Annotated in this window: 54 protein-coding genes (2 of these 54 running past the window's edge); 20 read left to right on the top strand and 34 right to left on the bottom strand. The window is 37.9% G+C overall.

The genetic code is table 11. The features are described from left to right. The 5 genes in view from mshL to ACSLUO_RS00610 are tightly spaced (at most 12 nt apart) and all read right to left on the bottom strand, a layout consistent with a single transcriptional unit that may run on beyond the window. Nucleotides 1–1,411 carry the 5' portion of a pilus (MSHA type) biogenesis protein MshL gene (gene mshL, locus ACSLUO_RS00630; RefSeq protein ID WP_448245379.1) on the bottom strand. 251 nt of this gene lie to the left of the window's left edge, so the window shows 1,411 of its 1,662 coding nt (coding positions 1–1,411); it begins with the start codon at nucleotides 1,409–1,411; the stop codon falls past the left edge of the window. A 12-nt stretch (nucleotides 1,412–1,423) separates the two neighbouring features. Further along, on the bottom strand, nucleotides 1,424–1,732 hold the full coding sequence (locus ACSLUO_RS00625) for a hypothetical protein (protein WP_448245378.1): 309 nt from the start codon (nucleotides 1,730–1,732) through the stop codon (nucleotides 1,424–1,426). Continuing rightward, on the bottom strand, nucleotides 1,725–2,426 hold the full coding sequence (locus ACSLUO_RS00620; RefSeq protein ID WP_448245377.1) for a hypothetical protein: 702 nt from the start codon (nucleotides 2,424–2,426) through the stop codon (nucleotides 1,725–1,727). Before ACSLUO_RS00620 ends, ACSLUO_RS00625 begins: the two co-directional genes overlap by 8 nt. Beyond that, nucleotides 2,426–3,055, bottom strand: a complete 630-nt coding sequence (locus ACSLUO_RS00615) for a PilN domain-containing protein (protein WP_448245376.1) — start codon at nucleotides 3,053–3,055, stop codon at nucleotides 2,426–2,428. Before ACSLUO_RS00615 ends, ACSLUO_RS00620 begins: the two co-directional genes overlap by 1 nt. Further along, nucleotides 3,052–3,990: a hypothetical protein gene (locus ACSLUO_RS00610; RefSeq protein WP_448245375.1), complete on the bottom strand. Its 939-nt coding sequence runs from the start codon at nucleotides 3,988–3,990 to the stop codon at nucleotides 3,052–3,054. Before ACSLUO_RS00610 ends, ACSLUO_RS00615 begins: the two co-directional genes overlap by 4 nt. Nucleotides 3,991–4,109: 119 nt before the next feature. Here ACSLUO_RS00610 and ACSLUO_RS00605 point away from each other — a divergent pair, with 119 nt between their 5' ends. Next, nucleotides 4,110–5,030 (top strand): 1-aminocyclopropane-1-carboxylate deaminase/D-cysteine desulfhydrase, encoded by a 921-nt coding sequence (locus ACSLUO_RS00605; protein WP_448245374.1) that lies wholly within the window; start codon nucleotides 4,110–4,112, stop codon nucleotides 5,028–5,030. Here ACSLUO_RS00605 and ACSLUO_RS00600 read toward each other — a convergent pair. The 9 genes from ACSLUO_RS00600 to ACSLUO_RS00560 form a co-directional block, all read right to left on the bottom strand. Continuing rightward, nucleotides 5,014–6,846 carry an EAL domain-containing protein gene (locus tag ACSLUO_RS00600; protein ID WP_448245373.1) on the bottom strand — a complete coding sequence of 611 codons (1,833 nt, stop codon included), beginning with the start codon at nucleotides 6,844–6,846 and terminating at the stop codon, nucleotides 5,014–5,016. The two genes, ACSLUO_RS00605 and ACSLUO_RS00600, sit on opposite strands and share 17 nt — an antisense overlap. A 212-nt stretch (nucleotides 6,847–7,058) precedes the next feature. Next, nucleotides 7,059–7,511 (bottom strand): 50S ribosomal protein L9, encoded by a 453-nt coding sequence (gene rplI, locus ACSLUO_RS00595; RefSeq protein WP_448245372.1) that lies wholly within the window; start codon nucleotides 7,509–7,511, stop codon nucleotides 7,059–7,061. 17 nt (nucleotides 7,512–7,528) lie between these two features. After that, entirely contained in the window at nucleotides 7,529–7,756 is a 228-nt protein-coding gene (rpsR, locus tag ACSLUO_RS00590; protein ID WP_448245371.1) for a 30S ribosomal protein S18, read from the bottom strand. A 44-nt stretch (nucleotides 7,757–7,800) separates the two neighbouring features. Beyond that, the gene (gene priB / locus ACSLUO_RS00585) at nucleotides 7,801–8,106 is read right to left on the bottom strand and encodes a primosomal replication protein N (protein WP_448245370.1); all 306 of its coding nucleotides are present in this window, start codon (nucleotides 8,104–8,106) and stop codon (nucleotides 7,801–7,803) included. 22 nt (nucleotides 8,107–8,128) lie between these two features. Then, on the bottom strand, nucleotides 8,129–8,542 hold the full coding sequence (gene rpsF / locus ACSLUO_RS00580; RefSeq protein WP_448245369.1) for a 30S ribosomal protein S6: 414 nt from the start codon (nucleotides 8,540–8,542) through the stop codon (nucleotides 8,129–8,131). A 209-nt stretch (nucleotides 8,543–8,751) separates the two neighbouring features. After that, on the bottom strand, nucleotides 8,752–10,035 hold the full coding sequence (locus ACSLUO_RS00575; protein WP_448245368.1) for a YdgA family protein: 1,284 nt from the start codon (nucleotides 10,033–10,035) through the stop codon (nucleotides 8,752–8,754). Between the two features lie 89 nt (nucleotides 10,036–10,124). Further along, nucleotides 10,125–10,880, bottom strand: coding sequence for a 23S rRNA (guanosine(2251)-2'-O)-methyltransferase RlmB (gene rlmB / locus ACSLUO_RS00570; protein WP_448245367.1), 756 nt, complete (start codon nucleotides 10,878–10,880; stop codon nucleotides 10,125–10,127). A gap of 39 nt (nucleotides 10,881–10,919) precedes the next feature. Beyond that, nucleotides 10,920–13,352, bottom strand: a complete 2,433-nt coding sequence (gene rnr, locus ACSLUO_RS00565) for a ribonuclease R (RefSeq protein ID WP_448245366.1) — start codon at nucleotides 13,350–13,352, stop codon at nucleotides 10,920–10,922. A gap of 121 nt (nucleotides 13,353–13,473) precedes the next feature. Then, nucleotides 13,474–14,091 (bottom strand): tetratricopeptide repeat protein, encoded by a 618-nt coding sequence (locus tag ACSLUO_RS00560; protein ID WP_448245365.1) that lies wholly within the window; start codon nucleotides 14,089–14,091, stop codon nucleotides 13,474–13,476. Between the two features lie 255 nt (nucleotides 14,092–14,346). On the opposite strand from ACSLUO_RS00560, the gene ACSLUO_RS00555 reads away from it, so the two are divergent. Then, nucleotides 14,347–15,516, top strand: coding sequence for a cyclic di-GMP phosphodiesterase (locus ACSLUO_RS00555; RefSeq protein ID WP_448245364.1), 1,170 nt, complete (start codon nucleotides 14,347–14,349; stop codon nucleotides 15,514–15,516). Between the two features lie 69 nt (nucleotides 15,517–15,585). Here ACSLUO_RS00555 and erpA read toward each other — a convergent pair whose 3' ends face one another. Together erpA and ACSLUO_RS00545 are read right to left on the bottom strand one after the other, a co-directional pair. Then, nucleotides 15,586–15,927 carry an iron-sulfur cluster insertion protein ErpA gene (erpA, locus tag ACSLUO_RS00550; protein ID WP_448245363.1) on the bottom strand — a complete coding sequence of 114 codons (342 nt, stop codon included), beginning with the start codon at nucleotides 15,925–15,927 and terminating at the stop codon, nucleotides 15,586–15,588. Nucleotides 15,928–15,998: 71 nt separating this feature from the next. Next, complete coding sequence (locus ACSLUO_RS00545) at nucleotides 15,999–16,736, bottom strand: DUF6776 family protein (RefSeq protein WP_448245362.1); 738 nt, start codon at nucleotides 16,734–16,736, stop codon at nucleotides 15,999–16,001. 201 nt (nucleotides 16,737–16,937) lie between these two features. Between ACSLUO_RS00545 and ACSLUO_RS00540 the strand changes: the two genes are divergently transcribed. From ACSLUO_RS00540 to hemL, 4 genes are all read left to right on the top strand, one after another. Further along, on the top strand, nucleotides 16,938–18,617 hold the full coding sequence (locus ACSLUO_RS00540; RefSeq protein WP_448245361.1) for a chloride channel protein: 1,680 nt from the start codon (nucleotides 16,938–16,940) through the stop codon (nucleotides 18,615–18,617). Continuing rightward, nucleotides 18,617–19,051, top strand: coding sequence for a protoporphyrinogen oxidase HemJ (hemJ, locus tag ACSLUO_RS00535; protein ID WP_448245360.1), 435 nt, complete (start codon nucleotides 18,617–18,619; stop codon nucleotides 19,049–19,051). Before ACSLUO_RS00540 ends, hemJ begins: the two co-directional genes overlap by 1 nt. Before the next feature lie 566 nt (nucleotides 19,052–19,617). After that, nucleotides 19,618–20,625, top strand: a complete 1,008-nt coding sequence (locus tag ACSLUO_RS00530) for an aspartate carbamoyltransferase (protein ID WP_448245359.1) — start codon at nucleotides 19,618–19,620, stop codon at nucleotides 20,623–20,625. Nucleotides 20,626–20,656: 31 nt separating this feature from the next. Then, the gene (gene hemL, locus ACSLUO_RS00525; RefSeq protein WP_448245358.1) at nucleotides 20,657–21,943 is read left to right on the top strand and encodes a glutamate-1-semialdehyde 2,1-aminomutase; all 1,287 of its coding nucleotides are present in this window, start codon (nucleotides 20,657–20,659) and stop codon (nucleotides 21,941–21,943) included. 94 nt (nucleotides 21,944–22,037) lie between these two features. Here the strand turns inward: hemL and ACSLUO_RS00520 are convergent, their stop codons facing one another. From ACSLUO_RS00520 to ACSLUO_RS00505, 4 genes are all read right to left on the bottom strand, one after another. Next, nucleotides 22,038–22,433, bottom strand: a complete 396-nt coding sequence (locus ACSLUO_RS00520) for a hypothetical protein (protein WP_448245357.1) — start codon at nucleotides 22,431–22,433, stop codon at nucleotides 22,038–22,040. Between the two features lie 133 nt (nucleotides 22,434–22,566). Beyond that, nucleotides 22,567–24,900, bottom strand: a complete 2,334-nt coding sequence (gene mrcB / locus ACSLUO_RS00515) for a penicillin-binding protein 1B (RefSeq protein ID WP_448245356.1) — start codon at nucleotides 24,898–24,900, stop codon at nucleotides 22,567–22,569. A gap of 92 nt (nucleotides 24,901–24,992) precedes the next feature. Further along, the gene (gene hrpB / locus ACSLUO_RS00510) at nucleotides 24,993–27,518 is read right to left on the bottom strand and encodes an ATP-dependent helicase HrpB (protein ID WP_448245355.1); all 2,526 of its coding nucleotides are present in this window, start codon (nucleotides 27,516–27,518) and stop codon (nucleotides 24,993–24,995) included. A gap of 7 nt (nucleotides 27,519–27,525) precedes the next feature. After that, complete coding sequence (locus tag ACSLUO_RS00505) at nucleotides 27,526–28,311, bottom strand: tRNA-uridine aminocarboxypropyltransferase (protein ID WP_448245354.1); 786 nt, start codon at nucleotides 28,309–28,311, stop codon at nucleotides 27,526–27,528. A gap of 182 nt (nucleotides 28,312–28,493) precedes the next feature. On the opposite strand from ACSLUO_RS00505, the gene ACSLUO_RS00500 reads away from it, so the two are divergent. The 3 genes from ACSLUO_RS00500 to ACSLUO_RS00490 all read left to right on the top strand — a co-directional run bounded on the left by ACSLUO_RS00500 (nucleotide 28,494) and on the right by ACSLUO_RS00490 (nucleotide 31,216). Then, entirely contained in the window at nucleotides 28,494–30,311 is a 1,818-nt protein-coding gene (locus ACSLUO_RS00500; protein WP_448246149.1) for a choice-of-anchor I family protein, read from the top strand. 156 nt (nucleotides 30,312–30,467) lie between these two features. Next, nucleotides 30,468–30,593 (top strand): hypothetical protein, encoded by a 126-nt coding sequence (locus ACSLUO_RS00495; protein WP_448245353.1) that lies wholly within the window; start codon nucleotides 30,468–30,470, stop codon nucleotides 30,591–30,593. 209 nt (nucleotides 30,594–30,802) lie between these two features. Then, a complete protein-coding gene (locus ACSLUO_RS00490; protein ID WP_448245352.1) occupies nucleotides 30,803–31,216 on the top strand; it encodes a hypothetical protein in 414 nt (137 codons plus the stop codon). Between the two features lie 53 nt (nucleotides 31,217–31,269). On the opposite strand, the gene pepB is transcribed toward ACSLUO_RS00490, so the two are convergent. Next, on the bottom strand, nucleotides 31,270–32,559 hold the full coding sequence (gene pepB, locus ACSLUO_RS00485; protein ID WP_448245351.1) for an aminopeptidase PepB: 1,290 nt from the start codon (nucleotides 32,557–32,559) through the stop codon (nucleotides 31,270–31,272). A 130-nt stretch (nucleotides 32,560–32,689) separates the two neighbouring features. Between pepB and ACSLUO_RS00480 the strand changes: the two genes are divergently transcribed. Continuing rightward, nucleotides 32,690–33,037 carry a 4a-hydroxytetrahydrobiopterin dehydratase gene (locus ACSLUO_RS00480; RefSeq protein WP_448245350.1) on the top strand — a complete coding sequence of 116 codons (348 nt, stop codon included), beginning with the start codon at nucleotides 32,690–32,692 and terminating at the stop codon, nucleotides 33,035–33,037. 50 nt (nucleotides 33,038–33,087) lie between these two features. After that, nucleotides 33,088–34,248, top strand: coding sequence for a retropepsin-like aspartic protease family protein (locus tag ACSLUO_RS00475; protein WP_448245349.1), 1,161 nt, complete (start codon nucleotides 33,088–33,090; stop codon nucleotides 34,246–34,248). Between the two features lie 895 nt (nucleotides 34,249–35,143). Here ACSLUO_RS00475 and ACSLUO_RS00470 read toward each other — a convergent pair. Continuing rightward, nucleotides 35,144–35,512: a hypothetical protein gene (locus tag ACSLUO_RS00470; protein WP_448245348.1), complete on the bottom strand. Its 369-nt coding sequence runs from the start codon at nucleotides 35,510–35,512 to the stop codon at nucleotides 35,144–35,146. Nucleotides 35,513–35,594: 82 nt separating this feature from the next. Between ACSLUO_RS00470 and prsT the strand changes: the two genes are divergently transcribed. Then, complete coding sequence (gene prsT, locus ACSLUO_RS00465) at nucleotides 35,595–38,378, top strand: XrtA/PEP-CTERM system TPR-repeat protein PrsT (protein WP_448245347.1); 2,784 nt, start codon at nucleotides 35,595–35,597, stop codon at nucleotides 38,376–38,378. A 25-nt stretch (nucleotides 38,379–38,403) separates the two neighbouring features. Here the strand turns inward: prsT and ACSLUO_RS00460 are convergent, their stop codons facing one another. The 3 genes from ACSLUO_RS00460 to ACSLUO_RS00450 are packed head-to-tail and all read right to left on the bottom strand — an operon-like array spanning nucleotide 38,404 to nucleotide 41,901. Further along, the gene (locus tag ACSLUO_RS00460; RefSeq protein WP_448245346.1) at nucleotides 38,404–40,371 is read right to left on the bottom strand and encodes a tetratricopeptide repeat protein; all 1,968 of its coding nucleotides are present in this window, start codon (nucleotides 40,369–40,371) and stop codon (nucleotides 38,404–38,406) included. 5 nt (nucleotides 40,372–40,376) lie between these two features. Beyond that, complete coding sequence (locus ACSLUO_RS00455) at nucleotides 40,377–41,285, bottom strand: hypothetical protein (RefSeq protein ID WP_448245345.1); 909 nt, start codon at nucleotides 41,283–41,285, stop codon at nucleotides 40,377–40,379. Further along, entirely contained in the window at nucleotides 41,257–41,901 is a 645-nt protein-coding gene (locus ACSLUO_RS00450; protein WP_448245344.1) for a hypothetical protein, read from the bottom strand. Before ACSLUO_RS00450 ends, ACSLUO_RS00455 begins: the two co-directional genes overlap by 29 nt. Nucleotides 41,902–42,229: 328 nt before the next feature. On the opposite strand from ACSLUO_RS00450, the gene sfsA reads away from it, so the two are divergent. The 7 genes from sfsA (at nucleotide 42,230) to panC (ending at nucleotide 48,292) form a co-directional block, all read left to right on the top strand. Then, entirely contained in the window at nucleotides 42,230–42,940 is a 711-nt protein-coding gene (gene sfsA, locus ACSLUO_RS00445; RefSeq protein ID WP_448245343.1) for a DNA/RNA nuclease SfsA, read from the top strand. A 289-nt stretch (nucleotides 42,941–43,229) separates the two neighbouring features. Then, the gene (gene dksA / locus ACSLUO_RS00440) at nucleotides 43,230–43,670 is read left to right on the top strand and encodes an RNA polymerase-binding protein DksA (RefSeq protein WP_448245342.1); all 441 of its coding nucleotides are present in this window, start codon (nucleotides 43,230–43,232) and stop codon (nucleotides 43,668–43,670) included. 15 nt (nucleotides 43,671–43,685) lie between these two features. Further along, entirely contained in the window at nucleotides 43,686–44,597 is a 912-nt protein-coding gene (gluQRS, locus tag ACSLUO_RS00435; protein ID WP_448245341.1) for a tRNA glutamyl-Q(34) synthetase GluQRS, read from the top strand. A 74-nt stretch (nucleotides 44,598–44,671) separates the two neighbouring features. Beyond that, nucleotides 44,672–46,081, top strand: a complete 1,410-nt coding sequence (gene pcnB, locus ACSLUO_RS00430; protein ID WP_448245340.1) for a polynucleotide adenylyltransferase PcnB — start codon at nucleotides 44,672–44,674, stop codon at nucleotides 46,079–46,081. Beyond that, complete coding sequence (gene folK / locus ACSLUO_RS00425; RefSeq protein ID WP_448245339.1) at nucleotides 46,081–46,593, top strand: 2-amino-4-hydroxy-6-hydroxymethyldihydropteridine diphosphokinase; 513 nt, start codon at nucleotides 46,081–46,083, stop codon at nucleotides 46,591–46,593. The genes pcnB and folK overlap by 1 nt, the downstream gene beginning before the upstream one ends. A 41-nt stretch (nucleotides 46,594–46,634) precedes the next feature. After that, the gene (gene panB / locus ACSLUO_RS00420; RefSeq protein WP_448245338.1) at nucleotides 46,635–47,432 is read left to right on the top strand and encodes a 3-methyl-2-oxobutanoate hydroxymethyltransferase; all 798 of its coding nucleotides are present in this window, start codon (nucleotides 46,635–46,637) and stop codon (nucleotides 47,430–47,432) included. 11 nt (nucleotides 47,433–47,443) lie between these two features. Continuing rightward, nucleotides 47,444–48,292, top strand: a complete 849-nt coding sequence (gene panC / locus ACSLUO_RS00415) for a pantoate--beta-alanine ligase (RefSeq protein WP_448245337.1) — start codon at nucleotides 47,444–47,446, stop codon at nucleotides 48,290–48,292. Between the two features lie 161 nt (nucleotides 48,293–48,453). Here panC and panP read toward each other — a convergent pair whose 3' ends face one another. The 9 genes from panP to rplU all read right to left on the bottom strand — a co-directional run bounded on the left by panP (nucleotide 48,454) and on the right by rplU (nucleotide 56,534). Next, nucleotides 48,454–50,088, bottom strand: coding sequence for a pyridoxal-dependent aspartate 1-decarboxylase PanP (gene panP, locus ACSLUO_RS00410; protein ID WP_448245336.1), 1,635 nt, complete (start codon nucleotides 50,086–50,088; stop codon nucleotides 48,454–48,456). Between the two features lie 162 nt (nucleotides 50,089–50,250). Further along, nucleotides 50,251–50,922 carry a tRNA (guanine(46)-N(7))-methyltransferase TrmB gene (trmB, locus tag ACSLUO_RS00405; RefSeq protein WP_448246147.1) on the bottom strand — a complete coding sequence of 224 codons (672 nt, stop codon included), beginning with the start codon at nucleotides 50,920–50,922 and terminating at the stop codon, nucleotides 50,251–50,253. Between the two features lie 20 nt (nucleotides 50,923–50,942). Next, nucleotides 50,943–51,710 carry an ABC transporter permease gene (locus ACSLUO_RS00400; RefSeq protein WP_448246145.1) on the bottom strand — a complete coding sequence of 256 codons (768 nt, stop codon included), beginning with the start codon at nucleotides 51,708–51,710 and terminating at the stop codon, nucleotides 50,943–50,945. A 7-nt stretch (nucleotides 51,711–51,717) separates the two neighbouring features. Beyond that, nucleotides 51,718–52,641: an ABC transporter ATP-binding protein gene (locus ACSLUO_RS00395; protein WP_448245335.1), complete on the bottom strand. Its 924-nt coding sequence runs from the start codon at nucleotides 52,639–52,641 to the stop codon at nucleotides 51,718–51,720. An 89-nt stretch (nucleotides 52,642–52,730) separates the two neighbouring features. Next, nucleotides 52,731–53,222, bottom strand: coding sequence for a type 3 dihydrofolate reductase (gene folA, locus ACSLUO_RS00390; protein ID WP_448245334.1), 492 nt, complete (start codon nucleotides 53,220–53,222; stop codon nucleotides 52,731–52,733). Nucleotides 53,223–53,247: 25 nt separating this feature from the next. Next, nucleotides 53,248–54,462 carry a sugar efflux transporter gene (locus ACSLUO_RS00385; protein ID WP_448245333.1) on the bottom strand — a complete coding sequence of 405 codons (1,215 nt, stop codon included), beginning with the start codon at nucleotides 54,460–54,462 and terminating at the stop codon, nucleotides 53,248–53,250. Nucleotides 54,463–54,568: 106 nt separating this feature from the next. Further along, nucleotides 54,569–55,729, bottom strand: a complete 1,161-nt coding sequence (cgtA, locus tag ACSLUO_RS00380) for an Obg family GTPase CgtA (protein ID WP_448245332.1) — start codon at nucleotides 55,727–55,729, stop codon at nucleotides 54,569–54,571. Nucleotides 55,730–55,948: 219 nt separating this feature from the next. Continuing rightward, nucleotides 55,949–56,206 (bottom strand): 50S ribosomal protein L27, encoded by a 258-nt coding sequence (rpmA, locus tag ACSLUO_RS00375; RefSeq protein WP_448245331.1) that lies wholly within the window; start codon nucleotides 56,204–56,206, stop codon nucleotides 55,949–55,951. A 16-nt stretch (nucleotides 56,207–56,222) separates the two neighbouring features. Further along, a complete protein-coding gene (gene rplU / locus ACSLUO_RS00370; RefSeq protein WP_448245330.1) occupies nucleotides 56,223–56,534 on the bottom strand; it encodes a 50S ribosomal protein L21 in 312 nt (103 codons plus the stop codon). 233 nt (nucleotides 56,535–56,767) lie between these two features. On the opposite strand from rplU, the gene ispB reads away from it, so the two are divergent. Beyond that, a protein-coding gene (ispB, locus tag ACSLUO_RS00365) for an octaprenyl diphosphate synthase (protein WP_448245329.1) crosses the window boundary here: on the top strand, nucleotides 56,768–57,671 show its 5' portion. 68 nt of this gene lie beyond the right edge of the window; the window shows 904 of its 972 coding nt (coding positions 1–904); its start codon is at nucleotides 56,768–56,770; the stop codon falls past the right edge of the window.

Below are 57,671 nucleotides of genomic sequence, written 5' to 3'. Positions count from 1 at the left end.
GAATAATGGTGTCTGACTCACGCACACTTGATTGCGCAAGTGGTAAAATAATATCTTCATTATTTAAACGAATTTGTTTTACTTGTTCCGCTGTTACCGTGACTGACGGGTGAACATGTAAAATAACTTCACCATTGCCATTAATTTGAGGTGTTACATCTAAAGCAATACCAGAGAAAAACGGCGTTAACTGAATTTCAGGCGTTGTTGTTGTTGATGTTCCGGTTGTCGTTGTACTTGAAACTTCAGTAACAAAGTATTCATCTTGGCCTACTTTTATCACCGCTTTTTGATTATTTGTTGCAGTAATACGTGGGCTAGAAAGCACTTGCACATTACCTTGAGTTTGCAACAATGAAATAACGCTATTAAAGTCAGCATTGTTGATGGTTAATGTACTTTCACCACCAATTGCAGCAGAAATGGCATTCCCCGTAATACCTCCGCTTGTTTGAAAAAGTAAATTTGTGCTATCAATATTACTAATCACTTGGTCCCAACGGATCCCTTGCTGGTAATCATCGTTGAGCGTCACTTCAATAATTTTAGCTTCAATGATCACTTGGCGACGTAAATGTTCTTGAGAGTCATTCAGAAAGCTTTTAATTGCTTTGATTTCATGCGGCAATGCTTTTACGGTGACTAAACCTGCTTGCGGAGAAACAACCACAGCACGCCCTTCATCCGTACCAATTAAGGCTTCTAAAGTCTCTTTTAATTCGGTCCAAAAATCAGATTGATTCTCAGTATAAATATTAATACCACTATTACCTTGTTGGCTATCTTGGCCACTATTGCCTGAGTTGTTACGGCTTTGACTGTTATTATTGGAATTATTGCTATTGCCACCACTATTAGGATCATTTTCTGAGACACCACCTGAATTGATTGAGGTGCTAGATAAACCAAAGCGTTTAATAAACAAATAATTTAATGGAATAGTTTCGGTACGAATACCAGCAGGGTAAACTTGAATAACACGACCATTACGGCGAATATCATAACCATATAAGGCTTGAACGGCATCGAGGGTTTCTTCGACCGTAACTTCTTTTAAATTTAAAGTAATATCACCACTAACATCAGGATGAACTATAACGCTATAAGGTGAGTCTTCAACAATCGCGGCAAAAAAGTTTTTCGCGGCAATGTTACTAGCTGACACCTCTAAGCGTTTTTCAGATAACAAACCATGACGTGCTTGTTTTAAGCTATGCTGTACGAGATCTTGCTGCACCGCTGCTGGAATTTTTGCTAGTGGCGTTGGTTTTTTAGCTGCGTTTGATGCGATAGCATCATCCAAAACCTTGTTAATTTCAGTAGGTGCTTCCGGTGAAGTTTGGCAACCAACTAACATTAATGCTAGTGAACATAAATAAAGTTTGATCTGCTTATTATTAATAAAATTCATGTTTAATATCTTTTACTTAGCGGTTAATTCGGAAAATATATGTAATTTTTTTCGCTCATCTTCTGAACGTAAAACCACGCTTTTATCGTTAACAGCAACCAATTTAAAGTCACCTATGTAGTCGCCTACTTTTAATAATTTGCCATTGATAATAACAGTATGAACACCATTACCATGAATGATTGATTCCAATTTCATTTGATTAATTTTTTCAACCGGTGCCGAGCCCATTACTGCACGACCAAAAGGTTGAGTAGGATCTGTTGCGGCCATTGAAAACCCAGTTACTAACAGGGCTGTTAAGATGAAATATTTAAACACCAACAAACTCCTGATTTGTACTTAAGCTGTAAATTTCAATGTTAAGTTCACTTTTTGGGTATTCTATTAATTGATAATTAAAATCATGCCAAAAAAACTTCCAAGGTAAGTCTTCCAATTGCTGCAAGTAATCACGTAATTGAAAGTATTTGCCACTCAGCTTGATCTGAATACCATGGCGATATAAACCTGAGGCAAATTGTTCTGTTTCCGCAGTTGCCGAATTAACACCATTAATATCACTATTCGGCTCTTTTTGAGCGGTAAACAATAGAGGTTTAGCAGGTAGCACCTTAAACGATAATAACGAAACGCCTTGTTGTAATTTTAATAATTGTATTAACGCTTGGCGCATTTCTATTGGATTAATTAACTCTTCCGTCAAGGTTAATAATTGTTCATCAACTTTTGTTAAACGCTGCTCTAAATTAGCGATTTGCTCTTTAATTACCTGATTCGGGTCAAGCGTTAACGCTTTCGTTAATTCATTAATATTCTGAGTTAAGTCTTTGTTACTCTGTGTTAACTTTGCTATTTTCCGCGTATTTTCTTTAGTGTTAATTAAATTACCTTCAACCATTAACGTAAACGGCACCATAAAAAATAACACTAGCCCACTGATAAAAATCAGTAACATTTCACGCGATGACAGCTTTAAAAATTTATCACTCAGTTGTTGCCATTGTTGTTTCATTAGTTAGCGCTCTTTTTTAATTTACTTTCGAAAGTAGAGCCGATAGTAAAGGCGGTAATTTTATTTTCATTTTCAGTTAACTGAAAGTTTTTAAAGTGTTTACCCGATAACAATTCAGATTGCTCAAAACCTGACAACCACTGAGGTACCGCTTCAGGATTTTTTGCTAAACCGGAAAAAAGCATTTCATTTTGATCAATAACTACCTGCTGCAAACTAATATCTTTATGATGATATTTAGACAATTCCGTCATTGAATTAGCAAAACCGGCAACATAGGTTTGTTTAGGATCCGTCAATCTAGCATGTAATGCTTGTTTATTACGCATTACCAGTTTTAACGTTGCTAATTTAGCCTCTAAGGCGACATCTTTTTTACGATTTTGTATTTCCGTTTTTAAATCGGCCATTAGCGCTGTGTTATTTTTATGCTCTACATTTAATTTAGCTAAACGTTGTTCGCTGATCTTAAAGACATGCAAACTATATTGGCTCCATGCCAGCATAGCAATTAAGACCAAACCCCAAACTAAGACCATACGATTAAGGGTAACTTTTGGCTGTTCAGGTAATAATTCTGCTTGTAATAAATTAACACTGTACTTACCGGTTAATTGCTCGCCATTCATACTTGCGGCTCCATAATCGGTTCTTCAATGACATTAGCTACCGGTGTTTTATCCTTACTCATCATACTTCCAATCACAACAGCAAATGCTCTTTCATTATGATATTGCTCAGGTAAATTAATTAACTCAACCGGCACATTGGTATTTTCTGATAACTTTCTCGCGATAAAAGCTTCATGTTCAATCGGCAATAATACATTAATCGTTTTAACTGGCGGCTGCTTAAGCTGGCGCTCGAAAAAGTCGATAGATTTTTGAATTTCAATACTCAAGTTATCGATGAGCCCCATCGCAAGTTCATCAGGAGTTCGTTGGGCAATATTTGCCATACCGCGTAAACGACGATATGAAAACAAGCGGTTATCGCGAACAATTAAAATTAAAATTTCTTCATTGGGCTGCTGACAAACCAAAAGTTGGCCACCCTCTTTACCATTGACCAACTGAGCAAAGGCAAATTCTTCAGTCGTGATTTTATCTAAGGTTAAATCACTTTTATGAATGCAATTAACCATGTCTTTCAGCTTTGATTTTTGGCCACAAACAACATTAAGTTTTTCAGTATTTGCTAAGGTCGGGCCGTCAAAGTAATCAAGCACCATATCGTCTGCTGGAAAAGTCACTAGATCTTTTATTTGCCACTTCAATGCGGCGATTAATTCATTATCAGGAATATTAGGTTTATCAACTTGTACTATTTGATAATGTTTGGCTGATAACACCAACTCACAATTAGCAGAGAGATCGTCGATATTATGAAGATTAGATAATGCTGCGTTATGATTGTCATCTAAAACAGGAATAATATTAAGTTTTGGACTTTTTTTATTAGCAGAGAAACAGTACGAGACAGCATCTTGTCGTAATGCAATGCTTAGCAAGTTTTGCGTTTCCTTTTTAGTAAAAAGCATTTTTACTTTAGTTGTAAATGTCATTTATCGATACAATCATCTTAAAGTATTTTATCCTGTAGATTATTATGCGTTATTCCTTTGTTCACGCAAGCTTTTTCCCTGATTAATTAATAAATAAGCAATTAAAAACAAATAATTTTATGAAACCTATCTCGCCGGTACAGCAAATTAATCACCCTATTTTCACTAAACATGACTTAACAGTTTTTGTAAAACGTGACGATTTAATTCATCCGGTTATTTCAGGAAATAAATGGCGAAAATTAAAATACAATTTATTTCATGCCAAATCGCAAGGATATCAAGGAGTATTAAGTTTTGGTGGGGCCTACTCAAATCACTTGCATGCGTTAGCTTATGCCGGTTATCAACAAGGCTTAATGACTAAAGCCATTGTCCGAGGAGAGCCTCATTATTTGGCCAACAGCACTTTATCACAAGCAAGCAAATGGGGGATGCAGTGTCAATTTGTTGATCGAAAAAGCTATCGCCTTAGGGAAGATAAAGATTATTTATTCACCTTACAAAAAAATAATCCTGATTATTATATTGTCCCGGAAGGTGGTAGTAATCCTCATGCCTTAACTGGTGTTGGCGAATTAATTAACGAACTTGCTCAACAAGTTAGTTACGAGAGTTTATTAGTGCCTGTAGGAAGTGGTGGCACTATAGCGGGATTAATAGCTGCTGATAACAATCAACATCAGTTGCTCGGCATTGCGGTATTAAAACAAGCCGATTATTTAATTAATCATATTAAAAATTTATTACCCGCAGAGGCAAAAGCCTATAATAACTGGCAGTTATTAACTCAATTTCACCGCGGTGGCTATGCAAAATTTAGCCGCGAGGATGAACAAAATATTTATCAATTTAACCAAGCTACAGGCATCACCTTTGAACCTGTCTATTCAGGAAAAATGATCCTCGCGTTATTAGATTTAATTGCACAAGGCTACTTTAAAGCAGGAAGCCGTATCGTTTTAGTGCACACGGGCGGGCTTCAAGGGATCAAGGGATTACTTGAACAAAACCGACTAACCGCTAATCTATGGCGTTAGCAATTTGCGCTACTGGTTCATCAAAATAATGACCTTGGCCACCACAAACACCTAATTTAATTAACGTGCGCCATTCATCAACATTTTCTACCCCAACGGCAAACAAATTAATCCCCAGAGGCTCACATAACACCTTCATACTCTGCACGAAAATTTGATTTTCAGGCTTAGTATTAATATCTAAGACAATACTACGGTGCAGTTTAACGTAAGAAATTTGACACTGTTTTAAATACTGTGCATTAACAATATATTGCCCTACTTTATCCGCTAAAATACGAAAGCCGTGTTGGCGCAACTCTTTTATTACCGGCAAAAACTCATTAAATCGACTTTTTAAGTGGTATTCACTAATTTCGATAATCACTTTATCGTTTACGTCAGGATAGGTCTCTAATAGCTGATAAAGCTTAGCTCTAAAAACTTCAGACAATAAGGCTTCAATCGAAAAATTAACACTATAGGAATGTGATTGCGCTTCATAAGTGATCAACTGACAAACTTGTTCAAAAACCATTAGATCAAGTTGGCTCGACAGCCCACATTTTTCTGCCATGGGTAAAAATATTCGAGGGCTAATTAAGCCACCACGGTTATTTTTTATTTTACTGAGCACTTCATAATGCAAAATAGCGTGGTTTTTAGTGTCAATTACTGGCTGAGAGAAGATAATAAATAATTTTTTATCTATAACTTGATTTAAAAAAGTACGCCATTTTAAGGAACCAATTGCACTTTCTTTCGCTACTTCACCGGGATCATACATAAACCACTGTGATGGTCCTTGCAGCTGAGCTGACCGTAGAGCCATATCGGCTTCCGACATGATTTGATAAAGCTTGCGATCATTTTTAAAGTAACTGATGCCAAAATGACAAAACTCATCTTTATTAACCCCAATAGGTAACGGTAATGAGGTTAAGTTTTTTAACATGCGCTCTGCTAACTTTTCCGTTTCATTAACATATAATCCAGGCGTTAAAATTGCCAATTCATATTCATTACGGCGACTTAAAAAGCAATCAGGAATATGCCTAATTCGGCTTTTAATGCTTTCTATTACCGTTTCTAATAACGTGAATGCTTGGTTTTCACCATATAAATTATGTACCAGTTCGCAACCTTTTAACTGAATTAAAAAAACCGCACCTCGAGACTCTTCTTCTCGTAACATAGCTTCTAAATGACTGGTGAAAAAATCGCGATTGCCAATTCTTGTTTTAGGATCGAGCAAGGCATTTTCACGAATTTCTTGATCAAAACGACTTTGCCCTTTTTTTGCCTGGTCTAGCTCAAGTTGCATTGCCACTATATGATCCGCAATTTTATTATTAACAGATAATGATGGTGGCTTAGTATGGCTTTTTGCTAGATCCGCCCAGCTTTCAAGCGAATTAATATCCGCTAATTTCTTGCTAAGTTCATCTTGTAACCGAGCGCGTAAAAAGGCAAAACCTAACAGGTAAATAAAGCTAAAAACTAACACCGGTGTACTGACAATTGCATAAACAGGATGATAAAAAGCAAGGCCAAACTCTTGATTAGGTTTTAACTCTCGCTTTAATAACGGTTTATCTTTTACGGTAAGCGACTGTTGTTGATAACTTATTTGATAAACATCAACGGGTAATAACGGCGTGATTACATGGTTAATATCATGCTGCTGTGTTAGTTGTTTATTGAGTTGCTCGGCAAAAATTGACTGTTGATTAGCGGCATACGAAAATACCAATAAAATAGCGAACAAAAATGTACCAATGCCAGCTAGATCAAAGTATTTGAGATAGGTTTTGGTTGTTCCTTTAACCACATTCACTGCTTATCATCCTAATGTTGTTATCATTAGTTTATATATTAGACAATATAAACTGAACTGTCTTTTTTTATATTATAAGAAGATCATGCCATGATAGCTCTGCTTATACCAATTCCATTAAATTATGCCCACTTGTGCGGGTTAAATTACAGGCGAAAAAAAAGCACTGCCTTCTAAATAGAAAACAGCGCTTTATAGCGTAAAGTTAATAATTATGCTTCAGCAATAACAACTACTTTAATGCTAGTATCAACATCGTTATGTAAGTGAATTGCAATTTCAGATTCACCTGTTTCACGAATTGTACCTAAAGGCATACGAACTTCAGATTTAGCTACTTCAACACCTGCAGCAGTGATAGCATCAGCAATATCTTTAGTTCCGATAGAACCAAATAATTTACCTTCTTCACCAGCTGTAGAAGCGATAGTTACTTCACCAAGCTCAACAATTTTAGCAGCACGTGCTTGTGCAGCAGATAATGCAGCAGCTAATTCTTTTTCTAAATCGGCACGACGAGCTTCAAAGTGCTCAACGTTAGCTTTAGAAGCAAAAACAGCTTTGCCTTTTGGTAATAAATAGTTACGCGCGTAACCAGACTTAACAGTTACCTTGTCACCAAGGCCGCCTAATTTGGCGATTTTATCAAGAAGTACAACTTCCATTTTTAAATCCCCTTAGGTTACTTGTGTAAATCAGTATATGGTAAAATTGCTAAGTAACGAGCACGCTTGATCGCACGACCAAGTTGACGTTGATATTTAGCAGCTGTACCAGTAATACGGCTAGGAACAATTTTACCACTTTCAGTGATATAATTTTTTAAAGTTGCAACATCTTTATAATCGATAGATGTAGCGCCTTCCGCTGTGAAGCGGCAGAACTTACGACGTCTAAAAAAACGAGACATGGATTTCTCCTAATATGTAATTATTTAACATTTTAAACAATTACTTAATTAATCATTTCAATTTTCTGAGCATGCAATACTAGTAATGGCGTACCGTTTCTAGTTTCGTGACGATTAATAAATCCCGTCACTTTAATTGCAATACCTTCAGTTAATTCACGAGTTAAGTGCTGTGACCATTCGCCAGTTGCCACTACCTGCATTCTTACAAATGCTTGGCGATTCATCTCTGCTTCAACTTGCATTGAACGATGTTCAATTGAAAACTGACAGTGATGTATGCCTGCAGGGCTAGAAGATAATTTAGGTGCTTTAACCACATTACCCACTAAAACGAGTGTGTTCTCCATAAGAGAGCTTGTCACCGATTACTTATTCTTCGCTAGCTGCTTCTTCAGTTTTTGCTTCAGCAGTAGCTTCTTCAGTAACCTCTTTCTTCACTTCGCGACGCTCTTCACGACGGTCATCTTTAGCAACAGCCATAGGCGAAGCTTCAGTTACCGCGCCTTTAGTGCGCATGATCATGTTACGAATAACAACATCGTTATAACGGAAAGAAGTTTCCAATTCATCAATAGCAGACTGTGGCGCTTCAACGTTTAATAAAACGTAATGTGCTTTGTGTAATTTATTGATTGGGTATGCTAATTGACGGCGACCCCAGTCTTCAAGACGGTGGATTTTGCCTTCAGCAGCAGTGATCATGTCTGAATAACGCTGGATCATACCAGGTACTTGTTCACTCTGATCAGGGTGAACCATAAATACGATTTCGTAATGACGCATTACGAGCTCCTTACGGTTGTAGCCTCGTTCGCTGGCTCAGCCAACACCAGTATAGAGGCAAGGAACAAAAAGTTCGGCTGAATTAAGGTCGCGTATTGTAGGTAAAATAAACAGTAAAGACAAGCTTTACTTGTGATTGTGGCCGAGATAAAAAAATAGCGCCGATTAGGCGCTATTATCAGCATGAGTTAATCATTTTGATAGCGGGATTAAAGTGGTAAAACATTACCATTAACGGTTAATTTACCTTGTTCAAACTGTACGGTGAAACTTAAATCACTATTTTTCCGAACAATTAAGCCCTGATCAACATACATATCAAGCATTGGCTTCATGCCTAGCTTTTCAAAAAATGGCTCTGGTGCGTTACCTTTTGCGTTAGCTTTTAACGACGCTATTAACGACATAGGATTCGCTGGGTCATAAATTGTATTATCAATCGACATTAACATGTCTGATTTGATTAAGCCTTCTGGTGTTTCAACACTAAAGTCACTAATTTCAATTTCAGGGTTATGTGCTAAAAGTTTGCTAGCAACTGTAAGAATTTCTTGCATTTTCATCGCCGCTTCTTGCTCACTCGCGTTCGCTGAAATTTGTGCCAACATGGTATTTAACTCAGTTAAAACATCCGCATCCAAATTTTTAAAGATGATATTTAAATTAGCATTTTTAAAATTTTGACCTTGCGCATTAATATCTTTAACGTTGTAATTAATTGTCATTTCAATTAATTCATCAACCATCTCCGAGCGACCAGAAATAGCTAAGTCAGTTAACGAAAATAACTCTACTTTCGCAGGTGTTTTCACCATCACTTCAGGGATACTAAAAACACCGCCACCGGTCATTACAGCATTACCCGAATAGAAATCACCTGAAATTACTTCTTGATCAAGTTCAATTTTAGCACCAGAAATACTCACAACAGCTTGTGGACCATTAAAGTTTAAGCCGCTCCAATTAATTTCACCCGTCATGTATTTATCATCACTAAGTGTTAATTGGCCTTGCATTTCGCCTACTCTAAAAGAGTTACCATCTTGTTCTTTAAAAATTTCTTTTAAATGAATATCGGTGACATAATCCATGCCGTAAGTCACTTTACTGGTTAGCGACAACTTTTCATTTAACGCAGTCGCGAATTCTTCCGGTACCGTATTTTTATCAAACGAAAAGTGACTTGAAGACGTAGCTAAATTAAAGCTTAAACCGGAATCGTCAAAAATAAACGGACCAAAGTTAATATCTTCTTTAATGGTTAAAACAAAGTTTTCCAGCTCAGCTAAATCACCACTAGGGGTTATTTTGACAACAGATACGCCTGAAAACCAATCTCTAGAAAATTGACTTTCCGTAATGGTGATTGACGGATGAGATGCTAATTTAGCTAAAGTTTCTTGATATTTATTTTCTACCACATCACCGACAAATTTCGGTGCGATAAAACCAATACCAGCGACGACAGCAATTGCTATTCCTAATTTTTTCATTGACTTATGATCCTTATATCATGCCTTAATGAAGTCATTTTTTAAGGCATCCTTGTTGTTTTTATGTTTCAGAGTTTTATTCGCAACATTTATAACATTCGTTGACGAACAATTTCAAATAAACAAATACCGGTTGCAACAGAAACGTTCAAGCTAGACACTTCTCCCGCCATCGGTAATTTGACAATATCATCACAGTTTTCACGTGTTAAACGGCGCATTCCTTTACCTTCAGCTCCCATCACTAAAGCCATTGGCCCTTGTAATTTCACATCGTATAAACTGGTATCTGTTTCGCCAGCGGTGCCAACAATCCAAATGCCCATTTCTTGTAACTGTTTCATACAGCGAGATAAGTTAGTCACTTGCACTAGTGGAATGGTTTCCGCAGCACCCACCGCTACTTTGCGGACAGTTGAAGTTAAACGTGCAGCATTATCTTTTGGCACAATGACCGCTTGCACGCCAGCTGCATCGGCATTTCGTAAACAAGCGCCCAAATTATGAGGATCGGTAACACCATCAAGAATTAGAAAAAACGGCGTTTGACCTTTTTTTTCAGCAGTAGCAATGATGCTATCAAGATCGGCTTCGGTATAGATTTTACCTGGTTTTACTCGCGCTAAAACACCTTGGTGTTGCTCACCATCACTTTTATCATCAAGTACTTTACGGTTAACCAACTGAATAGGAATGCCGTATTTTCGGGCGAGGTTAATAATAGGCATCAAGCGTTCATCTTCACGTCCTTTTAATAACCAAAGTTCAATAAAAAGCTCGGGCGCTCTTTTTATCATTGAGTTAATAGCATGAATGCCAAATACAATTTCGTCTTGCTTAGCCATATTTTTTCTATCGTGTTTATTTGTTCAATATTAGAAGGTTTATTTTTTCGCTTTTAATCGAGCATTTTTACCGGGACGAGGTTTACGTGCACTACGTTTTTTCGCTTTCGACTTTATTGGCTTGTCTTTTTTCTTGGTTTTACTTTTAGCACTCCCTACTTTAGTAGCAGGTGCTTTTTTATCTTGACTACTTTTATTAAACGCGCCGTTGTTAGGTGCTCTTTTATCACCAGAATTTTTAGTTTGGCTACCTTTAGCAGCTAACTTGCCACCAGATAAAACTAAGTCTATTTTTTTCTCGTCTAAATTAACCGCGGCAACTTGCACTTCCAAAACATCACCAACACGGAATTTAGCACCGGTATTTTCTCCGGTTAGGCACATACGAACATCATCAAAGTGATAATAATCTCGACCAAGCGAAGTAATGTGTACTAACCCTTCAATATGCAAATCTTGTAAGCGAATAAACATGCCAAAATTAGTAACGGTACTGACAACGCCTGTAAAGGTGTCTCCGACATGATCTTGCATAAATTCACATTTAAGCCAATCGGCAACATCACGTGTGGCATCATCGGCACGGCGCTCTGTCATTGAACAGTGTTCACCTAATTCAATTATGGCTTCTTCAGGATAACTGTAACAGCCTTCATTAGCCGGATTATTTTCTTGCCCTTCGAGTATCGCTTTAATCACCCGATGAATAACCAGATCAGGATAACGACGGATCGGTGAAGTAAAATGACTATAAGCAGGTAACGCCAAACCAAAATGACCAATACATTCACTTTGATAAACCGCTTGGCGCATTGAACGTAACAACATGGTTTGAATTAATTCTTGATCTGGACGATCAGCAACCGCGAGTAATATTTGACTATAATCTTTTGGCTCTGGCTGCTCAGTAAAAGGTAATTTAAGACCTAACTCTGCTAAGTAAGTAACGAAGTTGCGGTATTTTTCTTCGCTCGGTTTGTCATGCGCACGATATAAACCGGGCATTTGATGCTTTAAAACAAATTTAGCGGTCGCCACATTGGCCAAAATCATACATTCTTCAATGATTTTATGAGCATCATTTCGCTTAAGCGGCACAATGGCTTCAATTTTTTTATTTTCATTAAACTGAAATTGAGACTCTTCCGTTTCAAAGGCGATAGCACCACGCTGATCTCTTGCCGTCGCTAAAGCTAAGTACATTTGATTTAGGTTTTCTAAATCAGGAACTAAGGCTTCATATTCGGTACGTAAAGCTTGATGTTGCTCTGCACTTGGGTCAAGTATCGCCGCGACTTTGGTATAGGTAAAACGCGCATGAGAATTCATTACCGCAGGGTAAAACTTGCTGCTCGATAACTTTCCTTTAGCACTCACCGTCATTTCACAAACCATACACAAACGATCAACATTTGGGTTTAATGAACATAAACCATTTGATAGTTTTTCTGGCAACATAGGAATAACTTGGCTTGGAAAATACACCGAATTACCACGTGCAATCGCTTCGTCATCTAATGCAGTTTCTGGGCGAACATAATAACTAACATCCGCAATAGCCACCCATAAACGCCAACCACCTGACTTTTTCGGCTGACAATAAACCGCATCATCAAAATCTCGAGCGTCTTCACCATCAATAGTTACTAAAGGAAGATCGCGTAAATCAACCCGTGGTTTTTTAGCCTCTTCTGGTACTTCTTCAGTTAATTTTGATACTTCAGCAAGTACTTCTGGTGGAAAAGTATGAGGTAAGTCATGTTCTCGTAGGGCAATCTCAATTTCCATACCCGGTGCCAAATGGTCACCTAATACTTCAATCACTTTGCCGACAGCACTACTGCGTTTACTTGGTCGTTGAATAATATCAACAACAACCATTTGCCCATGACGAGCACCTAAATTTTCTTTCGGGGCAATAATAATATCTTGTTGAATTTTGGCATCATCTGGCTTAATAAAAGCCACTTTGTTTTCAACGTAATAACGGCCAACAATACCGTTTTTACGCGGTTCAACCACATCAAGAATTTTAACTTCTTTACGGCCTTTACGATCGGTTCTATCCACTAAAATAGCTTCAACAATATCGCCATGAAAAACACGTTGCATTTCATAAGATGAAATGTATAAATCTTTTGGCTTTGGTTCACCTTTAGCAACATCGGGGGTAAAAAAACCAAAACCGTCGCGATGACCAATCACTTTACCGGTTAACACGCTATTTTTTGGCGTGAGTGCATACTGTTTAAATTTATTAAAAATAATTTGTCCGGCATTCTCCATCGCACGTAAACGACGTTTAATGCCAATAATTTGATTATCGTCTTGGTAATTAAGCGTTTTACATATCGCTTTAAATGTCGGCGGGATCGGAGATTTTTCGATAATTTCTAGCAGTAGTTCACGGCTAGCAACTGGTTTTTCATATTTGTCAGCTTCACGAGCTGCGTGCGGGTCTTTTATGGTCACAGAAAAAATTCAAAATGTTTTTTTAAAGTATATAGCAATATACCTTTTTTGGCTTGTGATTATACCCTTTCCATTAAATTTATTTCCAACTTAGAACAGTATAAACTTCATGGACAAGGTATTAATAGACCACTGTTTTAGCTTTTTCAACAACATGATCAGGCATTTTTTCTGCCAATTTAGTTAAACACAGTGCGATACGTTGATGTGTTTTTTTATCATCAGTTACCGCATGGTGTAATAAGCTATACAGTTCTGGAAAATCTAACGGGCTGCCATAACCTTGATTATATAAATCAGCTAACCTTAATTGCGCTTTTAAGTTTTTTAATACGGCGGCTTCCTTTAAAAACATGACCGCTTTATTAATATCAACCTGCATAAACTTGCCGACATGATAATAACGCCCCAGTTGTTCTAAGGCTTCCGGTAATCCCTGATCCGCGGCTAATTTCATATAATGCAACCCAAGCTCAATGTCTTTTTTAGTGCAAACACCATAAGCGAGCATGTCACCCCACAAAAATTGATACGATGGCATTTTTACCTTGATGGCGCGCGCTTCAATATCTTGTGTTAATTGGCAATCATCAATAACCACTTGGCTTAAATGTTTATTTTCTTTTATTAATTCAAGTAATTGATTGTCTGTGTATATTTGTACCGCTTGTAATATTTCGGCACGAAGTGGCAAAGCAAGCAATAAAAAGCTACAAACCACTGACATTAAAAAACGCATAATAAAATAACCTATGACATCAAAGAAAAATTAACCCGACACTTATCATATCGGTGCAGATCAAATATCCATTAATTTATATTAATCGATATTAAGATAATATTTACTAATTACTCATTAACGACCATAATTAAGCAATATAAATACCAAATAAATTAGTTATTTTTGACGTTTGCATAATAATCTAAAATACGGTTATATAGATTCGCTGTTTCCATATTCATCAACCGTGTTTATTAAATGTAGTATCCTTATATGATTTCTGAAAAAGCACTAAAGCATGTCGCTATCGGCGAATACATTGTTGATATTGTTAAGCAGCAAGGCTCTTATGTTTTAAGCTCGCCAGGTTACATCAAAAACGAAAAGGTGCTCACACATTTAAAATTAAAAGGCGTTGAAAGTGTTTTAATCGACACCAGCAAAAGCTTGGTAGTTCAAGATGAAATTGTCATCCCTCCAGCTAATTCGCAAGCACAACCGTTAATTTTAGAAATAAACAAAGCGAAAAAAATATTCAATGAGTCCAAAGCATTACAAAGAAAAATATTTGAAGATGCATTGAGTGGCCGTGATATTGATATTACTCCTGTTATTGAAATTACCGATCAAGCCATTGACACTATTTTCAAAAATCCTGACGCGCTAGCTTGTATTATTAATATTCGTCAAAAAGATGAATACTTATTAGAGCATTCAGTCTCAGTATCGATTTTAATGTCAATTTTTGCTCGCTACCTTAACATTGATAAACAAATTGTTAGGCAATTAGCTGTTGGTGCCTTTTTACATGATGTTGGCAAAATAATGATCCCAGATAGCGTACTGAATAAACCCGGTAAGTTAACGGATAAAGAATTTACCGTCATGAAAACCCATGTAAATCATTCCATTAAAATTATTGAACAAACCAAAGGCATTTCAGAAATCAGTTTAGAAGTTGCCGCTCTTCACCATGAAAAGTTAGACGGCACCGGCTATCCGTACCAAATTAGTGAAAACAAAATAACCCAATATGGTCGCATGGTTGCCATTTGCGATATTTTTGATGCCCTAACGGCTGATCGTGTTTATAAAGATGGTTATAGCCATATCAAGTCATTTAGTATTTTACGGAAATTGGCTGAACAACAACACTTAGATAAACGCCTTGTCGACACCTTTATAAAATGTCTCGGTGTTTATCCCGTCGGTTCATTAGTTGAATTAGGTTCTAAAAAATTAGCGATTGTTGAAGGGCGAAATCATGCAGATCCTATTCGTCCGAAAGTTCGCTCTTTTTATAGTGTTGATGATCATCGCTACGTTATGACACAAGATATCGATTTATCAAAAACAGAAGATTTTATTGTCAAAGGTGTTCGTGCCGATGAATTTGATTTAGATATGAATAAAATTGTTGAGTTTTTATTAATGCAAGGCTAAATAACGCGATTAAAAAAACAAAAAAGCTGACCTTGGTCAGCTTCTTAAAGTTTAAAACTCTTAAATGTCTTACATCGAAAATGATGAGCCACAGCCACACGTTGTTGTGGCATTAGGATTAGTAACCAAAAAGCGGCTACCTTCTAATCCTTCAGTATAATCAACTTCACCGCCAACCAAATACTGTAAACTCATAGGGTCAACAACTAAGGTAACCCCTTGTTTTTCAATGGTCATATCACCTTCATTGACTTTTTCATCAAAAGTAAAGCCATATTGGAAACCCGAACAACCACCACCGGTAACATAAACGCGTAGTTTAAGTTCTGGATTTTCTTCCTCGGTTACTAAGGTTAATACTTTTTTAGCCGCCGCATCGGTAAACTGAATTGGTAAATCTGGATTTGACATGAATATTTCTGCTACTTCTGTTAACTGGGGTGGATTATCTTAAACCTGAGTAAATTAGTCAAGTATTGTCATCACTCAACCACGTTATTTTCTAACACTAATGGCCACTTATAGGTTTCATTTAACTGGCTATATTTTTGCCATCGGCCTTTAGGCAAAGTAACCGACAACAAAACCTGCTCAGGTTTAAAATTGTCTGGCAAGCTAAACTCACCTTCAACAATTTGAAAGTATTGAAAATTAAATGATAAATCATCACTAGTTTGCTTAGATATTTGCGAAAGCTTGATAGTCGCCGGCTGATTATTTTGACTACCTTCAATAACAAAATCAACAACACCTTTAGCGTAGCGCTTTTGTTTTTGTTGCTGAACTAATACAACTTGAAATCGAAAGTGGCCAGCACTTTCTGTTGGCGAAATAATAAAATCATCCAGCACAACACCGTCTGCTTGTTTTTCAGGTGCCATCACTTTTTCGTAAAATGCGAGTTGTTTTTTTAACTCAAAATGTTTTTGTTCTATGTTTTTTAATGACTTGCGCGACTTGTCATTAGCTAAACGCTCAACAGCTAATTCCACCTCTAAGGTATTAATACGAGAAACATGCTCTGCTAACTGTTGGTAGAGGTCATTTAAGCGTAACTTTTGCTGCGTTATTGTTTGCGTTTGAAAGCTATGATAAAAATTACCTAAGCGATAACCACAAAAAATCGACGTAGTAATCACAAAAATCAACAACAAAGCTGACTTAAAAGGCCCTAATCGTTCAACAACAATGTTCAGATTTATTTTTGCTAACCAGTTCATTTTTAAAGTATTATGTATCCGTTACCAAGCAAAATAAGATTCCATAGTAGATGAGTAATTTAACACCAGACAACAGCAAAATAGTGATATTACTCAAACACTACTAAGCTTGGCTTAACCTCGATGAAATAATACTCTTTGCACAGTAAAAGGTATATATTCAACTAAACGGCTTGAATTCAACAAGACCTAAAAAACACTATGAGCGTTATTTCGAACTTTAGAAAACGATTAGCATTACCACAAACATCATGGCAGCTTTGTATCTTAGCGATTATTGGCGGCTCGGCTGCTGCATCAATGGTGATTTTATTTTCTCTCACTATCGACGCAATAAAAGCGTTTTACGCCATATTATTTGACAACTATAACAGTTTAAATTTATTAAGTCGTTTGCTATTACCGCTAAGTGGCATAATTATCATTATTTTGTTGTCTTGGTTAACCGGATACAAATATACCCGTGCCGGCATTCCTTTTGTATTACATCGACTAAAAGTCAGTTATGGCGTTATGCCGTTACGCAATACCATTAATCAATTTTTTGGTGGCGCTTTTGCCTTAGCATCAGGTTTTTCGGTTGGTAAAGAAGGCCCTTCGGTGCATTTAGGTGCGGCTTGTGCCGGCTATATAGGTAACAAACTTAACTTACCTTACAATAGTATTCGAACCTTATGTGCTTGTGGTATTGCTGCCGGAATTTCCGCTTGTTTTAATACGCCAATAGCGGCAGTGATGTTTGTTATGGAAGTTATTTTACGGGAATATAAAGTTCATGTTTTTATCCCCATTATGTTAGCCGCTATTATTGGTTCGTTAATTACCCAGTATAGTTTAGGTTCAGTGCATGAACTTGAGTTCTTTGTAAAGTTCAGCTTAAACATAACTTATTACCCATATTTGGTTATTTTTGGCATTTTTATTGGTATTTTAGCGTCATTGTTTAACCACCAACTTATTTATTTAATTAAACGTTTTCAGCATATTTTTATTGTTAAACGCTTAATTTTTGCTGCCCTTATTACCGCTTTGCTCAGTTATTTGTTGCCGAATGCTTATGAAGGGGGGATGAGCCAAGTCAGCTTTGCCTTATCCAACCAATGGCAATTTCAACTGATTGCAACCGCACTACTCGCTAAATTTTTAATGACCATCATAGCCTTAGGTTTAGGTATTCCTGGTGGTGTGATCGGCCCAATATTAAGTATTGGCGCTATTGCGGGTGTTTTGGCTTCTTTAATTATTGGCCAACTAACGGGCAATGCTGAATTAGCCAGTGACTTTGCCTTAATGGGAATGGCGGGATTTATGGCGGCAACATTAAATGCTCCGTTAGCGGCTTTATTAGCAGTTGTTGAATTATCTAATCAATTAGAAGTTATTGTGCCGGCCATGGTTATTATTGCGACGAGTTGCTTAGCATCAGGACAATTTTTTAAAAACCGCTCGCTCTTTATTATGCAATTAGACATTCAAAATTTAACTTATCGTAAACCACCAATAGAAAGCTTTTTACAAAACATTGGTGTCTTAGGTGTAATGAAAGAAAACTTTATCTTCAAAGATGAAGCGGACATAAAACAAAACCTGAGTATTACTGATACCTCACCTAATGATGACTTTATCTTATCAAAACAGCCTTTTGATAACGGCCTGCAATTTTTTTGGCATGAAGCGGTTTTTGAAGGCGGTAAAATGGTACAAAAAAAACATCAATTAATTGCATTAAATAGCCAATCAACGCTCGGTGAAGCTTACGCGATTCTTCACAATATTCGTTTTGGTGGAGTTTATATTTATCATCAAACCCCTGACAACCTTATCGGTATCATCCCTTTTGAACAAATTAGACGTTATCTAACACAAGGACAACTACAATAATGACCACAATTTTATGGCTAAAAGCTTTTCACGTAATTTTTATGGTTGCTTGGTTTGCTGGCATTTTTTATCTACCGCGCTTATTTGTGAATCATGCTGAAACTAACAATCAAGCCATTGCTGAACATTTAAAAGGTATGGAAAAACGTCTGTTATATTTTATTACCCCGTTTGCTTTTTTAACTTTAATTTTTGGGATTTTGGTTATTTACCAGATGGGAATGGAGTGGTTCAAGGTAAGTAAGTGGTTACATATAAAATTAACGTTAGTGATCATTTTATTTATTTACCACGCTTATTGTTTCAAGCTTTTACAAACCTTTAAACAGGATAAAAATACCCGTTCGGGTAAGTTTTATCGCATCTTTAATGAAGTGCCGGTACTAATATTATTTGCCATTATTATTCTCGCTTATGTAAAGCCACAATTTTAATTTAACTATAACTAGGGGCTGTTGCACTTTCGCGGTTAACTTTCGTTCGACGATTTAAAGATAGCAAACCGTTTTAATCTCGGCGAGCAGTGCGTAGCCTAGTCATTCTTGGTAATTTCTCCTGCATTATCTTAATGACCTACATCCATATGGGAATAACCACACAACAAAGGTTTTGCCTTGTATAAATACCCAACAAACTGCTGAAAAAAATCTCTCGAAAGATCAACAGCCCCTAAACTGAAATACTACAGAGCTTGAGACTAACCAATAAATATAACCTACTATAAAAATCTAAATATCCGCTAATTCATTTCATTGTATTAATGTGGTATATTCGCGGCGAATTTTGCGGTAGCTTAATTAATGCAAAATAATATAACGTGGGTACAAGGCAATGGGATGAGTGGCGAACCAATTTTGGTCGTATTTAACTCCCCTTGGTCTGTTTTAAAGCATGTATTGCACCTCTTTAATATCGATAAACATCTTAAAGTGAGCGCATTGTTTTTCTTATAATTCAGCCTACCCAGTGGAACAACGCTTTTTAAATCAGGTAAACCACTATGATGATGTTTCAAGGCAGTCACATCCTTTCTGTCTCTCAATTTGACCGCGAAAGTATTACTAGAATACTCGATGTTTCGGCCCAAATGACGCCTTACGCAACCCGTAAAAAGCGCTGTTTTGTATTAGAGGGGGCAATTTTAAATAATTTATTTTTCGAACCAAGTACCCGTACCCGCATTAGTTTTGGTACTGCTTTTAACCTATTAGGTGGTTTTGTTCGAGAAACAGTAGGTGAAGAAAACTCGTCATTAAGTAAAGGTGAGTCACTATTTGATACCGCACAAGTGATCAGCGGTTATTCAGATGTTATTGCGATGCGTCATCCACAAATGCATTCGGTTACCGAATTCGCTCAAGGCAGTTCAGTCCCTGTAATTAATGGCGGCGATGGCGCCAATGAGCACCCAACTCAAGCCTTACTTGATTTATTTACCATTCAATCTGAAATGCAGCACTTTGGTAAAGGGCTAGATAACCTAAAAATTACCTTAATGGGTGATTTAAAGCACGGCCGTACGGTACATTCGTTGTCTAAATTATTAAGTTTGTATAGCAATTTAGAAATTACCATGGTTTCACCTTCCGCTCTCAAAATGCCAGATAGTGTACTTAGTGTTTTGGATGATGCTGGTCATAAAATCATACAAACCGATAAACTTGAAGGTAGTTTATCAAGTGATGTTGTTTACCAAACCCGAATTCAACAAGAGCGCTTTGCCTCAAAAGATGAAGCTGATTTATATCGTGGACATTTCAGTTTAAACCGTAAGGTTTACCAAGATTACTGTGAAGAAAATACGGTAATTATGCACCCCTTACCACGCGATTCAAGACCGGAAGCAAATGAGCTAGATAACGACTTGAATGACTTAGAAAATCTCGCTATTTTCCGTCAAGCACAAAATGGCGTCTTAGTACGTATGGCATTATTTGCTTTAACATTAGGTGTTGAAAACAAACTAACCGATTACGAAAAGCCAATTACTTGGCATACCAGTAAATAACTCAATTATTATTTGAACCGAAAGGCTTAACATGACGCAACAAACTTCCGCTCAATTATTTCAACAAGCTAAAAATATTATTCCTGGTGGCGTTAACTCACCAGTACGTGCTTTTAATGGCGTTGGTGGTGAGCCATGCTTTATTGAAAAAGCCGACGGCGCTTATATTTATGATGCTGACAACAATGCCTATATTGATTATGTTGGTTCATGGGGCCCGATGATTTTAGGTCATAACCACCCAGCTATTCGTGAAGCGGTTATCTCTGCTGCTCAAAATGGTTTAAGTTTTGGCGCGCCTACCTCGCTTGAAATTACCATGGCTGAAAAAGTACGTGAACTTGTTCCATCAATGGAAAAACTCCGCATGGTAAGCTCAGGTACTGAAGCAACCATGAGTGCTATTCGTTTAGCTCGCGGTTACACTGGCCGCGACAAAATTTTAAAATTTGAAGGTTGTTACCACGGCCATGCTGACTCATTATTAGTTAAAGCTGGCTCTGGTGCGTTAACGTTAGGAGTGCCAAGCTCACCAGGTATTCCAGAATCATTTGCACAACACACCTTAACGGTAAGCTTTAATAACTTAGACCAAGTAAAAGAAATTTTTGCCGAATTAGGTGATGAAATCGCCTGTATTATTGTTGAACCTGTCGCTGGTAACATGAATTGCATTCCACCCGTTGCTGGTTTTCTTGAAGGTTTACGTGCCATTTGTGATGAATACAAAAGCGTGTTGATCTTTGATGAAGTAATGACGGGTTTTCGTGTCGCTTTAGGTGGCGCGCAAGCCTATTACAACATCAAACCTGACCTAACTACTTTAGGTAAAGTTATTGGTGGTGGTATGCCTGTTGGCGCTTTTGGTGGTAAAACCGAAATTATGGATTTTATCGCACCTACAGGTCCGGTATATCAAGCTGGCACTTTATCAGGTAACCCTATTGCCATGGCGGCTGGTTTAGCCTCGTTAAATGAACTATGCCAAGGTGATAAACATCAACAACTAGCGCAAGCCACAGAAACTTTAGCTAAAGGCTTTAAAGCGGCGGCTGAAAAACATGGTCATGATTTATCAATTAATTATGTTGGTGCTATGTTTGGCTTTTTCTTTACTAAAGAAGAAAAAGTTACCTCGTTTCAGCAAGCAGTTGCTTGTGATGGCGAGAAGTTTAAGCGCTTTTTCCATTTAATGTTAAACGAAGGTGTTTATTTAGCGCCATCGGCTTTTGAAGCGAGCTTTTTATCGACCGCACATGGCGAAAAAGAACTTAATGCAACCTTAGCTGCTGCTGATAAGTGCTTTGCTGCGCTATAATTTGCTGTGCTATAAAGATTACCTAGTGATACCGCTTAAGTTAAGCGTTATCACTAGCGCTTAACTGCTTATTGGCTAACAGTTTGACAACAAACTATTTTTTTACTTCGGCTAGTTGTTCAATTAACCAATTTTTACCTTCTTGCCAACCTAATTCCAAGCCTGAAAAAACTTTCATATTAAGTTCATCCATCGCTCGTAATTCAAGTACTTGGTTGATCGGGTCTTGCTGAACATCATCATAATTTATCACTGCAAATGCGGTTAACAATTCATTGCTAGCCATGCAGGTCATCGCTTCAAACGAATATTGATAAGCATTGATTTTATTTACCAATAAAGCAAACGGCTCAGTAAAAGTTTTGGTAAAAAAAGCTTCTAATTCTTCTACCATTTCGAGTGAAATAGTAATTTTATTATCAACAATAACCTCAGCGATATTCGCTTCCAGCATATTAATGGTAGCAAAACTTAATTTATGTAATGACATCGTTATATCCAGTAATTTTATTATTATTTGGCTTTCTAATTTTCATAGATACTTTATTTATAATGAACGATTATGACCATAAATCAAACTGACCGCGTAATATTGATTAAAATTTCGACTTTTATTAACTCCGTTAGCCAAACCAGCGATCAAACCAGTTTTTATCTTTTTCATGTTTATCTGTACATTTAGCTCGTTGTACTAAGTCTCTAATATTAGCCGGTAGTGGTGTACTATTGGCACAACGCGATAAATAAGCAATGCCGGTTTCATCGTTAAACCAAACTTCTTCAATAGAGCTAGGCACTGGCATAGCTAAGTTTTCAACCCCCAATTTATTCATTAAATCAGCATACAATACCAACGCGCCGCTACTGCCGGTAAATTTGGTGGTTTGATTATCATCTTTTCCTAACCAAGTGGTAACCAGGTACTTATTATCATAACCAATAAACCAGCTATCTCGTTGATCGTTACTGGTGCCCGTTTTCCCAGCCACGACAGCATTGGGTAAACGCCAAGTTAATGATTTAGCTGAGCCTTCGGTAGTCACTCCATGCAAGCTATAATTTAACAAATAAGACGCTTGTGCTGATAAAATCTGCTCATTCACCCCTTTATGCTGCCAAAGGATCTCACCATTACTCGCCACCACTTTATTAATAGCATGGCTTTCGCGACGATAGCCTCTCGACGCTAGCGGTAAATACACTTGGTTGATTTCATACGGCGACATATTGATTGCCCCTAGCAGCATAGATGGCTGCATATAGACATCGTCTTGATAACCTAAAATATGCAATAAATTCGCAACCGGTGTTAACCCTAAAGCTAAGCCCAAATTTACCGTTGGTACATTGAGTGAGCGTACCAAGGCAGTATATAAGTTGACCTCATCTCGATATTTACCATCATAATTTTTCGGTCGCCATACTTCCCCATTATCGCCTTCAATGGCTAACGGTTTATCCGCTAATTTGGTAGCTAGGTTGTATTCATCACTACGCTCTAACGCGGCTAAATAAACAACCGATTTGATTAATGAACCGATAGGACGCTGCGCATTTAAAGCTCGATTAAAGCCCGCATATTGGTGATCACGGCCACCACTTAGCGCAACAATTTCGCCGGTATGATGATCGGTCACCATCATCGCCACTTCCATATCACTTGATTTTGTTTGTCGCTCAATTTCCGGCAACTTTTTAGCAATAGTATCCGTTAAGTATTTTTGCGCTTTAATATCGAAGCCGGTAAAAACTTTAACGCCTGACTGCTGTGCTTGCTCAGACAATAATTCGCTTAATTCTCGTTTAACTAACTGTAAATAAGCCGGTTGTTTTTGCTTAACAATACGACGTGATTTACGCACCGACAATGGTGCTTTAACCGCTTGGCTAAACTCAGCTTTAGTTAAATAATCATGTTCAAACATCAAGGTTAAAATTAAATCTCGACGTTCTATCGCACGCTCAGGATAGCGCCACGGATCATAATAACTTGGCCCTTTTATTTGCCCAACCAAGGTGGCCATTTGCTCGGTCGTCAAATCAGCTATTTTTTTACCAAAATAAAATTCAGCCGCTAAACCAAAACCATAAATACCATTAGCATAATGTTGTCCTAAATAAACTTCATTAACATACGCTTCTAACAGCTGATCTTTGCTGTAACGATATTCCAACAACAATGCCATGATGGCTTCATTGATTTTCCGCCAAAGGGTTTTATGGCGCGTTAAAAACATATTTTTAACTAATTGCTGGGTTAATGTACTACCGCCTTGCACAGTTCGGCCCGCTTTAATATTGGCAATAAATGCCCGTGCTATGCCGATAGGAGAAACCCCATGATGAAAATAATAATCGCGATCTTCCACCAATAATAACGTATCAATTAACCTTTCAGGCACTTGTTCTAAACCAACAATAACGCGGTCTTCTTTACTTTGTGGTAAAATTCGATCAATTAATACTGGCGCTAACTCGACTTCAGCAACGTTAATATCGTTAACAATAATTTGACTTACCAAGCCATTTTTTAAACTAATAAAAACTTTACCTTCGGCCAGCGCGTGATCGCCAAAATTAAAGCTATGGCGAAACAATTCAACCTTAGTTGCTGACATAGCAAATTCACCAACCTGATTAACCTGCGCAACCTTGCTGTAACCCGTTAATAACAAGCTCGCTTTCAATTGCGATAAATTAACCGGCTCACCTAAAGAAATGGTTGGTGTTTTACCATAAACTTGTACTGGAACCTGCCAACGCTGCCCTTCAAAAGTTTTTTGTACCTTGCTATCAAGGTAAATAGCGTAAATAAATAAGCTTAGTAATAACACTAAACTCAACTTAAAACCGGTAATTAAGCACCAGCGCAACCAAGATTTTTTTACTGGTACAGCCTCAGTAGCGGATGATTTTTTGGGTGCTTTTGAAGTGTTCTTTTCAGACTTTGCAGGCATAACGTCAAATAAAGGGAAATTGATGGCGGTATGTTAAAACAAATTTGATTAAAAACCCAAACAAGCGGGTAAATAATTAACCCTAGTTACAATTATTTCGGCCGTTTGGCAATTGAACGGCCGGGTGCTTCTTCTAGTGGCTTTTCTGGCCAGCGGTGTTTGGGGTATTTTCCACGCATGTCTTTTGCTACGTCAAAATACGATGAACGCCAAAAATTAGCGAGATCACTGGTCGTTTGAATAGGACGACGTGCTGGTGATAATAATTCAAATCTAAGTGGTACTTTCCCTTGAGCTAATAATGGTGATGTCAGCTGACCAAACATTTCTTGCAATATCACCGATACGGTAGGTCCTTGATGTTGATCATACCGAATTAACACGCTTTTATTGCTTGGCGTAATATATTGCTCTGGTGCATGCTGATTTAAAAACTGCTGTTGCTGCCAGCTTAAGTTTGCCGTAAGCAAATCATAGATATTAAGCTGTCGCAGTTGTTTAATGGTGTTGATATTCGTTAAATAAGGCAATAACCACGCAGCTAAATCATTAAGTAAGCTTTTTTCAGATAATAACGGGAAATTTTCAACTTGCTGGCCTAGCCAGTTAACTCTAGCGAGCCATGCCTGACATTTAGCTGTCCAATTGAGAAAGGTTAAGCCTTCTTCTTGTAAAATATCTTGCACACATAACTGAAATTCCGCTGGTGGAATATTGCTGATACTGACTTCATCAATCACTAAGGCGCGATAGTTAACCTTGCGCCGGCCAATCACTTTTTCTTTGTTTGTGTCGAGTGCATAGTGCGTTTGTTCAACAAAGTGTGGTTTTAAGGATGTTTTAATCGCACTTAAAGAAATAGCAGCTGCGCTGTAAATAGCACCATCTTTATTTTTGCCATCGCAATCACAAACCACCAACCAAGGTTCGCCTGCAAGACCATCATCGGTTTTTAATGTAACACCTCGGCCATTGGCTAATAAATAACGATCACTACCCTTACCGCGCTGCTGAGCTAAGCGATCTGGGTACGCTGTTAATAATAATGGGCCAATATATTCATGCACATCTGTTAAGCTGAGTGTTTCGGCTAAATTGATACCAACAAGTAAGCTGGCAAATGAGTTGGCAAGCTTACTTGCTTGCGCGAGTACGTTTCGATTGAGTGACTGTTTGGCTTTGTGCGACGCACTATTTTTTAAGTAGTCATTAAAAATTAACACTCGCTCGGTAATATCTGAATGCTCAGCATTCACTAAGATATCGCGCTCTGATAACAAGGCCGCCAATAAGCAACCGAGTTGTTTTTCAATAGCCGTTTCACAGCTTAACAACATACTCGCAAGGCGAGGTTCAAGACCAAGCTTTAACGCTTGATGGCCACGCTGAGTTATTTGATTATTTTTATCTAACAAACCTAAAGACTGATTAAGTTGGCAAGCTACTTCAAAATGATTTTTGGGCGGAGCTGTAAGCCAATTAACTTCTTCAAACGTGGTGATCCCCCAAGCAGAAAGATCTAACGTTAAATTAGCTAAGTTAGCCGTTTTAATTTCTTCTTTTTGAAAGTCATTCAGTGCTTGATGCTCACTTTCACGCCATAAACGAAGACAATGGCCATTTTGTAAACGCCCTGCACGGCCTGCCCTTTGGGTGGCTGATGCTTTTGAAATTCTAGTGGTTGATAATCTCGACAAACCACTTTTTATATCAAAGGTTAAGGTTTTTTCTAAACCAGAGTCAATGACATAGCTGATACCGGCAATAGTTAAACTGGTTTCTGCAATATTAGTGGCAAAAATCACCCGTCGTTGTAGCCGATTTACTTTATTGAGCACTTTTTCTTGTTGCGCTAACGGTAAACTGCCATAAAGCGGTAAGAGTTCAAGCTCACTTTGGTATTTAGCTTGTGCCGCTTCAAGACATCGTTTGATATCTGCTTGGCCCGGTAAAAAAACTAAAATATCGCCTTCTGAAGAGTTAACAAGCACCTGTTCAAGCGCTTGCATGACTTTACCCAATAACGTTTTAAAAGGTTGATTTGCCAATTGCCCCGCTAAATATTCAACGGTTACCGGATAGGTTCTACCTGGGCAGGTTAAAATATCAGCTTGCTGTAAATAATTCGAAATTTGTTCGGTATCTATGGTGGCCGACATCACCAGTAACTTTAAATCTTCGCGATACGCTTCTTGTACTTCCAAAGCCAGCATTAACGCAAGATCAGCATGAATAGAGCGCTCGTGAAATTCATCAAAAATAATCAAACCAACATCGTTTAACTCAGGATCTTGTTGTAAACGTCGGGTCAATATTCCTTCCGTAACAATTTCTAACTGCGTGGCTGCTGAGCTTTTACCTTCATTACGAATTTGATAACCGATGCGCTGCCCGACTTTTTCCCCCAACAAACTCGCTAAATAATGGGCAATTGACTTAACCGCGACTCTGCGCGGTTCGAGCATAATGATTTTTTTGCCGTGTAAAAAATCAGCATTAAGCAAACTTAAAGGTACCGCCGTCGATTTACCAGCACCAGGCTCTGCCGCTAACACTAAGTTATTAGCGCTGGATAATTTACTGTGTATTTCAGGTAAAAAATTATCTATAGGTAGCACGTGATCATTAGCCTTTATTTTGCTCAGGAGGTTCCGCTTTGATAAAGTTTTGGTAATTTAATAAGGCATTTACATTGCCTTTATTGGTTTGGCAAACACTTTGCTGGTAATGATAAATAAAAACATCTAGCCATAAATCTAAATGGCTTGCCGTTTGCTCTTCCTCAATAATTCGTAACGCCCTTGCTGCTACTTCGGCTGTTGCCAAATGGCTATTTTTAGAGGCTTCACGTAATTGATAACGCGACTGAACAAGTTCATTGTCGGGATCATCCGCGGCAAACGACAACATCGGCAATTGATGTAAATAAGGACTTTTTCTAAACATTCGCCGAGCTTCTCGCCAGCTCGCGTCAAGTAATATAAATAACGGCTTTTTATCGCTATTGGCATTATCTTCTAAAGCTAACTTATTCATTGGATTGATATTATCAAACACTGCTTGCTCAGGTTCTGCATATTCTTTAGGGAAAACAATGATCGGCTGCCACTGAGGGTTATTTAATAAAGCCAATAAGTTTTGATCGGGTTCAGTTCGTTGCCACAAAAAAGCAAAGGTATTAGGTACAACATCGGCAATTAAACGCCCAGTATTACTCGGTTTTAATACTTCGGCATCACTCATGATCAGTGCAAAACCAACCTCTGCATTACTCGCTTTTCTGTGCTGACAAATACAAAACTTTTCTGCCACCAAACAACGCTGACAACGTACTACACGCCAACCTCGTGCCGCAAAGGGCTTAGTGCTAATACTTTTGCGATATTGATATAACTGCTGAACGCTATTCATTGAGGTGACCATGTTGATAATTATTTGGATAAGTTGGGCTGATAAAACGCACACATATTACCAGCTAGTTCTTTTAACTGACATATAAACACCATATTTCTTTCATCTAACCTTAAGCGAATTGTCATATTAACCCAGTATTTTACAGAGCAATTTTTAACAACCTAAATGACAATAAGATGATGAAAAATAAATTTATGTTATCAGCAATTGCTGGTGTACTCATTGCTGCTTTAACCGCTTGCGATGACGGTAAAGATGGTGCAAACGGTGAACAAGGTTTAACCGGACAAATTGGCGCACAAGGCCCAGCAGGTGCTGACGGTCAAAATGGCAGTGATGGTAAAAATGTGTTTGCTGGCATTAATAGCCAACTAATTGCTCGTGCCGTATTAAATACCGAGTCACCGGAAGGTGCTGCTGAAATTGTGCAATATCAAAAATCAACCGGCTATATTTACGCCATTAATAGCTCAGGTGAGAAAGCAACGGTTGAAGTTTTATCAATGGAAAATGCCGACCCTGCCGCCTTAACGGCTGACGCCGAAGGTATAATTACCAATACCAATATGGCAATTATGACCACCATTGATTTATCAACCAATACTGCTGGTGACGCTAACAGCATTGCAATTTCTGATGAATTAAATTTATTAGCTGTTGCTATGGCTGCAAGTGATGTTGCTGCTAATGGCTATATTGCTTTTTATGATATTTCAGGCGCCAGCCCAATGTTTGTAAAAAATGTTGAAGTAGGTGTTTTACCTGACATGGTTTCCTTCTCTCCTGACAGTAAAAAAGTTGTTGTTGCCAACGAAGGTGAGCCAAGTGGCGATTATACAATTGATCCTGAAGGCAGTATTTCAATCATCAATATTACCAATAGCGTCATTGCTGATAGCGCCGTTGCTCTAGACTTTAAAGCATATAACAGCAAGCAAGCAGAGTTAGAAGCTCAAGGGGTTGTATTTCCAAACCCATCAGGAAAAACCATTAACGGCCAATTAATTAATACTACCGTAGCAATGGATTTAGAACCTGAATATGTGGCAATTTCAGCCGACAGTAAAACCGCTTATATCAGCATTCAAGAAAACAATGCGATGGCGGTGGTTGATTTAACCAACGACAGTTTAGTCGCTATACGCGGTTTAGGCTTTAAAGACTGGAGCCAATTTGTCATGGATGCCTCAGATAAAGATGATGGCATTAATCTGAGAAAGTATAAAAATTTATACGGCATGTACCAACCAGACACTATTCAAACCATCAATTGGCAAGGCGCTGACTTTATTGTTACCGCTAACGAAGGTGATGGTCGTGAGTATTTCTTTGATGTAGCTGATGAAGCTGCTTGTACTGCCGCAAACGGTATGGATTATGACGATGATGATGGTTGTTTATCATTCATCGACGAAATTCGCGCGGAAGATTTAACCTTAGATGCGAATGCCTTTGCTGACGTTAATAACGATGATGACGACTTAGGCCGCTTAAAGGTTTCTACTGTGTTAGGCGACAGCGATAACGATGGCACCTATGAAGAACTTTACACCTATGGTGCACGTTCATTTTCAATTTTTGATGCTAACGGTAATCTCGTTTTTGATTCTGGCGATGATATTGTTCGGATCACTTCAGCAATTCATGGCGAAGCATTTAACAACGATGAAAATGAAAACAAAGGTGACACTCGCTCAGATGCCAAAGGTGCTGAACCTGAAGCATTAGCTATTGGTGAAGTTGACGGCCAAACCTTAGCCTTTATTGGCTTAGAAAGAATGAGTGGGATTTTAGTGTACAACATTAGCAATCCGTTCAATGTCAGCTTTGTTGATTATTTTCATAATCGCGGTTCAGTTGAAGATGCCGATATCACAGGTGATTTAGCACCAGAAGGTATGAAGTTTGTTCCGGCAACAGATGACAAACCAGCAATGTTAATTGTGGGTAATGAAATTTCAGGCTCAATAGCGGTTTGGCAAATAACCGCCAAATAGCATCATTATTAACCCGAGTTTAGGTTAAATAACCACAAGATAAAGCTAGAGCTCAGTCTCTAGCTTTTTTTATTTAAAATATTTCAAATAGCTAGGGGCTATTGATCTTTGTTTATATTTTCAGCAATAGGCTATTTTAAGTGATAGCAAAGCAGAATGAACGTTGTTTGGTTATTCCAAACGAGTGAAATTCTAATGCAGCTAGCGCAAAAAATAGCCATTGCCCTGTGGGCTGAGGCTAAAATCGCTTTACTCGGCGTTAAAAATTATTGGTTTAGATGACTAAACGACATAATTTCAGCCTTGATTAAAACGATTTTATCTCTCAGCTGAATTATTAAACAAAGATAAACAGCCCCTAGCCAAACACATCGTAATCAACTGTTTTAATTAGTGATTTATTTCTTGCTGTTTTGTCAAAATCTGCTTACTTGTTAACCATTTTGTTTCTTGCTATCAATACTGCCCGGTTGATCAAATGGAAATAAAAAATGACTAACGCTAATCATGGAAGTTATAACTTATCAAAAACGGATAATATTCTCGTTGTAGAGGCACAAGGGCCTTTTGATGATATCACCGTTAACCAATACCTTAACGATATCAAAGTATTAATTGAAGATATAAAACATGAACCTTGGGCAACATTGGCTATTTTCAAAGGTAACGGTATTTTTACACCTGAAGCCGAACAAGCCTTAATTGATATTACTCGCCACCGTATGCAAAACAATATGATCGCTATTGCTACCGTTATTCAGCAAAGCTACCAAGCTGATTTACAACAAATGCAACTAACCCGTATTTACCAATCCTGCAATGTGGTTTTTAACTTTTTTTCCGATGCTAGTGTCGCGCAAGATTGGCTTAATGGCTTTTTAGACGATGATAAGGCGGTTGGTTAACAACCCCGTTAAAGGGTTTATTAGCGCTAGGTAATGCGCTAATAAACAAATGATTATTTTAAAATTAACCGAGCAATTAACGAAATTCCTTGCCCGGTTGCCCCCGCAGCCCATAAAGCATTGGCACTACCGTTGTACGAAGCTGATAAATCAAAATGTAACCAACCTGCTTTATTTTCAACAAAACGCGAAAGGAAACCAGCCGCATTACTTGCTCCCCCCATACCGCCACCTTTTTGAATATTACTATTGGCGGTATCCGCAAAAGCCGATGGACATTTTTGTTGATGCCATGGCGCTAACGGTAATTGCCACACAGGCTCAACTTCTTGCTCAGCCAATAACTTCACTTCTTCCACTAACGGTTGATCTAAAGAAAACAATGCGGTGTATTCACCGCCTGTTGCTAACATAGCCGCGCCTGTTAAAGTAGCGGCATCAATAATTAATGGCGCTTTCGTCTCACTGGCCGCCATTAAACCATCAGCAAGAACTAATCGACCTTCAGCATCCGTATTGGCAATTTCCACGGTAACGCCATTTTTGTAGGTTAAAATATCGCCAAGCTTAAAGGCATTATGACTCACCATATTTTCAGCACAGCATAAAAACAACTTAACCCGTTTATTTAAACCTTGTTTGATCGCTAAAGCTAACGCGCCCGCAACCGTTGCTGCACCGCCCATGTCACACTTCATGTTAAACATACCTTCGCTGGCTTTAATGCTATAACCGCCACTATCAAAGGTAATGCCTTTACCCACTAAACAAGCACTAACCGGCGTTGTTTCATCTTTTGTAGGGTTAAAATCCAGCTCTAAAAAACAAGGGGCATGTTGGCTACCTTTACCAACATTATAAATACCAGTCCAACCCGCTTTTTCTAATGCTTCACCGGCAATTAATTTACTGGTGACAAAATCAGGCGCTAGTTCTGTAATAAATTGCGTGGTTAATTCAGCTAATTTTAATGGGTATAATTGAGCTGGGGTTTGATTCACTAACTCACGACTCCAAGCATAAACCGTTAATTTATTCGTTAATTTAGCTACCAACTCGGCTGAGCCACAAAAACTTACCTGTGCTAATTTTTTTACGCTAGTAAAGCCCATAGCAAACGCCCATTGCGACTGCTCGTTCCATTTTTCTCCCACTAAAACCGCTTGTTCAATACCTAATTTATCAATTTTACGAGCCGATTGCTGAATAGCTCTTAAAGGGTGAGCTTCATTTTCAGCGATCACTAGATGAATATCTTCACCAATAAATTGCTCTTGTTTGTTCGCTTGCCAACCAGTCGCTTGTGATGAAGAAGTTAAATAAATTTGAGTTGCCACTGCCATACCTTGTACCTAAGAAAATTCAATTGTTAATAGCATAACAGCGTTTTACTTAAGCGGCACCTTTGATAAAAAATCTGTTAACATAAAACCATTAAATAAAGCTAAGCGAATCAAATCTTAGGAAAAGCGGATGAATTTATTAACCACAGCAAACTGTGAAGCGTGTAAAAAAAACGCGCCAAGTTTATCAAGCACTGAACTGAACAGTTTGTTACCCGAAATTCCAGGCTGGCAGTTAATTAACAACAACGGCATTAACAAATTACAGCAAATATTTACCATAAAAAATTATCAACAAGCGGTAAAATTTACCTTAGCGATTGCTGAACTTGCCGAACAACAAGGCCACCACCCTAAAATTACCTTAGAATACGGCCAAGTTACCCTGCAATGGTGGACACATATCATTAATGGCTTACACAAGAATGATGTTATTATGGCGGCTAAAAGCGCGGATATTTTCCAAAAGCAAAGTTAACTCTGTACCGATAATTTTTTCTCAATTAGCATTAAATAAGTAGGCCAAATGTGAAAAGTTTTGTTATTGCACTGACCAGTTTTAGTATTGGCGTTATTGTCACCTTACTCATGTTTACGCCAGCCTCTTTAAACCAATTACAACTAAAGGTATATGATTTAGTGCCTTTAACCAAGCACTTAACCTTAGCACCGCAAAGTCAGTTGCCAAACCAAGCAACAAAACAAAACAAGACAGCCGAATCGCTATTTATTCCCAACAAAAATGCAAATAACAACAGTGATAACACGAATAATAATGATGACTTCGACGGGCAATTTATACAATTTAAACAACTTATTAAGCAGCAAAGTTTTACTGAAGCTCTAGATTTATATCTGGAAATGTCGGTTGATAAACGTTTTCATCAATTTATTTATCACTATTTATTTGAATTAACTGAAAGCAAAGAAATTGAAGCCTTATCAATAACTAAAACGCTCACCAATCAGCTGATAAACCTTGAATATGATGACTTTTATTTTCGTTATTTAAACGTTAAAGCTAACTATTATTTGGCCTTATACCCAGAAGCATTGGCCTTGATCATTGAGTTAGTCGATCAAGTTGAAGATGAGAAATATCAAGAAGCAGTCGATTTTTATTACCGACAAATAATTGAGCAATACACACAACAATTACTCAACCTTACCAAGGTTACAGAAACTGAAAACTTTATTGCTCAGCTAACTTACTTACATGAATATGAACGTATTGAACAACTTAATCAGCACTTAGAAAAAATCCAAAAAGCTGCAGCATTAGCAAATTCATACCCAATTAAAATACCCGTTACCGCCTATGGTGGTCAGCTAGAGCATGGCATTGTTACTGTCACATTAAACAATAATGTTACCGTAAATTTGATGATTGACAGTGGCGCTTCTTATATCGCCTTAGATAATCGAGTTATTGAGCAACTGACATATAACATTATTAAATCCGATGTGAGCTTTAATACCGCAAATGGAACAATACACACAGATCTAATTAATATTGACTCATTTGCCATTGGCGAACTTAAAATAGAAAACATTACCGCCAGCGCCCATTATGCTGACGCGCCATTAAGCACACCGGCTTTTGACGGCTTACTTGGTCGAAACTTTTTAAACTTATTTAATTGGTATCACGACACAGACAAATCAATTTTATATTTACAACCCAAATAATACCGATTTCATTTCGGATTAAAAAAACTTATCTATCAGATTAATTTAACTCGTTTGTCAGAAACATCTAGAGCAAGTATTCTAACCTTGTTTTCGAAATCTCCCCCGATTTCTTATTATTGTTATAGACTCGTTATTTTTGTCAGGCATCCATTGGATGCCTTTTTTTTACCTAAAATTTAACAGTTCACACCATCAACAAAAATTCCATCCATGAATACGTGTATAAAACATCATCTTTACCAAAACAGCGCAAACAATAGATTAAAAAAATTCACCCATCACATAAATTTTACTCGTTTGCCATCAATATCTAGAGCAAGTATTCTAAACTTGTTTTCGAAATCTCCCCCGATTTCTTTTATTGTTCTTTTGTATAGCAGACTCATAATTTCTGTCAGGCATCCATTGGATGCCTTTTTTTTATCAAAAATCCCTCAATAACCATTAACTATTTACAATAAATAAAACACACTCACAATCAACTCGTTCATGTTAACCTTGCCGGTATGATTTCGTTCAAACGCAAATTCTTGAATACAACGTGGGCTTGCAGACTGAATGAGCTAATGGGCTAATGGGCTAATGGGCTAATGGGCTAATGGGCTAAGTAAATATTTCACAACAAAGAACAAAAAACTCACTTATCAATTGAATTTATCTCGTTTGTCATAATGCTTTAACAAAAGTACTCTAATCTTGTTTTCGAAATCTACCCCGATTTCTTTTATTGTTATAGTAGACTCGTTATTTCTTGTCAGGCACCCATTGGGTGCTTTTTTTTGCCTAAAATTTAACCGCTAACACCATCAATAAAAATTCCATCCATTAATACGTGTATAAAACATCTCCTTTACCAAAACAGGGCAAACAATAGATTAAAATAATTCACCTATCACATCAATTTAACTCGTTTGTCATCAACATCTAGAGCAAGTATTCTAAACTTGTTTTCGAAATCTCCCCCGATTTCTTTTATTGTTCTTTTGTATAGCAGACTCATAATTTCTGTCAGGCATCCATTGGATGCCTTTTTTTTGCCTAAAATTTCACAACTAAAACCACAACTAAAAATTAAGTGAACTAACACAGGAAATAACAAGTTAAAAAAATTCACCTGTCGCATAAATTTTACTCGTTTGTCATCAACATCTAGAGCAAGTATTCTAAACTTGTTTTCGAAATCTCCCCCGATTTCTTTTATTGTTATAGTAGACTCGTTATTTCTTGTCAGGCATCCATTGGATGCCTTTTTTTTACTCAAAATATACTGCCTATTGCAATTTATCGCTTAGCCTTTTACTGTTGCATACATAGTAATCATGACCTATAGACATTAAAGTGCTATGAATAAATACGCGATCTTACTTTCTACCTTTTTTTTATTTTCTTGTAATGATAAATCGGCTGATGAATATTTAACCGAAGCCAAGCTCAGCTTAAAAAATAATGCGCTTGATACTGCAACGATTGAGCTTAAAAATGCTTTAAAAGCTGAGCCTAGCTTAGCGGAAGCTAGATTTTTATTAGGAAAGATTTATTTTGACGGCCACCAATATTTAAGCGCCGAAAAAGAACTTGAACGTGCATTTGCGTTTAAATATAACGCTAATAGTGTTCTGCCTTTATTGGTAAAAGCTTATTACTATACTGAAACAGATACCTCATTAGTTGATTTAAACTTAGATAAAGTTAATTTAACCGATGATAATAAAACCCAAGTTAAATTTTATCAGGCACTCGGCAATATACGTTTGGGTAATGAAGATAAAGCAAAGCTCTTATTAAATAACATTCGCGCCCTCAATAATAACTCAATATATGGTCAGCTTGCGCTAGTATATGACGATGTTATTAATAACAATGAGCAAGCCGCCCTACCTAAGTTAAACGATATTCTTGCTCGCCAACCAACTCAAGAAGAAGCGCTTAAACTTAAGGCGCAGCTTTTACTACAAAGACAAGAGATTGAGCAAGCAATCATAACTTATCAACAATATGTTGCTGCTTATCCCGAAGATCAAGTCATGTCATTTGTTCTTGCTAGACTTTTAATGGATAACCAACAAAGCGAAACCGCTGAACCGCTGATCGATAAATTGTTATTAATTAATGATAAACATACGTTATTAAATCAATTAAAAGCCTTGGCTCGTTTTAATCAAAATGACACAAAAAATGCATTGCTATTTGCTGAAAAATCACTATTAAATGAACCCAATAATCAAGCAACCCGTTTAGTTGCTGGTGTCAGTGCTTACAAAAACCAAGATTTCACCAAAGCGCATCAACATTTATCGTTTATTGCTGATGACTTACCGCATAATCATATTGGTCTACGTTTGTTAGCCGCAAGCCAATTAGCTTTAGGTTTAACGCTAGAAGCCAATGATACAGTAAATAAGCTTGGGTCATTAACCCCACAAGATAACAATTTAATTTCCAGTGTTGGCTTAGCATTAATTCAACAAGGTGAAAGCGAAAAAGTTAAAAGCATTATCAACAAGGTATCCGACGATAATATCTCGACCGAAGCCTTAGCAAAACTCGGTTTATTGAAGTTATCAATGCATGATGTTTCCGGCATTACCAACTTAGAAAACGCCTTAAATAATGCTTTAACTGAACCAACAAATGAAAAAAAAGAACAAGCCAAACAAGATATCGAAATGGTACTCGCCACCGCATATCTTTCAACCGGCCAATTTAACAAGGCTTTATTATTGGCTGAACAATTAAGGCAGCAGCAGCCTGATTCTATTCGAGGAGACATGTTAGCCGGAGCAACTTATGTAAAGCTTAAAGACTTTGAGCAAGCACGTATTGCCTACAACTCCGCATTAAAAAAATCGCCCAATGCTCCTGAAGTTGAATTAGCGATAATTAAATTATTGATTGTTGAACAACCAGAAAACAAAACGCTTGCTTATCAAAAAGTTCAAGCCTTAACACAAGCGCAACCAACTTATATTCCGGCAATCACCTTAAATTATTTATTTGCTAAAGAGCAAGGAAAGCAAGCAGAAGTCATTAAAAACCTAATCAAAACAGTAGATGAAAATAATGACCTACCGGCATTAAAAGTTACCTTAGCAAAAATTTATTTTAATGAAAAAACCTATAGCCAAGTCATTCAGCTACTTGAACCACTAACCAACCTACCCAATAAGCCTGATAACTTTTGGCGTTTATTAGCAACAAGTTATGGTCGTATTCAAGCCGATGACAAAGCCATAGCAACCTACAAAAAGTGGTTAGCTGAAAAGCCCAATAGCCGTAGCGCCATTATCGACAATATTTTAGTACTAAAAGCACAAAATAAACTTGATGAAGCACTAGCGTTAAGTGATCAATTAGTTGCTATGCAAGGTGAAAATGCATCTATTACCGCACTTCGTATTGAATTATTGTTATTAAAAAATGATTTTGTAAACGCCAAAAGTGAATTTAAGACTTTACCTGACAACATTCATCACTTACCGGCAATTAAAGGCCTGTTAGGACAATTGCAATTCCATCAACAGCACTATAGTGCTGCATTAGCTAACATTAATATCGCTTACCAAGAAACGCCGAGCTCAAATAATGCTCGCTTACTCTATCAATGTTATGAAAAGCTAGAGCAGCCGAAACAAGCAACTGACTTTTTAGTTAGCCATTTACAGTCAAACCCTGAAGATTTATGGGCACTTATGCAATTGGCAATGGAGCAAATTTTTGTTGATAAACAACAAGCAATAACCACTTACCAAAAAGTACTAACCATTAATCCAGAGATCGCAATAGCTCATAATAACTTAGCTTTTTTATTAGCAGAACAAGGTAAGCTCGAGCAAGCTACTTTACATGGCAATACCGCGATTAAACATGAACCGGATAATGCGGAATTTTTAGATACCTTAGGTAAAATATTATTAGATCAAAACAAAACCAGCGAAGCGTTAAAGCATCTCTCTCGTGCTGTTGATATCACAAAAGAGCAAACTCCCGAGCCTATTTACCTCAATTATATTGAAGCCCTTATTGCTGACCAACAAACGCTATTAGCTAAACGCAAATTTGAAGCATTTAATTTCACCAAAACCAACAAAGCGACTTTAGCCAAACTCAAAGCTAAATTAGCGCTATGATGTAAAAAAAGGCTTATGCAGTCGCTTATTGAGGTGATTGAGACAATTCGATAGACGCTATTTTTTGCTGGATACTAGCGTCTTGAGGATACTTTTGTATGTAGGTTTTTAAATGTAACAAGGCTAATTCAATTTCATTAATGGCTTCAAACGCTAAGCCAATATAACGATGGCTAATAATATCGCCAGGTTGTAATTCAACCGCATTAAAACCAGCCTCTAAGCTTTGTTCAAATTTATTTTGTTCGAACAAAGCTTGGGTTAATCCTGAGTATGCACTGCCGTATTCAGCTTCCTCACTCAGTACTTGTTCAAACACTTGTTGTGCCATTACATATTCTTTCAATTGCAATAAACAATGACCAAACAAGGTTTTAAATAAAACCCCAGTAATTAAATTTAGTTCTATTTTTTGTAAATATTTACGCGTTTGTTGTGTCTCTTTTTCGCTAAACGCCAAAATTGCTTTAAGTAAATAACGGGCAACATCGAGTGGTACAGCATTAACAAAAAAGGTCGTTGTACGGGGTAAGTTGTCAATTTGCTCAAGGGTCGATTTTGCCAAAGGCGCAAGCGATGTTAAATTACCACAGGTAAACAATAATGAAATTAACTCAACTTTCATCATTAAATCTCGAGGATTAGCCTGAACCCAAGCCGCTAAAATATTTATCGCTGTGGTGTGTTCACCTCTTATCCGCTTAACTTGCTGTAAATGATACATTCTAGTACGTTCAAGCACAGCTCGCTGCTTGCTTAGTTGCTCAGCTAACGGATCTTGCAAACCTAATTCGGTAAGTTCGGCCAGCCAAGTATGATCTTGTTCTGTTAAACCTGAACCAAATGCAGGCCAATCACGTAATGGCGACAACGTTACCGCCTGCTGTTGATTACTAACAGGCAAGCTAAACATTTCATGCCAAACACGCCCAGCCAATACAGTTGGTAACGCAATACCTAAAGAGGTTAATAACGTAGGTACAATATCAAGTTGATGCGCCGCCGTTATTTCGGCTTGTTTTAGGATGTTATTACCCGACCAAATAAAGTGACCAATACCATTATGATTTTGGCCTTGGTGTTTTTTATTAGTTGATGTTTTAACACGGATCGCATCGTCATTTGAAAAGCCAAAATGACTCAATAATAAAATATTACCCTCGTTACCAAACAGAGTAATTAAGCCGCCTAATAAAGCATCAAAAAATTGATAAGTACCTGCAATCACTTTTTGATAATGATGAAAGTCATATTCTGATACCGACGCTAATTTAGGCGCTTGATAGACCATAAAATAACGTGAAACTTGTTCAAATAAAGAGTAATAAATACAGGTAATATCGCCGGGTTTATTTTCCAATAACCAAGTATTAACATTATGTCGGCTAAGATTACGCGCAAACGCCTCGGCAATCACCGCTGGCCGTTTATCGGCATCTTGATTTATTGCTGCTAATTCGGTAATTAAAGGTGCTATTGCGGCTAATGGAATATCGGCTGGCTCAATACGCAGATTTTTTACTAAATCTACTTCATTTGCTGTGATTCCAGAAAAGTCGCTTATTGTTAAATCAGCCCATTTACCACCATATAATGCTTGGCCAGGAAAGTTTTGACTGATACATACATCAACAGACGAAGCCGCTGGTGTTACTAATGGGCAAGCAATCATTTGCACGTTTTTTCCCGCTTGTTTTAACCAATGCCAAAACATAGGTTGCGAAGCACTTTCACTAGTCACCGACACTTGCCCTTCACCTGCAATATTTGGTTCAGCGTCAGTTAAAATGCCATGTTGATCAGGCCACAATCCACTATAGCTAGTTGCCCAAGAAGCAGCAGAAGACTGTGGTAAGGTTGTTTTTAAAGCACCATGACAGCCATTATTTATTAATGAAGTTAAATTAGGGAGTAGCTTTTGTTTGATCAATTGCTGCGCTGTCGGCCAGTCAAAGCCATCAATCCCAATGATCAATTGTCTATCTTTCGCCAAGCGCTTTATCCACCATTAACGTTTTTTTCAAAATAACTATTTTTTCCTAAATGTTGTGCATTTAGTCGCCGAGCATAACTGTTAGTGTCTTTTAATTTTTCCGTTGTTATAAATTGGAATGTTTTTATATCAGGCCGCTCTTGCGATATACGTTCATAGGATAAATGCTTAATAGCAAGGTGCGCCCAGCCATGACGAAACGCTGGCGCAATCACATAAGCATCAGTCCAAAAGGCGGTTTCAACAAACCGGCCAACACCAACACCAACCATATTATTTTTATAGCTTAAACTGAACAATACTTGATGTGGTAATAATTCAGTTAAAATAATTTGCCCTAAACGAATATTTAACGAAGCACTAAAATCTGCTGATAATAATTGCTGTGCCTGCGCTGTATCTACCTCTTCACCATAAGCACAAGAAATATCCGCCATAGGTATGCTGCCACGCTTAATTAATCGCTTAAAATGTTTTTCAGCATGCTGCTTTACTATTGCAAAATCTGCTTCAAAAACATCAAATTCTTCTTTTACAGAAAAATCGAGTGAACGTAAAAATTCCCTTGCGGGGATCTCTTCAATCATATCCCAAGGGGTAATCGTAAAGTTTGCTAAGGAGTTGAGTTTTTCAGTTGCTAATTGATGATAAACAGATTTAGCAAGGCCTAAACGACGATATTGCGGTAATATCGTAAGCCAACATTTTAACTTATTATCTTGTTGTTGATACAAGACAGCACCAAGTAGTTGAGACAAATTGTCAGAGGAGAGAATAAGGTAGGCTGTGATATCTTGTTGTAATATTTGCAGTGGTAAGCCAGTAATCATACGCAACAATTTATGTTGCGCATGATTAACCGGTTTTAAAGTATACAACAAAGTATTAAGCGTTTTTGTTTCTTCTACGAGCAATATAATAGGCACCTAATGCAAAAAGTGACCAAACTGCAGGCTCTGGCACTTCACCCGCTTTAATTGACTTACCTGAGTCTTCATAAGCCCAGTCATGAATCGTTACCGAGTAGCTGCTTGTATCTTCTGCCGTAAAGTCTTCTACGCTAAATCTTAACCAACCATTATTACCTGTTGCTAAGTTAAAACCTAAAAATCCGGCACCACCTGAAGCAAAAAAACCATCTGTTGCTTGTTCAAATTCTGGGTTTTTACTATCAGTACTAACATCTCTTTTACTTGCTGTAGCAAACTCTAAATATTGCGCATTGGTACTATTTATTACATCGCCTTCAGCAAAAAAATCGAAGCTAGTACCGAAATTTCCACTTAAAACTGAAGAACCACCACTTAAAATATCATTACCACTTTGATCTGAACCAGTAGCGACCATTAGGTGCGAAAAAAACAAATCAACTGAACTATTATTCTCAATATCAACATTAGCTATTGAATTATCAACAATAATATCATCTGGATTTTCATAAACAATACCAGCATTGGCTTGGAAACTTCCAGCAGCTAATTTACCTGCGGCAGCAGCTGCTAATAAAGCGCGTTTTTTTAAATTTTTCATATTGATAACCTTTAACTTAATTCATAAATAGCTAATTTAATCGCAACAGCCAATCAGGAAGGATGAGTACAGCGATAAATCTCATAACCATAAACAAGCAAAATACAAACCAACTATAAAATTACAGGTATATACAATAAGTTAGTTGATAAACTTCCTAGAAATAAATTAACGTGTAAAAAAAACAGACATATTGAAACAATTTATTAACATAATAAAAACTGAATGTTGATCCCGCTAATTTTATACGCTTGTTTTCCAATGTCTCCGCTTGCTAACAACAGTCAGTCAAGTAAGATATTAACAATACATTAGACTTTACTTTGCCATGAACTTTTCCTTACAAAAAGCCATCTTAATCAAACGTTATAAACGCTTTCTTGCCGATGTTATTTTAGCTGACGGTACAACAACCACAATTCATGTTGCTAATACCGGCGCTATGACCGGTTGCGCTGAAGCAGGTGATATAGTTTGGTATAGCACCTCTAATAACCTTAAACGAAAATATCCATTGAGCTGGGAAATAACAGAAAAACCTAACGGCGATATGATTTGTGTTAACACCATACGAGCCAATCAGTTAATTGAAGAAGCCTTATTAGCGAAAAAAATTTCACCGCTAGCGCACTTTCAAAACTTAACCCGAGAAGTTAAGTATGGTGAAGAAAATAGCAAAATTGATTTTTTACTGACAGACACTGCTGCCGTTAATACTTATATAGAAGTTAAAAGCGTTACCTTATTATTTGAACAACAAGGTTATTTTCCTGATGCCGTTAGTAGTCGTGGCCAAAAGCATCTACGAGAATTAATCACCATAAAACAACAAGGCAAGCGAGCAGTTTTATTATTTGCGGTTTTACATTCTGGTATTAATACTGTCGCTCCTGCCGAGCATATCGATAAAAAATATGCTGAATTGTTAAGGCAAGCGCAACAAGCAGGTGTCGAAATTTTCGCTTATCAAGCTAAATTTATTCAAACAGCCGGACTTTTTTCAATTAACATCGAACAAGCGCTACCGGTCATTATTTAAACACCACAACAATAATTTACGGTTTTTGTTGACGTAACCTATAAAAACTTGCTAAAAGTGCTTTTTTGCAAATATTAGCTTATAACTTAAGTTAAATAATTGCTATGGTAACTTATTGTCATATAAGCAATTCGTAATTTTTATTCGGTTTTCACTTGAAAACGCAAGACAACAGCACAATATACTAGCCCGTTGTAACTAGGTCTATTTACTATTGGCAATTGCAGCTAAGTAAACATAGAAAAATTAACAGCTAAATTACTTAGTTTTTAGCATTAGGAGAAACAGCATGCCACACAAAAAAGCATTAGGTATTCTTGCCTTAGCGGGCGTTGAGCCATATCAAGAAAAGCCAAATGAAGAATACATGAATGAAGCACAACTTGAGCATTTTAAAAAAATACTTGAAGCGTGGCGAACTCAATTACGTGAAGAAGTTGACCGTACGGTAACTCACATGCAAGATGAAGCTGCTAACTTCCCTGATCCTGTTGATCGCGCAGCGCAAGAAGAAGAGTTCAGTTTAGAATTACGTACTCGTGACCGTGAACGTAAATTAATCAAAAAAATTGAAAAAACCTTACAATTAATTGAAGAAGACGATTTTGGCTTCTGTACTTCATGTGGTATTGAAATTGGCATTCGTCGTTTAGAAGCACGTCCTACAGCCGATCTTTGCATTGAATGTAAAACGCTTGCCGAAATTAAAGAGCGTCAATTAGCAGGTTAATTAACGTTATCATCGATGTTAGTTGATACCTGCCCTGAGCGACCGAGTGTTTATCGCGGTCGCTTTGCTCCTTCCCCTTCTGGGCCTTTACATTTTGGCTCGCTGATCACCGCCCTCGCAAGCTTTATCCATGCTAAACAACACCATGGTTTTTGGTTAGTACGTATTGAAGATATTGATCCTCCACGAGAACAAGCTGGTGCGGCCAATTTAATCTTAAAAACACTTGAAGCATTTGGTTTACATTGGGACGAAAACGTTCTTTACCAAAGCCAGCAAACTGACCGCTACAACTCAGTATTAGCAGATCTAGCCCATCAAGGCTTAACGTATCACTGCCAATGCACTCGCGCTCAAATTAAACAACATGGCGGCATTTATCAGGGCCATTGTCGGTCGTTAAACCTAGCCGCACAAACGTCTACTCTTGAACAGGCAGCGATTCGATTAATAAACCAATATGGTATTGATCATTATCACGACCTTATTCAAGGACAAGTACAATGTGATAGCCTGCTGGCAAAAGAAGATTTTATTTTAAAGCGCAAAGATGGTTTATTCGCTTATCAACTCGCCGTCGTGCTTGATGATATCGAACAAAACATCAGCCATATAATACGTGGTTGCGATTTACTTGAACCGACCGCACGGCAACTCACGTTTTTTCAAACCTTAAAACAACCAGCACCTGCTTTTGGCCATATCCCTTTAGCTGTTACTGAGCAAGGTTATAAGCTGAGTAAACAAAACAAAGCGCCAGCTCTTGATATTAAAAATCCGCAGCCCGCTTTAATCGCTGCTTTAGCCTTTTTAGGACAAAAAACACCAACAGATTTAGCGCAAGCGAGTGTTGAAGAGATCATCACTTGGGCAAAAACCTCGTTCAATTTTGAACAAGTGCCCAAACAAGCTGAAATCATGTTATAAATTCACGCATTTATTATGCTTTAACGTTCTTTTTTTCCTTGCATTAGGTTATTATTGCGCCATTATTGAGTTGTATGAAAAATAAGGTCTTCACTATTAAAAGCGTGATTAATTTGTGTAAAAAACTGATCGGTAAATCGAATAAAAAAACTGCGGCAAAAACAAGTGATTTTCAAGCAAAGATTATCACCAGAAATGATCATCCCGTGTCCCGCCAGCAAATTAGTCCTAATGCCTTAAAAGTTTTATATCGCTTAAACAAAGGCGGCTATAAAGCCTATTTAGTAGGTGGTGGTGTCCGTGATATTTTATTAGGGTTAACTCCAAAAGACTTCGACATAGCAACAAATGCCACCCCTGAACAAATTAAAGACCTATTTAGAAACTGCCGATTAATAGGTCGTCGCTTTCGTCTGGCCCATATTTTATTTGGCCGAGAAATTATCGAAGTGGCAACGTTCCGCGGTCACCATGAAGAAGATGCTTGCCAAAAAACGTCTAAACAAAGCGAACATGGCATGTTATTGCGCGATAATATTTATGGCAGCATTGAAGATGATGCTGAACGTCGTGATTTCACCATTAACGCCCTATATTATTCAGCAATTGATTTTACCATTCACGACTTTGCCGGTGGTATTGCTGACATTGAAGCGCGTCAAATTAAATTAATTGGCGACCCAGAAACCCGTTACCGTGAAGATCCGGTACGGATGTTACGAGCGATCCGTTTTGCCACTAAACTCAACATGAACATTAGTGATGAAACAGAGCAACCGATCAAAACACTCGCGCCGTTATTAGAGAACATTCCTGCCGCGCGCATGTTTGAAGAATTTAATAAAATGTTTTTATCCGGTAAAGCGGTTGAAAACTTTCACCAACTGCGCAGCTACGGTTTATTTGAATATTTTTTCCCTGCCACCGAGCATGCGTTAAAAAACAATTTAAACCCGCATTTAGAAGCATTTATTTTATTAGCGTTAACCAATACCGACAAACGCATTAATAATGAGCAACGCGTAACGCCGGCATTCTTATTTGCCGCCATGTTATGGTATCCATTGCAAGCGGCTATTCGTTATGTCAATGATAAACAACAGCTTACACCACAAGATGCTTTTTTTGCCGGTTACAATCAAGTAATGTCTGAGCAACAGCGCTCAATTGCTATTCCAAAGCGCTTTCAATTGGTGATTAAAGATATTTGGATATTACAAGATCGTCTTAAATTTCAAGATGCGAAAAAAGTATATAAAACCTTTGAACACCCTAAATTCAGAGCGGGTTTTGACTTTTTATTATTACGTAGTGAAATTGAAAAAGGTGAATTAACCGAATTAGCAAAATGGTGGCAAGACTTTCAAAACGTTGCCCCCGAAACGCAAAAACAAATGTTAAAACAGCCAACAAAACCAGGCCCGCGTCGTGGCACTCGCAAACGCCGTAAGCCTCGTGTTGCTAAAAATTCGGCAGATACATAATGACTCTTGTTTATATTGGCCTTGGCAGTAATTTAGACTCGCCAAGCCAACAGTTAATACAAGCAATACGCGCTATTGCTAAACTTCCGCAAGTAAACATCAGCGCTGTATCTTCTTTGTATGGCAGTCGTCCAATGGGGCCACAAGACCAACCGGATTATATTAATGCCGTGTTAGCACTGACCACAGAACTATCCGCGCTTGAATTATTAGATGCTTTACAAAAAATTGAATTAGACGCTGGTCGAGTACGCAAAGATGAACGCTGGGGGGCTCGAGTGCTTGACCTAGACATTTTACTTTTTGGTCAAGAAATCATTAATTCTGAACGATTAATTGTGCCGCATTATGGCTTAAAAGAACGCGAATTTGTTTTATTACCACTCGCTGAAATTGCACCAGAGTTAAGCTTACCCTCAGGTGAGAACATCACGATATTGGCAACGAATATTGCCCGCAATGGCTTAGCAATAAAACAATCAATAAACTTATCTGACATTGTTAATACTTAGGTTAATTAACGTCGTTAGCATTAAAAACCACGAGAACCATCATGGCTAAAAAAATAACCACATCAACGTTACAAGCAATGAAAAATAATGGTGAAAAAATATCTACCATTACCGCTTACGATGCGAGCTTTGCAAAATTATTCGACCAAGCAGGTATTCACGCGATTTTAATTGGTGACTCGCTTGGTATGGTTTTACAAGGACATGACTCAACCTTACCGGTTACCATTGAAGATATGGCTTATCATACTCGCTGTGTTGCCCGTGGTGTTGAAAATACACTTGTATTAAGCGATATGCCCTTTATGAGTTACGCTAGCAAAGAACAAACTTTTGCTAATGCAGCACTGTTAATGCAAGCCGGCGCTAGTATGGTAAAAATGGAAGGTGGTAGCTGGTTATGCGAAACCATTTCAGGTTTAACCGAGCGCGGAATTCCAGTATGTGGCCATTTGGGGTTAACCCCACAGTCAGTAAATATTTTTGGTGGTTTTAAAGTACAAGGGCGTGAAGACGACAAAGCGCAAGCGATGATCGAAGAAGCGAAAAAATTAGAAGCCGCGGGTATTCAATTATTGGTATTAGAATGTATTCCTGCCGGTTTAGCTAAAGCAATTACTGAGGCCTTAACCATTCCAACTATCGGTATTGGCGCAGGTAAAGACACCGACGGCCAAATTTTAGTTATGTATGACGCGTTAGGTATTTCTTTTAACTATATGCCGAAATTTTCTCGTAATTTTATTGTCGATACCGGCGATATTAAACAAGCCATTGAGTTATATATCAGTGAAGTTAATGCGGGTAATTTCCCTGGCCCAGAACACACTTTTAATTAAGTTAAGCAATTATGATCACTGTCGATTCAATAGAACAATTACGCAGCCAAATTAACAGCTGGCGTCAACAAGGTTTAACCATAGGTTTTGTGCCAACCATGGGTAATTTACATGCTGGCCATATTTCTTTGATCACAGAAGCAAAAAAACACGCCGATAAAATCGTCGCGAGTATTTTTGTTAATCCAATGCAGTTTGGTGCCAATGAAGATATCGACAATTACCCACGTACCATGGCAGATGACAAACAAAAATTAATGGCCGAAGGTACGGATTTATTATTTACCCCAACGCCAGAAATTATTTATCCAAAAGGACTAGAAAAACAGTCTTATGTGGAAGTACCCAATGTTTCTGACGGATATTGTGGTGAGAGTCGTCCAGGCCACTTCAGAGGCGTTTCAACGGTGGTTTGTAAGCTCTTTAACCTTGTTCAGCCTGATGTTGCTTGTTTTGGCTTAAAAGACTATCAGCAAGTTCAAGTAATTCAAACCATGGTTGAAGATTTGTCGATGCCCATTAAGATTATTCCAGTAGCTACCGTGCGAGAAGCAAGTGGTTTAGCATTAAGCTCGCGTAATAATTATTTAACGGCGGAAGAAAAAGCGCAGGCCCCTATCTTAAATAAAACCTTGCGTTGGTTAGCTCAAACATTAACTCACTCAAGTGACTATCAAGACTTAATCAAGCAAGCAACAGGCAAAATTAACCAAGCAGGTTTAATCACCGACTACATTAATATTTGTCATGCTCGTACCTTAAATCCGGCAACTGCTGACGATAAGCAACTGGTTATTTTAGCCGCCGCCCATTGTGGTAAAGCACGGTTAATTGATAATTTGCAAGTGACCTTAAGTTAAGAGCAATAATACCAATCCGTACAACTACTGCTAAGCTCTCAATTTAAGGTTTACCTAGATGAAATATTCAGCGCTAGATTTGGTTTTTGAGGTTTGAGGTTTGAGGCTTAGAGCATAAGCCCTAAGCGTTTTATTTGAACCTTAATAACTTTAACAAAACGTTAAGGTTGATTAAAAGCTAATAGCTGAGGCAGATATTGCTCGCTTTCTTGCGCTAACTGGCACTGCTCGGCAAGAATATCGTGCAAAATTTCATTTGAAGTAAGCGGATTAGCTAACACAACACGAAAAACTAATACTTTTCTACCGTCGTATTTCGCCACTTCAATACGGGTACGAGAAACAAACGATTTACCGTTTTCACGTTGCCGCTTTTGGATCCATTTAGTTAATAAATCTAACAAGCCATTTATAGCATTGTTCGTTTCTTCGTTAGCAACCGCCATTAACGTTTGTAATGTTTTAGGAACATAACGATAGGTTAATAAACACAGCTCCGGTTTAGTTACCAACTCAAAATCTGGATGTTGGTCAATAATATCAGCAAAATATTGTGCCCGTTCAATACCTTGGTTGATCAGCATTTCATAACCGGCACGGCTAATAATATGCAAACTTGAATAAACTAACATCGCCATACCTGGGCGAGAGCCTTCCAAGGTATGACTACCTAAATCTTTTGAACCTTTACGAAGAATATATTCAGCATGATGTTCAATGGCGGCTACCGAAGCAGGGTTTTTAAATACCACTAAACCTGCGCCCATTGGTACATACATTTGTTTATGGGCATCTATGGTCACAGAGTCGGCTAATTCAACACCCGCTAATAGGTGACGATATTTATTCGATAACAACGTCGCGCCACCCCAAGCGGCATCAACATGAAAATGCGCATTGAAGGTTTTAGCTATACTGGCAAGCTCTACTAAAGGGTCAACATTACCGGTTTCCGTGGTACCGGCAACACCAATAATACTTAAAATACAAACATTGTTTGCTTGTAGCTCTTGGCATTTTTCTCGCAGTTTTTGGCAATCTATTTTATTGTTTTCATCGGTTGGAATAGCAATAACATTGTCTTGCCCTATGCCTAAAACATCCGCCGATTTTTTCAATGAATAATGACCACGATCCGACACTAAAATGGCTAAGTCTTCATAACCATAATGTTTTAATGCTTTGAATAAGCCTTCTCGTGCTACCCCTTTAAAATCGCCGTCGGGTTTTAAGAGATTATTTCGTGCCACCCATAACGCAGAAATATTGGCGATAGTACCACCAGAGCAAAATGCTCCTAACGAATGATTGGCGCTGTGCATCCACGCTTGGTAAAAGTCATCACTATTTTGATAAACCAAACGGTGCATCATGCCTAATACTTGTCGTTCAAGTGGCGTAAAAGCTTTTGATGTTTCTATTTTTACCAAGTTTTGATTCAAGCCCACCATCAACTTCGACAGCGGTAAAATAAAATAAGGTAAAGCTGAGGTCATATGACCAATAAAACTTGGGCTTGAGGTATGTACAGATTGCGCCACCACTTTATCTAACAAGTGGCTCATATGATCAGAAACAAAGGTTGGCTGATCAGGAATTAACGAGCTTTCAAAATCTTTTTCAATATCCGTTAACGCTTTGTCAGTCGCCGCAATATGCTCGCCCAAAAAGCCCGCTAAATTTTGAGAAATTTCGCGTTCAATTCGCCCTAACGTAGAATTAGGCGCTTCTGGAATGGTAAATATTCGATGCAAAGACTCTTGCGAAGCCTGGGCTTTACGCTTAGATTTCGTCATTGTTAGTCACGTAAATCACCTGCTCTCAACAAGTTAACTGGCCAAAAATTTTGTAGCGGCACTGTAATAAAAATTTAACTGAATGTCTTGTATTATTGAGTAAAAAATCAGAAAAATACATAAAAAAGCAGGATTATTATCGAAAAAAGCCTAAGTTATGCCTTATTCAATAATTAACTGCCAGCAAATTTGTTGGCTAGCGGTAAACTTAGCTTCAAATGGAGTTAATGGTTGGGTTACCGTTAATTGGCTAATTTTTCCGGTTCGGCCAGCAACTTCACTAGACGCTAAAAACTCTTCTAAATATAACCGCCAATTGCTGCGTAGTTCAATCCGCTGACCAGTGGTAATAATTTGTGGAAATACCGCGCTACCATGCCAGCGGCGTTGAATATGTTTAGCTTTTGGCCAAGGATTTGGGTACAAAATAAAGTGCTGTTTAACTGGCCAATTTGCCGCTTTAACTAAACGATAAAAATCATTCAAGTCAGCACGGATCAAGCGATAATTTTCCACCCCAGTTAAATCAACAGAAAAATGTTCTTCAACATTACGCTCTAAACGATTAGCTGATTTATCAACCCCGATCACTAAGGCATCAGGGTTTTGCTTTGCTAACAAACGCGTACTTTGCCCAACGCCACAACAAGCATCTAAAATAATATCGCCAGTAAAGTTTTGTACCAAAGCATTTACTTCATCAAAAGCTTGTTGGGTATGTGCTTGTACCGGTTTTTGAAAGGTATGCTGTAAGTGTTTATTCACTATTTCAAGCAACTTGTCATTAATACCATCTTGATTCGTCACAATGGCTTTTGAGTCACCTACCGGCATTGAACTATGTTCATTCATGATTAACTTCTTAATCCTATACCTTTGGTGATCAACGTCATGGCGATAGTAAATAAGGTAACAATAAAAACACCTAAAACACTAAAAGCAACGGTTAAATTAACATCGCTTATTCCTAAAAAGCCATATCTAAAAGCATTCACCATATAAACAATAGGATTGATTTGAGAAACCCCTTGCCAAAATTCAGGTAATAATGAAATAGAATAAAACACACCACCTAAATAAGTTAAAGGTGTTAACACAAAGGTTGGAATAATCGAAATATCGTCAAAACTACCAGCAAAAATAGCATTTATTAAACCGCCTAAAGCGAAGGTTGCTGAAGTTAAACTAACTGTAATAATAATCACCCAAATATTATGCACTTGAATATCGGTAAAAAATAACGAAATTAAGGTAACGATCAAGCCAACTAAAATGCCGCGCGCCATACCACCGCCAACATAGCCTGCAACAATCACCCAGTTAGGCACAGGTGCTACTAACATTTCTTCCACGTTACGCTGCCACTTAGCGCTGAAAAATGACGACGCTACGTTAGCATACGAGTTAGTAATAACACTCATCATGATCAAACCTGGCACAATAAACGACATATAATCAAAGCCGCCCATTTCGCCAATGCGAGAGCCAATTAACTCACCAAAAATCACAAAATATAAACTAATAGTGATGGCTGGTGGCACTAAGGTTTGTACCCAAATGCGCATAAAACGATGGGTTTCTTTATAAAGAATACTTTTTAACGCGATGGAGTTACGAGCCATAGACATCTTATTTATCTCCTTCGGTTGGATTCACTAAACGCACAAACAGTTCTTCTAAACGATTGGTTTTATTTCGCATACTTAATACATTGATCGCTTGGTCGGTAAACTGAGCAAATATTTGGTTCAAACTTTGCGATTTATTAATATCCACTTCAACGGTGTGATCATCAAGTTGTCGATAACTAAAGTCAGTGAGTTTAGGGGCATTACTACCAACCGCTAAATCAAAAACAAAGGTTTCAACATCTAACTGAGCTAACAATTTTTTCATGCTAGTGTTTTCAACAATCAGGCCGTCATCAATAATGGCGATATTACGACATAACATTTCCGCTTCTTCTAAATAATGGGTAGTTAGAATAATGGTAATGCCTTGCTGATTTAATTCGCGTAAAAATTCCCACATCGAGCGTCTTAGCTCAATATCTACACCCGCAGTAGGTTCATCTAAAATAAGCATTTGAGGCTCATGCATTAAAGCACGCGCAATCATCAAACGACGCTTCATACCACCAGAAAGGTTACGTGACGGCGCATTGCGTTTATCCCACAAATCCAGTTTTTTCATATACTTTTCAGCACGTTCATGTGCAAGTTTACGATCAACACCATAATAACCGGCTTGATTCACTAGAATACGGGTTAAACTTTCAAACTGATTAAAGTTAAATTCTTGTGGCACTAAACCAATGAAGCTTTTAGCTGCTTCAAGGTCATCATCAATACTATAACCATGCACTTTCACCGTACCTGCGCTTTTATTTACTAACGAGGTAATAACTCCGATAGTCGTGGATTTACCGGCGCCATTAGGCCCTAACAAAGCAAAAAAATCACCTTGCTGTACAGTTAAATTAATGCCTTTTAAGGCTTGTAAACCACCTTTGTAGGTTTTGGTTAACGCGCTAATTTCTAATGCTGGGTGCATGAAGTAAACCTTTATTTGAACGAGCTATAGATATGCGGGTAAAAGTGGTTAATTCAAGTAAAATTAACCATTCAAACATCATGATTTAGTTAAGTTCGCTGATAAACACAAAAATCTAAGTTGTAAGCATTTTTGTCGTCAGCAAGATATTGTTCGCTGCTAATTTTTTGCCAGTTATTTTCTGTATCATAAGCCGGAAATTGAGTATCTCCGTCAATTGATGCGTCTATATGAGTAACGTATAAACGCTGCGCTGCCGGTAAACAATGAGCATAAATAGCGCCACCACCAATCACCATAATTTCTTCAACATCACCGGCTTTCGCTAATGCTTGTTCAACAGAACTAACAACGTCAATCCCCGCTGCTTGGTAATTTTCATCACGAGAAATCACAATATTTTGTCTACCGGGTAGTGGCCGACCAATTGACTCATAGGTTTTTCGCCCCATGATCACCGGCTTACCTAAGGTTGTTTTTTTAAAGTAGGCTAAATCTGCCGGCAAGTGCCAAGGCATATCATTATCTTTACCAATAATACGGTTATTGGCGTGCGCTACAATCATCGAAAGAATAGTCATAATATCGTTCTTCTTATTTATGTTATTAGCCGTTAGCACCTATTGGCGCTGATGGTAAAAGCTGAGAATTTGCTTGTTGTTTAGCTTCACGCTTTTTTAAAACACTAAACAACAGCATGCAAATAATACCAACAAAGGCGGCCATCGCTGCACCTAAATTAGCGTATTGAAAACTCGCAAATTGCGCAATAATACCTGTGCCTGTAGTACCAAACATCAAGCCAATTTTTATCGCGTTAGAATATACGGCCGAAGTAAAACCCACTCGGTCAGTGAGTTCTTCCTGCAAGAAAGTTAAACCTACACCCGCATAAAAGCCATAAAAAATCGCATTAATACATTGTAAGGCGATAAATTGCCATAAATGCGTGGCATTAAAAATCCCCAAATAAAAAATAATCGCAAAAACAAAAGCGATCAGCATTAAATTTTTAGCTGAAATAACTTTAGTCAACCGGCTACCAAACAGCATAATTGGGATTTCTAAGCAAGCGACTAAGCCCATTAAAACCCCGGGAACATAACTCGGTAAAGCCAGTTCATGTAAAACATATAAAGGTAAAGCCGACGAATACATGGTATTACCGGTAGAACCCATCACAATAGCTAAAGCCAATAACCAAAAAGACCAAGGTGTTTTGGTTAATTTATCACACGGTTTATCGGTTGGTTTAACTGATGTTTCTGGAACATAAAAAATAACAAAAAGCATGCCCAACAAAGCAAAAGCAATCGCTAATGAAAAACTACCAATAAAACCAAAGCTTGCAACAATAACAAAGCCAATGGGTGGGCCAATCATCCAAGCAAACGAAATACCAGCACGCACCTTGCCATTAAATTTAGCAATATCAACCTTGTTCTGCCCTGCCCATTGCCGACTAATAGTTAACATTTGCGGCATATTTGCATTACCTATGCCCATAAAAATAACACCGGTCAGCAAAACTAAAACAAATGATGAGGTATTCATGAAAACAAGCAGTGCGGTAATAATTGCCGCGGTTGCAATCAGGTATAAGGTTCGGGCACTTGTCCCCTTATCCGCTTTAGCACCAAACCATTGACTTAACACTAAACCAGATAACGTCACTGCCGTCATATAAACACCAATATACATAGGCGGTGTTTGTAAAAAATCGACTAAGAAATAGCTCATTAACGGGCTAACAAAAGCACTCACCAAGCCGGTTAAGACACTTAAGCTAATAAATAATGAGGCTGTTGAGGTTTTTTTCATGGTTACACAGTATGAGAAGTAAAAATAAAGTCGTATAAATAAAATTAAAAAAGGCGCTTAAGCGGTTTAACCACTCAAGCACCTTTTCGTAATCTATTGATAAAGATTATCTGCGATATTCAACTTCTACATCGTAGTCGTCTTCATCCCAATCATCGTCATCAAGTAAGTCGTCAACTTCTTCCATCGCATCTTGATGGTAAGTATCCCACTTAAATTCAACCGCTTGTTCTTCCGGTGTTTCAACTTCTTCTTCCGGCGGTAGTGCTTCAATAAAGTTCATTACTTCATTACATAGCTCTTCTGTACCTTGTTTATTAAAGGCCGAAATTCTAAAAACGCGATCTTTATAATCAAGCGCTGCAACCACTTTATCAATCACCGCTTGCGCTTCATCTTCTAATAACAAATCAAGTTTGTTAAATACAATCCAGCGTGGTTTATTGATCAGTTTTTCTGAATGCTGCTCTAGCTCTTTAATAATCGTCAGGGCATTTTCTGCCGGATCAGACTCATCCGCAGGCAACACATCAATAATATGCAATAAGATACGACAACGTTCTAAGTGGCGTAAAAACTTCATGCCTAAGCCAGCACCGTCAGCGGCACCTTCAATCAGGCCAGGAATATCGGCAATGACAAAACTACGCTCTGAATTTAAACGCACAACACCTAAATTAGGTACTAAAGTCGTAAATGGATAATCTGCAACTTTTGGCTTAGCCGCAGAAACACTACGGATAAGGGTTGATTTACCAGCGTTCGGTAAACCTAATAAACCAACATCAGCCAACAATAATAATTCTAAACGTAAGTTACGAATTTCACCTGGTGTGCCATTGGTTTTTTGTCTTGGTGCGCGGTTAGTACTACTTTTAAAACGCGAGTTACCTAAACCATGCCAGCCGCCTTTAGCCACCATTAGCTTTTGATTTTTTTTCGTTAAATCGCCAATTTGTTCACCCGTGTCAACATCAATGGCACGTGTACCAACAGGTACTTTTAACAATAAATCATCGGCACCTTTACCGGTACAGTCACGCGAACCGCCGTTTTCACCACGTTTTGCTCGATGAAATCGTTCAAAGCGATAGTCTATCAAAGTATTCAAACTTTCATCCGCGATCAAATAAACGTCACCGCCATCGCCGCCATCGCCGCCATTAGGTCCACCGAATTCAATGTACTTTTCTTTACGAAAACTAACGATGCCGTTGCCGCCGTCACCAGCTTCAACCCTAATTTCTACTTCATCTACAAATTTCATGGTGTTTTACCAAACTCCAACATAACAATTCACTCGCTTATTATATGTGATCTTAGCGAAAAGTTTTCAATTATCTTTCTAGCAAGTTAATTATCACTCAGTGAAAATTAATCAATTGCCATTAAGCCCTTGAAAGCAAAATCAATCACACACTAAACATAATGAATAGTTAAAAAAAAACCCCGCATAATTGCGGGGTTTTTCAAACAATTACTAAACTTATTCAGCAACGATACTTACGAACTTACGGTTTTTTGGACCTTTAACTTCGAATTGTACTTTACCGTCGGTTAAAGCGAATAAAGTATGGTCTTTACCGATACCCATGTTAGTACCCGCGTGGAATTTAGTACCACGTTGACGAACAATGATGTTACCAGCTAAAACTTCTTGACCACCAAAACGTTTAACACCTAGGCGTTTCGCTTCTGAATCACGACCGTTACGTGTACTACCTGCAGCTTTCTTATGTGCCATTTTGAATCGCTCCTAATTAGCCGTTAATACCAGTAATCTTCACTTCAGTGAACCATTGACGATGGCCCGCTTGCTTGCGTGAATGCTTACGACGTTTGAATTTAACAATTTTAACTTTGTCTGCACGGCCTTGAGAAACTACTTCAGCGGTAACTTTACCGCCAGCAATGTAAGGCGCGCCTACATTGATCTCTTCGCCGTCAGCGATCATTAAAACGTTTTCGAAATCTACTGATGCGCCAACTTCTAATTCGATTTTTTCTAAACGAACAGTTTGACCTTCAGTTACGCGGTGTTGTTTACCACCACTTTGGAATACAGCGTACATAGCTACTCCGTACGGCGTCATGTATGTTTGACGCAAATTTAAAAATATAGGGCGCGAATTCTACTTGAAGAGTTGCTTAAGGGCAAGTAGTAAAACGATCATTTCTCTCTTTTTTAGCTGTTTTTTTAACTTATTTAAGAATGCGCGCGCTAAGCGGTTCAAAGTTAGCAGTTTTCGTGTAAACTTTAGCGCAATTTAATTAGAAAATAATCTTCGGGAACACCATAGCCACTATGGAAATTAAAGAAATACAAGATCTTGCTCAACAAGATATGAACGCCGTAAACCAGCTTATCTACGATCAGATCCAATCTGATGTTGCTCTTATTAACCAATTAGGTGTTTACATAGTTAACGCCGGTGGTAAGCGCATGCGCCCTATGTTAACGGTGCTAGCAGCTCGTGCATTAAATTATCAAGGCAAGGATCATATTAGCGTTGCCGCGATCATCGAATTCATTCATACCGCCACTTTATTACATGATGATGTGGTTGACGAATCAAACATGCGCCGAGGTAGAGAAACCGCCAACGCCATATTTGGCAATAGCGCCAGCGTATTAGTAGGTGATTTTTTATATACCCGTTCATTTCAAATGATGGTGGCATTGGATCAAATGAAGATCATGAAGATCCTTTCTGATTGCACCAACATTGTTGCTGAAGGTGAAGTACTACAATTAATGAATTGTAATGATCCTGACACTACCGAAGAAAGTTACTTAGAAGTTATTTATTGTAAAACCGCTAAATTATTTGAAGCAGCAACACGCTTAGCGGCCGTGGTTTCAAACCAATCAGCTGAAATTGAAACGGCCATGCAAAACTACGGCAAACATTTAGGTACAGCTTTTCAGTTAGTTGATGACATTATGGATTACACCGCTGACGCTAAAGGCATGGGTAAAAATGTTGGTGATGATTTAGCCGAAGGCAAACCGACATTACCGCTACTTTATGCGATGCATCACGGTAGTGATGAACAAAAAGCGCTTATTCGTGACGCCATTGAAAATTGTACCGGTATGGATAACCTCGACGCTATTTTAACGGCCATGAAAGAAACCGGCTCTATTGAGTACACACAAGCAAAAGCGGAAGAAGAAGCAGACAAAGCCATTCAAGCATTAAGCTTTT

Source organism: Thalassotalea agariperforans, assembly GCF_053470345.1.
Note: the sequence above shows the minus strand (reverse complement) of the source record. Positions and strands in the feature narration are given on the sequence as shown.

Coding starts and splice junctions, on each gene's coding strand:
- sfsA (WP_448245343.1), top strand. CDS start 42,230: ATGAACTTTTCCTTACAAAAAGCCATCTTAATCAAACGTTATAAACGC.
- rplI (WP_448245372.1), bottom strand. CDS start 7,511: ATGGAAGTTGTACTTCTTGATAAAATCGCCAAATTAGGCGGCCTTGGT.
- panC (WP_448245337.1), top strand. CDS start 47,444: ATGATCACTGTCGATTCAATAGAACAATTACGCAGCCAAATTAACAGC.
- ACSLUO_RS00545 (WP_448245362.1), bottom strand. CDS start 16,736: ATGAACTGGTTAGCAAAAATAAATCTGAACATTGTTGTTGAACGATTA.
- erpA (WP_448245363.1), bottom strand. CDS start 15,927: ATGTCAAATCCAGATTTACCAATTCAGTTTACCGATGCGGCGGCTAAA.
- ACSLUO_RS00560 (WP_448245365.1), bottom strand. CDS start 14,091: ATGCGTTTTTTAATGTCAGTGGTTTGTAGCTTTTTATTGCTTGCTTTG.
- ACSLUO_RS00620 (WP_448245377.1), bottom strand. CDS start 2,426: ATGAAACAACAATGGCAACAACTGAGTGATAAATTTTTAAAGCTGTCA.
- ACSLUO_RS00605 (WP_448245374.1), top strand. CDS start 4,110: ATGAAACCTATCTCGCCGGTACAGCAAATTAATCACCCTATTTTCACT.
- prsT (WP_448245347.1), top strand. CDS start 35,595: ATGAATAAATACGCGATCTTACTTTCTACCTTTTTTTTATTTTCTTGT.
- ACSLUO_RS00505 (WP_448245354.1), bottom strand. CDS start 28,311: ATGAATAGCGTTCAGCAGTTATATCAATATCGCAAAAGTATTAGCACT.
- panP (WP_448245336.1), bottom strand. CDS start 50,088: ATGACGAAATCTAAGCGTAAAGCCCAGGCTTCGCAAGAGTCTTTGCAT.
- ACSLUO_RS00385 (WP_448245333.1), bottom strand. CDS start 54,462: ATGAAAAAAACCTCAACAGCCTCATTATTTATTAGCTTAAGTGTCTTA.
- ACSLUO_RS00575 (WP_448245368.1), bottom strand. CDS start 10,035: ATGAAAAAATTAGGAATAGCAATTGCTGTCGTCGCTGGTATTGGTTTT.
- folA (WP_448245334.1), bottom strand. CDS start 53,222: ATGACTATTCTTTCGATGATTGTAGCGCACGCCAATAACCGTATTATT.
- ACSLUO_RS00495 (WP_448245353.1), top strand. CDS start 30,468: ATGAACGTTGTTTGGTTATTCCAAACGAGTGAAATTCTAATGCAGCTA.
- panB (WP_448245338.1), top strand. CDS start 46,635: ATGGCTAAAAAAATAACCACATCAACGTTACAAGCAATGAAAAATAAT.
- pcnB (WP_448245340.1), top strand. CDS start 44,672: ATGAAAAATAAGGTCTTCACTATTAAAAGCGTGATTAATTTGTGTAAA.
- hemJ (WP_448245360.1), top strand. CDS start 18,617: ATGACCACAATTTTATGGCTAAAAGCTTTTCACGTAATTTTTATGGTT.
- rpsF (WP_448245369.1), bottom strand. CDS start 8,542: ATGCGTCATTACGAAATCGTATTTATGGTTCACCCTGATCAGAGTGAA.
- ACSLUO_RS00450 (WP_448245344.1), bottom strand. CDS start 41,901: ATGAAAAATTTAAAAAAACGCGCTTTATTAGCAGCTGCTGCCGCAGGT.
- ACSLUO_RS00395 (WP_448245335.1), bottom strand. CDS start 52,641: ATGCACCCAGCATTAGAAATTAGCGCGTTAACCAAAACCTACAAAGGT.
- ACSLUO_RS00480 (WP_448245350.1), top strand. CDS start 32,690: ATGAATTTATTAACCACAGCAAACTGTGAAGCGTGTAAAAAAAACGCG.
- ACSLUO_RS00500 (WP_448246149.1), top strand. CDS start 28,494: ATGAAAAATAAATTTATGTTATCAGCAATTGCTGGTGTACTCATTGCT.
- ACSLUO_RS00520 (WP_448245357.1), bottom strand. CDS start 22,433: ATGTCATTACATAAATTAAGTTTTGCTACCATTAATATGCTGGAAGCG.
- ACSLUO_RS00615 (WP_448245376.1), bottom strand. CDS start 3,055: ATGAATGGCGAGCAATTAACCGGTAAGTACAGTGTTAATTTATTACAA.
- trmB (WP_448246147.1), bottom strand. CDS start 50,922: ATGCCGGTAGGTGACTCAAAAGCCATTGTGACGAATCAAGATGGTATT.
- ACSLUO_RS00400 (WP_448246145.1), bottom strand. CDS start 51,710: ATGGCTCGTAACTCCATCGCGTTAAAAAGTATTCTTTATAAAGAAACC.
- ACSLUO_RS00555 (WP_448245364.1), top strand. CDS start 14,347: ATGATTTCTGAAAAAGCACTAAAGCATGTCGCTATCGGCGAATACATT.
- ACSLUO_RS00490 (WP_448245352.1), top strand. CDS start 30,803: ATGACTAACGCTAATCATGGAAGTTATAACTTATCAAAAACGGATAAT.
- priB (WP_448245370.1), bottom strand. CDS start 8,106: ATGGAGAACACACTCGTTTTAGTGGGTAATGTGGTTAAAGCACCTAAA.
- ACSLUO_RS00540 (WP_448245361.1), top strand. CDS start 16,938: ATGAGCGTTATTTCGAACTTTAGAAAACGATTAGCATTACCACAAACA.
- hemL (WP_448245358.1), top strand. CDS start 20,657: ATGACGCAACAAACTTCCGCTCAATTATTTCAACAAGCTAAAAATATT.
- ACSLUO_RS00610 (WP_448245375.1), bottom strand. CDS start 3,990: ATGACATTTACAACTAAAGTAAAAATGCTTTTTACTAAAAAGGAAACG.
- cgtA (WP_448245332.1), bottom strand. CDS start 55,729: ATGAAATTTGTAGATGAAGTAGAAATTAGGGTTGAAGCTGGTGACGGC.
- rpsR (WP_448245371.1), bottom strand. CDS start 7,756: ATGTCTCGTTTTTTTAGACGTCGTAAGTTCTGCCGCTTCACAGCGGAA.
- rpmA (WP_448245331.1), bottom strand. CDS start 56,206: ATGGCACATAAGAAAGCTGCAGGTAGTACACGTAACGGTCGTGATTCA.
- gluQRS (WP_448245341.1), top strand. CDS start 43,686: ATGTTAGTTGATACCTGCCCTGAGCGACCGAGTGTTTATCGCGGTCGC.
- dksA (WP_448245342.1), top strand. CDS start 43,230: ATGCCACACAAAAAAGCATTAGGTATTCTTGCCTTAGCGGGCGTTGAG.
- pepB (WP_448245351.1), bottom strand. CDS start 32,559: ATGGCAGTGGCAACTCAAATTTATTTAACTTCTTCATCACAAGCGACT.
- ACSLUO_RS00530 (WP_448245359.1), top strand. CDS start 19,618: ATGATGATGTTTCAAGGCAGTCACATCCTTTCTGTCTCTCAATTTGAC.
- mrcB (WP_448245356.1), bottom strand. CDS start 24,900: ATGCCTGCAAAGTCTGAAAAGAACACTTCAAAAGCACCCAAAAAATCA.
- rplU (WP_448245330.1), bottom strand. CDS start 56,534: ATGTACGCTGTATTCCAAAGTGGTGGTAAACAACACCGCGTAACTGAA.
- rlmB (WP_448245367.1), bottom strand. CDS start 10,880: ATGGCTAAGCAAGACGAAATTGTATTTGGCATTCATGCTATTAACTCA.
- folK (WP_448245339.1), top strand. CDS start 46,081: ATGACTCTTGTTTATATTGGCCTTGGCAGTAATTTAGACTCGCCAAGC.